Origin of the sequence: Streptomyces sp. WM6386, from assembly GCF_000972385.1 — a bacterium.
Taxonomy (GTDB): domain Bacteria; phylum Actinomycetota; class Actinomycetes; order Streptomycetales; family Streptomycetaceae; genus Streptomyces.
Genome location: NZ_JXTE01000058.1, coordinates 1 through 57,269, shown reverse-complemented (window position 1 = coordinate 57,269; position 57,269 = coordinate 1). Strand labels below are relative to the sequence as shown.

52 protein-coding genes (1 of these 52 running past the window's edge) are annotated in these 57,269 nt (G+C 69.7%); 22 read left to right on the top strand and 30 right to left on the bottom strand.

Features of this window, described 5'->3' with window-relative positions; translation table 11 throughout:
* On the top strand, window positions 1-207 hold the 3' end of the coding sequence (locus TN53_RS29745) for an AbfB domain-containing protein (protein WP_046261805.1). Its footprint begins 615 nt before the window's first position; 207 of the gene's 822 nt are visible here — the last part of the coding sequence; the start codon falls outside the window, past its left edge; the stop codon is at window positions 205-207.
* A gap of 51 nt (window positions 208-258) precedes the next feature.
* On the opposite strand, the gene TN53_RS29740 is transcribed toward TN53_RS29745, so the two are convergent.
* The 8 genes from TN53_RS29740 to TN53_RS29705 are packed head-to-tail and all read right to left on the bottom strand — an operon-like array spanning window position 259 to window position 6,822.
* Window positions 259-591 carry a metal-sulfur cluster assembly factor gene (locus TN53_RS29740; RefSeq protein WP_020130530.1) on the bottom strand — a complete coding sequence of 111 codons (333 nt, stop codon included), beginning with the start codon at window positions 589-591 and terminating at the stop codon, window positions 259-261.
* Window positions 588-1,055: a Fe-S cluster assembly sulfur transfer protein SufU gene (sufU, locus tag TN53_RS29735; RefSeq protein ID WP_046261804.1), complete on the bottom strand. Its 468-nt coding sequence runs from the start codon at window positions 1,053-1,055 to the stop codon at window positions 588-590. Before sufU ends, TN53_RS29740 begins: the two co-directional genes overlap by 4 nt.
* An 18-nt stretch (window positions 1,056-1,073) precedes the next feature.
* Window positions 1,074-2,330: a cysteine desulfurase gene (locus tag TN53_RS29730; RefSeq protein WP_046261803.1), complete on the bottom strand. Its 1,257-nt coding sequence runs from the start codon at window positions 2,328-2,330 to the stop codon at window positions 1,074-1,076.
* Window positions 2,327-3,091 carry a Fe-S cluster assembly ATPase SufC gene (sufC, locus tag TN53_RS29725; protein ID WP_046261802.1) on the bottom strand — a complete coding sequence of 255 codons (765 nt, stop codon included), beginning with the start codon at window positions 3,089-3,091 and terminating at the stop codon, window positions 2,327-2,329. Before sufC ends, TN53_RS29730 begins: the two co-directional genes overlap by 4 nt.
* A gap of 7 nt (window positions 3,092-3,098) precedes the next feature.
* Entirely contained in the window at window positions 3,099-3,416 is a 318-nt protein-coding gene (locus TN53_RS29720) for a bifunctional 3-phenylpropionate/cinnamic acid dioxygenase ferredoxin subunit (RefSeq protein ID WP_046261801.1), read from the bottom strand.
* Entirely contained in the window at window positions 3,416-4,597 is a 1,182-nt protein-coding gene (gene sufD / locus TN53_RS29715; RefSeq protein WP_046261800.1) for a Fe-S cluster assembly protein SufD, read from the bottom strand. Before sufD ends, TN53_RS29720 begins: the two co-directional genes overlap by 1 nt.
* 60 nt (window positions 4,598-4,657) lie before the next feature.
* Complete coding sequence (gene sufB / locus TN53_RS29710; RefSeq protein ID WP_046261799.1) at window positions 4,658-6,082, bottom strand: Fe-S cluster assembly protein SufB; 1,425 nt, start codon at window positions 6,080-6,082, stop codon at window positions 4,658-4,660.
* On the bottom strand, window positions 6,079-6,822 hold the full coding sequence (locus TN53_RS29705; protein WP_046261798.1) for a helix-turn-helix transcriptional regulator: 744 nt from the start codon (window positions 6,820-6,822) through the stop codon (window positions 6,079-6,081). The genes sufB and TN53_RS29705 overlap by 4 nt, the downstream gene beginning before the upstream one ends.
* A gap of 161 nt (window positions 6,823-6,983) precedes the next feature.
* On the opposite strand from TN53_RS29705, the gene TN53_RS29700 reads away from it, so the two are divergent.
* The 4 genes from TN53_RS29700 to TN53_RS29685 are packed head-to-tail and all read left to right on the top strand — an operon-like array spanning window position 6,984 to window position 10,578.
* Window positions 6,984-7,796, top strand: a complete 813-nt coding sequence (locus TN53_RS29700; protein WP_046261797.1) for an aminoglycoside N(3)-acetyltransferase — start codon at window positions 6,984-6,986, stop codon at window positions 7,794-7,796.
* A gap of 31 nt (window positions 7,797-7,827) precedes the next feature.
* Complete coding sequence (locus tag TN53_RS29695; protein ID WP_046261796.1) at window positions 7,828-8,751, top strand: ABC transporter ATP-binding protein; 924 nt, start codon at window positions 7,828-7,830, stop codon at window positions 8,749-8,751.
* Window positions 8,748-9,518 carry an ABC transporter permease gene (locus tag TN53_RS29690; protein ID WP_046261795.1) on the top strand — a complete coding sequence of 257 codons (771 nt, stop codon included), beginning with the start codon at window positions 8,748-8,750 and terminating at the stop codon, window positions 9,516-9,518. The genes TN53_RS29695 and TN53_RS29690 overlap by 4 nt, the downstream gene beginning before the upstream one ends.
* Window positions 9,519-9,564: 46 nt before the next feature.
* Window positions 9,565-10,578, top strand: coding sequence for a COX15/CtaA family protein (locus TN53_RS29685; RefSeq protein WP_046261794.1), 1,014 nt, complete (start codon window positions 9,565-9,567; stop codon window positions 10,576-10,578).
* Between the two features lie 55 nt (window positions 10,579-10,633).
* On the opposite strand, the gene TN53_RS29680 is transcribed toward TN53_RS29685, so the two are convergent.
* The 4 genes from TN53_RS29680 to TN53_RS29665 all read right to left on the bottom strand — a co-directional run bounded on the left by TN53_RS29680 (window position 10,634) and on the right by TN53_RS29665 (window position 14,089).
* Window positions 10,634-11,371, bottom strand: coding sequence for a nucleotidyltransferase domain-containing protein (locus TN53_RS29680; protein WP_046261793.1), 738 nt, complete (start codon window positions 11,369-11,371; stop codon window positions 10,634-10,636).
* 85 nt (window positions 11,372-11,456) lie between these two features.
* Entirely contained in the window at window positions 11,457-12,563 is a 1,107-nt protein-coding gene (locus tag TN53_RS29675) for an amidohydrolase family protein (RefSeq protein ID WP_046261792.1), read from the bottom strand.
* 100 nt (window positions 12,564-12,663) lie between these two features.
* The gene (locus tag TN53_RS29670) at window positions 12,664-12,993 is read right to left on the bottom strand and encodes a hypothetical protein (RefSeq protein ID WP_046261809.1); all 330 of its coding nucleotides are present in this window, start codon (window positions 12,991-12,993) and stop codon (window positions 12,664-12,666) included.
* 142 nt (window positions 12,994-13,135) lie between these two features.
* On the bottom strand, window positions 13,136-14,089 hold the full coding sequence (locus tag TN53_RS29665) for a heme o synthase (protein WP_046261791.1): 954 nt from the start codon (window positions 14,087-14,089) through the stop codon (window positions 13,136-13,138).
* Window positions 14,090-14,466: 377 nt separating this feature from the next.
* Here TN53_RS29665 and tkt point away from each other — a divergent pair, with 377 nt between their 5' ends.
* From tkt to pgl, 5 genes are read left to right on the top strand one after another with little or no spacing between them, the layout of a single operon-like run.
* Entirely contained in the window at window positions 14,467-16,554 is a 2,088-nt protein-coding gene (gene tkt, locus TN53_RS29660; protein ID WP_046261790.1) for a transketolase, read from the top strand.
* Between the two features lie 33 nt (window positions 16,555-16,587).
* Window positions 16,588-17,706 carry a transaldolase gene (tal, locus tag TN53_RS29655; RefSeq protein ID WP_046261789.1) on the top strand — a complete coding sequence of 373 codons (1,119 nt, stop codon included), beginning with the start codon at window positions 16,588-16,590 and terminating at the stop codon, window positions 17,704-17,706.
* A 4-nt stretch (window positions 17,707-17,710) separates the two neighbouring features.
* Window positions 17,711-19,234: a glucose-6-phosphate dehydrogenase gene (zwf, locus tag TN53_RS29650; protein WP_046261788.1), complete on the top strand. Its 1,524-nt coding sequence runs from the start codon at window positions 17,711-17,713 to the stop codon at window positions 19,232-19,234.
* On the top strand, window positions 19,231-20,304 hold the full coding sequence (gene opcA / locus TN53_RS29645; protein WP_046261787.1) for a glucose-6-phosphate dehydrogenase assembly protein OpcA: 1,074 nt from the start codon (window positions 19,231-19,233) through the stop codon (window positions 20,302-20,304). The genes zwf and opcA overlap by 4 nt, the downstream gene beginning before the upstream one ends.
* Entirely contained in the window at window positions 20,301-21,083 is a 783-nt protein-coding gene (pgl, locus tag TN53_RS29640; RefSeq protein WP_046261786.1) for a 6-phosphogluconolactonase, read from the top strand. The genes opcA and pgl overlap by 4 nt, the downstream gene beginning before the upstream one ends.
* Before the next feature lie 81 nt (window positions 21,084-21,164).
* On the opposite strand, the gene TN53_RS29635 is transcribed toward pgl, so the two are convergent.
* From TN53_RS29635 to TN53_RS29570, 14 genes are all read right to left on the bottom strand, one after another.
* Complete coding sequence (locus TN53_RS29635; RefSeq protein WP_046261785.1) at window positions 21,165-22,139, bottom strand: membrane protein; 975 nt, start codon at window positions 22,137-22,139, stop codon at window positions 21,165-21,167.
* Window positions 22,140-22,230: 91 nt separating this feature from the next.
* A complete protein-coding gene (gene pgi, locus TN53_RS29630) occupies window positions 22,231-23,907 on the bottom strand; it encodes a glucose-6-phosphate isomerase (protein ID WP_046261784.1) in 1,677 nt (558 codons plus the stop codon).
* Between the two features lie 52 nt (window positions 23,908-23,959).
* Entirely contained in the window at window positions 23,960-25,228 is a 1,269-nt protein-coding gene (locus TN53_RS29625) for an MFS transporter (RefSeq protein ID WP_046261783.1), read from the bottom strand.
* Window positions 25,229-25,366: 138 nt separating this feature from the next.
* Entirely contained in the window at window positions 25,367-25,702 is a 336-nt protein-coding gene (locus TN53_RS29620) for an RNA polymerase-binding protein RbpA (protein ID WP_003976875.1), read from the bottom strand.
* Window positions 25,703-25,902: 200 nt separating this feature from the next.
* Window positions 25,903-26,133 (bottom strand): preprotein translocase subunit SecG, encoded by a 231-nt coding sequence (gene secG, locus TN53_RS29615; RefSeq protein WP_046261782.1) that lies wholly within the window; start codon window positions 26,131-26,133, stop codon window positions 25,903-25,905.
* A gap of 101 nt (window positions 26,134-26,234) precedes the next feature.
* Window positions 26,235-27,011: a triose-phosphate isomerase gene (gene tpiA, locus TN53_RS29610; RefSeq protein ID WP_046261781.1), complete on the bottom strand. Its 777-nt coding sequence runs from the start codon at window positions 27,009-27,011 to the stop codon at window positions 26,235-26,237.
* 6 nt (window positions 27,012-27,017) lie between these two features.
* Complete coding sequence (locus TN53_RS29605) at window positions 27,018-28,229, bottom strand: phosphoglycerate kinase (RefSeq protein WP_046261780.1); 1,212 nt, start codon at window positions 28,227-28,229, stop codon at window positions 27,018-27,020.
* Window positions 28,230-28,362: 133 nt separating this feature from the next.
* Window positions 28,363-29,373 carry a type I glyceraldehyde-3-phosphate dehydrogenase gene (gene gap / locus TN53_RS29600; RefSeq protein ID WP_046261779.1) on the bottom strand — a complete coding sequence of 337 codons (1,011 nt, stop codon included), beginning with the start codon at window positions 29,371-29,373 and terminating at the stop codon, window positions 28,363-28,365.
* Between the two features lie 228 nt (window positions 29,374-29,601).
* Window positions 29,602-32,553 (bottom strand): M14 family metallopeptidase, encoded by a 2,952-nt coding sequence (locus TN53_RS29595; protein ID WP_046261778.1) that lies wholly within the window; start codon window positions 32,551-32,553, stop codon window positions 29,602-29,604.
* Window positions 32,554-32,699: 146 nt separating this feature from the next.
* Complete coding sequence (whiA, locus tag TN53_RS29590; RefSeq protein ID WP_046261777.1) at window positions 32,700-33,689, bottom strand: DNA-binding protein WhiA; 990 nt, start codon at window positions 33,687-33,689, stop codon at window positions 32,700-32,702.
* The gene (locus TN53_RS29585) at window positions 33,680-34,747 is read right to left on the bottom strand and encodes a gluconeogenesis factor YvcK family protein (protein ID WP_046261776.1); all 1,068 of its coding nucleotides are present in this window, start codon (window positions 34,745-34,747) and stop codon (window positions 33,680-33,682) included. The genes whiA and TN53_RS29585 overlap by 10 nt, the downstream gene beginning before the upstream one ends.
* On the bottom strand, window positions 34,744-35,703 hold the full coding sequence (gene rapZ, locus TN53_RS29580; protein ID WP_046261775.1) for an RNase adapter RapZ: 960 nt from the start codon (window positions 35,701-35,703) through the stop codon (window positions 34,744-34,746). Before rapZ ends, TN53_RS29585 begins: the two co-directional genes overlap by 4 nt.
* Window positions 35,700-37,760, bottom strand: a complete 2,061-nt coding sequence (uvrC, locus tag TN53_RS29575) for an excinuclease ABC subunit UvrC (protein ID WP_046261774.1) — start codon at window positions 37,758-37,760, stop codon at window positions 35,700-35,702. The genes rapZ and uvrC overlap by 4 nt, the downstream gene beginning before the upstream one ends.
* Before the next feature lie 65 nt (window positions 37,761-37,825).
* Window positions 37,826-38,500, bottom strand: coding sequence for a response regulator transcription factor (locus TN53_RS29570; protein WP_046261773.1), 675 nt, complete (start codon window positions 38,498-38,500; stop codon window positions 37,826-37,828).
* A gap of 265 nt (window positions 38,501-38,765) precedes the next feature.
* On the opposite strand from TN53_RS29570, the gene TN53_RS47945 reads away from it, so the two are divergent.
* Window positions 38,766-38,927: a hypothetical protein gene (locus TN53_RS47945; protein WP_199924670.1), complete on the top strand. Its 162-nt coding sequence runs from the start codon at window positions 38,766-38,768 to the stop codon at window positions 38,925-38,927.
* A 108-nt stretch (window positions 38,928-39,035) separates the two neighbouring features.
* Here the strand turns inward: TN53_RS47945 and TN53_RS29565 are convergent, their stop codons facing one another.
* Window positions 39,036-41,696, bottom strand: coding sequence for a nitrate- and nitrite sensing domain-containing protein (locus tag TN53_RS29565; protein ID WP_095046805.1), 2,661 nt, complete (start codon window positions 41,694-41,696; stop codon window positions 39,036-39,038).
* 81 nt (window positions 41,697-41,777) lie between these two features.
* Window positions 41,778-43,166, bottom strand: a complete 1,389-nt coding sequence (locus tag TN53_RS29560) for an ABC transporter substrate-binding protein (protein WP_046261771.1) — start codon at window positions 43,164-43,166, stop codon at window positions 41,778-41,780.
* Between the two features lie 208 nt (window positions 43,167-43,374).
* Between TN53_RS29560 and TN53_RS29555 the strand changes: the two genes are divergently transcribed.
* The 4 genes from TN53_RS29555 (at window position 43,375) to TN53_RS29540 (ending at window position 47,150) form a co-directional block, all read left to right on the top strand.
* Window positions 43,375-43,749 (top strand): response regulator, encoded by a 375-nt coding sequence (locus TN53_RS29555; RefSeq protein WP_046261770.1) that lies wholly within the window; start codon window positions 43,375-43,377, stop codon window positions 43,747-43,749.
* A gap of 197 nt (window positions 43,750-43,946) precedes the next feature.
* Window positions 43,947-44,903, top strand: coding sequence for a hypothetical protein (locus tag TN53_RS29550; protein WP_046261769.1), 957 nt, complete (start codon window positions 43,947-43,949; stop codon window positions 44,901-44,903).
* Window positions 44,904-45,032: 129 nt separating this feature from the next.
* Entirely contained in the window at window positions 45,033-46,055 is a 1,023-nt protein-coding gene (locus TN53_RS29545; protein ID WP_046261768.1) for a LacI family DNA-binding transcriptional regulator, read from the top strand.
* Window positions 46,056-46,238: 183 nt separating this feature from the next.
* Window positions 46,239-47,150 carry a carbohydrate kinase family protein gene (locus TN53_RS29540; RefSeq protein WP_046261767.1) on the top strand — a complete coding sequence of 304 codons (912 nt, stop codon included), beginning with the start codon at window positions 46,239-46,241 and terminating at the stop codon, window positions 47,148-47,150.
* 159 nt (window positions 47,151-47,309) lie between these two features.
* Here TN53_RS29540 and uvrA read toward each other — a convergent pair whose 3' ends face one another.
* Complete coding sequence (gene uvrA / locus TN53_RS29535) at window positions 47,310-50,354, bottom strand: excinuclease ABC subunit UvrA (protein WP_046261766.1); 3,045 nt, start codon at window positions 50,352-50,354, stop codon at window positions 47,310-47,312.
* Between the two features lie 224 nt (window positions 50,355-50,578).
* Between uvrA and TN53_RS29530 the strand changes: the two genes are divergently transcribed.
* The 5 genes from TN53_RS29530 to TN53_RS29510 all read left to right on the top strand — a co-directional run bounded on the left by TN53_RS29530 (window position 50,579) and on the right by TN53_RS29510 (window position 54,981).
* The gene (locus tag TN53_RS29530) at window positions 50,579-51,307 is read left to right on the top strand and encodes a maleylpyruvate isomerase family mycothiol-dependent enzyme (protein WP_046261765.1); all 729 of its coding nucleotides are present in this window, start codon (window positions 50,579-50,581) and stop codon (window positions 51,305-51,307) included.
* A 79-nt stretch (window positions 51,308-51,386) separates the two neighbouring features.
* Window positions 51,387-52,043, top strand: coding sequence for an MBL fold metallo-hydrolase (locus TN53_RS29525; protein WP_046261764.1), 657 nt, complete (start codon window positions 51,387-51,389; stop codon window positions 52,041-52,043).
* A gap of 408 nt (window positions 52,044-52,451) precedes the next feature.
* Window positions 52,452-53,339: an ABC transporter substrate-binding protein gene (locus TN53_RS29520; RefSeq protein WP_046261763.1), complete on the top strand. Its 888-nt coding sequence runs from the start codon at window positions 52,452-52,454 to the stop codon at window positions 53,337-53,339.
* A complete protein-coding gene (locus tag TN53_RS29515) occupies window positions 53,336-54,232 on the top strand; it encodes an amino acid ABC transporter permease (protein ID WP_046261762.1) in 897 nt (298 codons plus the stop codon). Before TN53_RS29520 ends, TN53_RS29515 begins: the two co-directional genes overlap by 4 nt.
* The gene (locus TN53_RS29510) at window positions 54,229-54,981 is read left to right on the top strand and encodes an amino acid ABC transporter ATP-binding protein (protein ID WP_046261761.1); all 753 of its coding nucleotides are present in this window, start codon (window positions 54,229-54,231) and stop codon (window positions 54,979-54,981) included. The genes TN53_RS29515 and TN53_RS29510 overlap by 4 nt, the downstream gene beginning before the upstream one ends.
* 25 nt (window positions 54,982-55,006) lie before the next feature.
* Here the strand turns inward: TN53_RS29510 and aroQ are convergent, their stop codons facing one another.
* On the bottom strand, window positions 55,007-55,480 hold the full coding sequence (gene aroQ, locus TN53_RS29505; RefSeq protein WP_046261760.1) for a type II 3-dehydroquinate dehydratase: 474 nt from the start codon (window positions 55,478-55,480) through the stop codon (window positions 55,007-55,009).
* Window positions 55,481-55,584: 104 nt separating this feature from the next.
* On the opposite strand from aroQ, the gene TN53_RS29500 reads away from it, so the two are divergent.
* Window positions 55,585-56,631, top strand: a complete 1,047-nt coding sequence (locus tag TN53_RS29500) for a S66 family peptidase (RefSeq protein WP_046261759.1) — start codon at window positions 55,585-55,587, stop codon at window positions 56,629-56,631.
* Window positions 56,632-56,682: 51 nt separating this feature from the next.
* Window positions 56,683-57,269 (top strand): MFS transporter (locus TN53_RS29495; RefSeq protein ID WP_199924669.1); only part of this gene is annotated, 587 nt, incomplete at its 3' end.

Genomic DNA, 57,269 nt, shown 5'->3' with positions numbered 1-57,269 from the left:
CGCGACGACGGCTCATCCCTCTTCGAGCAGGACGCCACCTTCTGCCCCCGCGCCTCCTCCTACTCCGGCGCGACCATGCTGGAGTCCGTCAACTACCCCGGCTACTACCTCCGCCACAAGAACTTCGTGGTCCGCCTGGAACGCTTCGAGTACAGCCCCCAGTACATGGCGGACTCCTCGTTCCGGCTGGTGGACGGGCTGGCCTGAGCACGCGAAAGGGGCCGCGGCACACGGCCACGGCCCCTTCGGCAGGGTCTGTCAGACGTTGAACCCGAGCGCCCGAAGCTGCTCACGCCCATCGTCGGTGATCTTGTCCGGGCCCCACGGCGGCATCCAGACCCAGTTGATGCGCAGCTCGTTGACGAGACCGTCCGTGGCGGACTTGGCCTGGTCCTCGATGACATCGGTCAGCGGGCAGGCCGCCGAGGTCAGGGTCATGTCGATCGTCGCGATGTTCGCGTCGTCGATGTGGATGCCGTAGATGAGGCCGAGATTGACGACATCGATGCCCAGCTCGGGGTCGACGACGTCGTACAGGGCCTCGCGGACTTCCTCTTCGGAGGCCGGCTTCATCTCAAGGGTCTCGCTCATGCCGTCTTCCTTTCGGCGTCGGCCCCGCCCAGGGCCTGGGCCGTCGCGTCCTTCCACGCCATCCAGCTGAGGAGGGCGCACTTGACCCGGGCCGGGTACTTGGAGACACCGGCGAACGCGACCGCGTCCTCCAGCACCTCCTCCATGGCGTCGTCGGGCTCGATCTTCCCCTTGGACTGCATCAGCTCCAGGAAGGTCTCCTGGATCTTCCGCGCCTCGGCGAGGTCCTTGCCGACGAGGAGGTCGTTCAGCACGGAGGCGGAGGCCTGGCTGATCGAGCAGCCCTGGCCCTCGTACGAGATGTCGGCGATCTGCTCGCCGTCGTACTTCACGCGCAGCGTGATCTCGTCGCCGCACGTCGGGTTGACGTGGTGCACCTCGGCGTCGCCATCCCGAAGACCGCGCCCGTGCGGGTGCTTGTAGTGGTCCAGGATGACTTCCTGGTACATCGAATCCAGCTTCACGGTCTCAGCTCACGCCCTTCAGCCGAAGAAGTTCCGTACGTGCTCCAGCCCGTCGACCAGAGCGTCGATCTCGGCCGGCGTGGAGTACAGATAGAAAGACGCTCGCGTGGTCGCAGGAATTCCGTAGCGCAGGCAGACCGGGCGGGCGCAGTGGTGGCCCACGCGGACCGCGATGCCCTGCTCGTCCAGCACCTGGCCCACGTCGTGCGGGTGGATGTCACCGAGCGTGAAGGAGATCGCCGCGCCCCGGTCCTCGGCCGTCGTCGGGCCGATGATCCTGAGGTCCGGGACCTCGCCGAGCCGCTTCACCGCGTACTCGGTGAGCGCATGCTCGTGGGCGAGGATCTTGTCCATGCCGATCGAGTTCAGGTAGTCGATCGCCGCGCCCAGACCGACCGCCTGCGCGATCGGCGGGGTGCCCGCCTCGAACTTGTGCGGGGCGGGAGCGTAGGTCGACGAGTGCATCGACACCGTCTCGATCATCTCGCCACCGCCCAGGAACGGCGGCAGGTCCTCGAGCAGCTCCTGGCGGCCCCACAGGACACCGATACCGGTCGGACCGCACATCTTGTGGCCGGTGAAGGCCACGAAGTCGGCCTGCAGCGCCTGCACGTCCAGCGGCATGTGCGGGGCGGCCTGCGAGGCGTCGATGCAGACGAGCGCACCGACCTCCTGCGCACGGCGCACTATCGCCTCGACGGGGTTCACGGTGCCCAGGATGTTGGACACCAGGACGAAGGAGACGATCTTCGTCTTCTCGGTGATGACCTCGTCGATGTTGGAGAGGTCGAGGCGGCCGTCGTCGGTGAGGCCGAACCACTTCAGCTTCGCGCCCGTGCGCTGCGAGAGCAGCTGCCACGGCACGATGTTGGAGTGGTGCTCCATCTCCGTGATGACGATCTCGGTCTCGTGGTCCACGCGGTAGGGCTCGTCGGCCCAGCCGAGCATGTTCGCCACGAGGTTGAGCGACTCGGAGGCGTTCTTGGTGAAGATCACCTCGTCGCGGCTGGGCGCGTTGATGAACGCGGCTGCCTTGTCGCGCGCGCCCTCGTACAGCGCCGTGGCCTCCTCGGCGAGCACATGCACACCGCGGTGGACGTTGGCGTTGTAGCGCTCGTAGTACTCGTTCAGGGCGTCCAGGACCTGGCGCGGCTTCTGCGAGGTCGCCGCGTTGTCCAGGTACACGAGCTTCTTACCGTCGTGGACCTGGCGGTCCAGGATGGGGAAGTCCTTGCGGATCGCCTCTGTGTCGAGGAGGCCCGGCAGCTGTGTCACGCGGATGCGCCACCCTTCACGTACTTGTCGTAGCCCTCGGCCTCGAGCTGGTCGGCGAGCTCCGGGCCGCCGGACTCGGCGATACGGCCGTTCGCGAACACGTGCACGTGGTCGGGCTTGATGTAGCGCAGGATGCGCGTGTAGTGCGTGATCAGCAGGGTGCCGACCTCGCCGCTCTCACGGACGCGGTTGACGCCCTCGGAGACGATACGGAGGGCGTCGACGTCCAGACCGGAGTCCGTCTCGTCGAGGATCGCGACCTTCGGCCTGAGCAGCTCCAGCTGGAGGATCTCGTGGCGCTTCTTCTCACCGCCGGAGAAGCCCTCGTTGACGTTGCGCTCGGCGAAGGCGGGGTCCATGTTGAGGCGCTGCATGGCCTCCTTGACCTCCTTCACCCACAGGCGGAGCTTGGGGGCCTCGCCGCGGATGGCGGTGGCGGAGGTGCGCAGGAAGTTGGAGACCGAGACGCCGGGGACCTCGACCGGGTACTGCATCGCCAGGAACAGGCCCGCGCGGGCGCGCTCGTCGACGGACATCTCCAGGACGTCCTCGCCGTCGAGGGTGACGGTGCCGCCGGTGATCGTGTACTTCGGGTGGCCCGCGAGCGAGTAGGCGAGGGTCGACTTGCCGGAGCCGTTGGGGCCCATGATGGCGTGCGTCTCGCCCTGCTTCACGGTCAGGTCGACGCCCTTGAGGATCTCCTTCGTGGCGTTGTCGGCCTCGACGGTGACGTGCAGGTCGTGGATTTCAAGCGTTGCCATGGGTTCCTCAGGACTCCTGGGTGAGGGAGACGAGCACGTCGTCCCCTTCGATCTTTACGGGGTATACGGGGACGGGGCGCGTCGCGGGAAGGCCGGACGGCTTGCCGGTGCGGAGGTCGAACGCGGAGCCGTGCAGCCAGCACTCGATCTGGCAGTCCTCCACCTCGCCCTCGGAGAGCGAGACGTTCGCGTGCGAGCAGATGTCGTTGATCGCGAACACCTCGCCCTCGGTGCGGACGACCGAGACCGGCGTGCCGTCGAGTTCCACCCGCTTCGGGGTGTCCTCCTCCAGCTCGCTCAGCCCACAGGCGCGTACGAACGTCATCAGACGGACGCCTCCAGCTCCTCGTCGATCTTCACGAGAAGGCGTTCCTGGATGTCGTCGACACCGATCTGCTGGACCAGCTCGGCGAAGAAGCCGCGGACCACCAGCCGACGGGCCTCGTCGGCGGGGATGCCGCGGGCCATCAGGTAGAAGAGCTGCTCGTCGTCGAAGCGGCCGGTCGCGGAGGCGTGTCCGGCGCCGACGATCTCGCCGGTCTCGATCTCCAGGTTCGGCACGGAGTCGACGCGCGCGCCGTCCGTGAGGACGAGGTTGCGGTTCATCTCGTAGGTGTCCGTGCCCTCGGCCTTGGCCTCGATGAGCACGTCGCCGATCCATACCGCGTGGGCGCCCTCGCCCTGCAGCGCGCCCTTGTAGACGGCGTTGGACTTGCAGTGCGCCTCGTTGTGGTCGACCAGGAGGCGGTGCTCCTGGTGCTGGCCGGCGTCCGTGAAGTACAGACCGAAGAGCTCGGCCTCGCCACCGGTGCCGGCGTAGGTCACGCGCGGGTGGAGGCGTACGAGGTCGCCGCCGAAGGTGACCACGAAGGACTTGAAGGTGGCGTCCCGGCCGATCAGCGCGTTGTGCTGGGCCACGTGCACGGCCTTGTCGTCCCAGTCCTGGACGGAGACGACGGTCAGCTTGGCGCCGTCGCCCAGGAGGTAGTCGACGTTGGCGGCGAGGACCGCGTCACCGGTGTGGTCGATGACGACGACGGCCTCGGCGAAGGCGCCCAGCTCGATCACCTGGTGGGCGAAGGCGGTGCCGCCCTCGCCGTGCACGGCGATCCGGATCGGCTCGGTGAGGACCGTCTCCTTGGGGACGGTGATCACGCCGGCCTTCTCGAACGCCGAGTAGGCCTGGGCGGCGATGCGGTCCACCGGGGTGCCCGCCTTGCCCAGGCGCGCGTCGTCGCGGTCGACGGTCTCGACCGTGACGCCCTCGGGCGCCTCGACGTCGACCTTCAGGCCCTCGCCGGTGGCGACGGCGGTGCCGTCGTGCAGCCCGCGCAGGCGCTCCAGCGGGGTGAACCGCCACTCCTCCTCACGGCCGTGCGGGACCGGGAAGTCCTGCACGTCGAAGGAGGGGGGCGCGCTCATGCGCGTGGCGACGGTCGACTCGGCGGCCACCGCGATCTGGCCGGCGGTCGTGCTGCCCACCGGGATGTTCTGAGCCTCAGCCATGGCTGTCGGTCTGCTCTCTTCCTACGTCAGATTTCGCTAGCTGCTTGTCGGAGACGGGTCTTAACCGACCGCGCCTTCCATCTGCAGCTCGATCAGCCGGTTGAGTTCCAGCGCGTACTCCATCGGCAGCTCCTTCGCGATGGGCTCGACGAAGCCGCGCACGATCATGGCCATCGCCTCGAACTCGGTCATGCCCCGGCTCATCAGGTAGAAGAGCTGGTCGTCACTGACCTTGGAGACGGTCGCCTCGTGGCCCATGGACACGTCGTCCTCGCGGACGTCCACGTAGGGGTACGTGTCGGAGCGGGAGATGGTGTCGACGAGCAGCGCGTCGCACAGCACGTTCGACTTGGAGCCGTGGGCGCCCTCGCCGATCTCGACGAGACCGCGGTAGGACGTACGACCGCCACCGCGCGCCACGGACTTCGAGACGATGTTGGAGGAGGTGTTCGGCGCCATGTGGACCATCTTGGAGCCGGCGTCCTGGTGCTGCCCCTCGCCCGCGAAGGCGATGGAGAGGGTCTCGCCCTTGGCGTGCTCGCCCATCAGGTAGACGGCCGGGTACTTCATGGTGACCTTGGAGCCGATGTTGCCGTCGATCCACTCCATGGTCGCGCCCTCGTACGCCACGGCGCGCTTGGTGACCAGGTTGTAGACGTTGTTCGACCAGTTCTGGATGGTCGTGTAACGGCAGCGGGCGCCCTTCTTGACGATGATCTCGACGACCGCGGAGTGCAGGGAGTCCGACTTGTAGATCGGCGCCGTACAGCCCTCGACGTAGTGGACGTAGGCGTCCTCGTCGACGATGATCAGCGTCCGCTCGAACTGGCCCATGTTCTCCGTGTTGATACGGAAGTAGGCCTGGAGCGGGATCTCCACGTGCACGCCCTTCGGCACGTAGATGAAGGAGCCGCCGGACCACACCGCGGTGTTCAGCGACGCGAACTTGTTGTCGCCGACCGGGATGACGGTGCCGAAGTACTCCTTGAAGAGCTCCGGGTGCTCCTTCAGCGCGGTGTCGGTGTCGAGGAAGATGACGCCCTGCTCCTCCAGGTCCTCGCGGATCTGGTGGTAGACGACCTCGGACTCGTACTGGGCCGCGACACCGGCGACGAGGCGCTGCTTCTCCGCCTCGGGGATGCCGAGCTTGTCGTACGTGTTCTTGATGTCCTCGGGCAGGTCCTCCCAGGACTCCGCCTGCTTCTCCGTGGAACGCACGAAGTACTTGATGTTGTCGAAGTCGATACCGGAAAGGTCCGAGCCCCAGTTCGGCATGGGCTTCTTGCCGAACAGGCGCAGGCCCTTGAGACGGAGCTTGGTCATCCACTCCGGCTCGGACTTCTTCGCGGAGATGTCCTTGACGACGTCCTCGTTGATGCCGCGCCGCGCGGAAGCACCGGCCGTGTCGGAGTCCGCCCAGCCGTATTCGTACTTACCCAGGCCCTCGAGCTCGGGGTGGGCAGTCTCCTCGATGGGGAGAGTCATGCGGGGTTCCTCCCGGCCGTGCTTGCGGATGCGTTATGTGTGGTGTGGGAAATCTTTGGGATGAACGTCGTGCAGACGCCGTCACCGTGCGCGATGGTCGCCAGTCGCTGGACGTGCGTTCCGAGCAGCTGGGAGAAGATCTCGGTCTCCGCCTCGCAGAGCTGGGGGAACTTTTCCGCGACATGGGCGACGGGGCAGTGGTGCTGGCACAGCTGCTCGCCGACCGGTGCACTGCGCGCCGTAGCAGCGTACCCGTCCGCGCTCAAGGCCTTGGCCAGGGCTTCGGTGCGCTCCTCGGGGGCGGCGGCCTCGATCGCCTTGCGGTACGCGGTGGCCTGCTCGGCGATCCTCGCGCGGGCGAAGGCCACGACGGCCTCGTCCCCACCGAACCGCTCCGCGATCCAGCGCAGGGCGTCCGCGGCGAGCTTGTCGTAGGACTGGTCGAAGGCGTCGCGGCCGCAGTCGGTGAGCGCGAAGACCTTGGCGGGACGCCCCCGCGTCCGCGCGCCGTAGATCTTCTGCTCGCGCGCCTCCACGACGTCGTCGACGACCAGCGCGTCCAGGTGCCTGCGTACGGCCGCCTGGGTCAGGACGAGACGGCCCGCCAGCTCGGCGACGGTCGACGGCCCGTGGTCCAGGATGGACCGCGCGACCCGGTTGCGGGTTGACCGCTCCCCGGTCGCGAGCTCCTCCTGCAGGGCCCCCGTGGGGGTCCCCTGAACCTCGCCGACGTTTTTCACAACACCATTGTTGCGTAATTCCTCAGAGGCGGGCAACCCACGTCCCGGCCGATGGACGGTGCGGTGCATCACTTAGGTAAAGCTAACCTGACCTGCGGGAACGATCTTTGATCGATCAATTCGGTGGCATCGCCGGACCTCTTGCGGGACACTCCACAACCATGCCCATACCCCCTCCGACCGGCCCTCTTGTCACCCGCGGCACAGTGGCCGCACACCTGCGCGAGCTGGGCGTCCGGGACGGCGAGGCCCTCCTCGTCCACTCCTCCCTGAAGTCGCTCGGCTGGGTCTGCGGAGGACCTGTGGCCGTGGTCCAGGGACTGCTGGACGCCCTCGGCCCGAACGGCACCCTCGTGGTCCCCACCCAGACCGGAGACCTCTCGGACCCCGCCCTGTGGGCGAACCCACCGGTGCCCGAGGAGTGGTGGGACACGATCCGCACATCCATGCCGGTCTACGACCCCCAGGTCACGCCCTCACGCGGGGTCGGCGTGCTCCCGGAGACCGTACGCACCTGGCCGGGCGCCCTGCGCAGCGCGCACCCGCAGACGTCGTTCGCGGCGATCGGCGGCCGCGCTCGTGAGATCACCGACGCACACGCGACCGACTGCCGCCTCGGCGAGCACAGCCCTCTCGCCCGCCTCGAAGACCTGGACGCGCGCGTGCTGCTGCTCGGCGCCGGCTACGACACCTGCACGAGCTTCCATCTCGCCGAGTACCGCACCCCCTCGCCCCTGGTGAAGGTGGGCCGACCGGGCGCGGCCGGCTGGGAGACGGTGACCGAGGTGTCGATCACCTCGGAGCGGTTCGACGAGCTCGGGCACGACTTCGAGCGGGACCGTCCCGTCGTACGGGGGACGGTGGGCGCGGCCGAGGCACGGCTGTTCCCGGTGGCCGACGCCGTGGCTTACGCCGAGCGGTGGCTGGCGGTGCACCGCCCCCGTGAGGAGGAGATCCTGCACCCGCCCGTCTGAGGCGCGCCTCTCGTACCTAGACTCTTGAGCCATGCGAAGCGAGCCCGTGGTCCAGGTCCAGGCCCTGGTGAAGCGGTACGGCACGAAGACCGCGGTGAACGGCCTCGACCTGGTGGCCACGGCGGGAGTGACCGCCGTACTCGGTCCCAACGGGGCGGGCAAGACGACCACGGTCGAGACCTGCGAGGGGTACCGCAAGCCGGACTCCGGCACGGTGCGCGTCCTGGGCCTCGACCCGGTCCGCAACTCCCGTGAGCTGCACACCCGGATCGGCGTGATGCTGCAGTCCGGTGGCGTCTACTCGGGTGCCCGGGCGGACGAGATGCTGCGCCATGTCGCCAAGCTGCACGCCCACCCGCTGGACGTGGACGCGCTCATCGAGCGCCTGGGACTGGGCGGTTGCGGCACAACGACGTACCGCCGGCTGTCGGGCGGCCAGCAGCAGCGGCTCGCCCTCGCGATGGCCGTGGTCGGCCGTCCGGAGCTGGTGTTCCTGGACGAGCCGACCGCCGGGCTCGACCCGCAGGCCCGCCACGCGACCTGGGACCTGATCCGCGATCTGCGCACCGACGGCGCCTCCGTCGTCCTCACCACCCACTACATGGACGAGGCCGAACAGCTCGCCGACGACGTCGCGATCATCGACGCGGGCAAGGTCATCGCCCAGGGCTCCCCCGAGGAACTGTGCCGGGGCGGCGCCGAGAACACCCTCCGCTTCACCGGCCGCCCGGGCCTGGACGTGGGCTCGCTGCTGAAGGCCCTCCCGGCCGACTGCACGGCCGCGGAGCTGACGCCGGGCTCGTACCGGGTCGGCGGCGAGGTCGACCCGCAGCTGCTGGCGACGGTGGCCTCGTGGTGCGCACAGCACGGGGTGATGCCGGACAAGATCTCCGTCGAACGCCACACACTCGAAGACGTGTTCCTGGAGCTCACCGGCAAGGAGCTGCGCTCATGACCACGACCGGCACGTACACCCCGAGGCCGGGCGCGGCTCCCCTGGGACGCATGATCGCGGCACAGGCGGCGCTCGAGACGAAGATGCTGCTCCGCAACGGCGAGCAGCTCCTGCTGACCGTCGTGATCCCCACCCTGCTGCTGGTCCTGTTCAGCTCGGTCGACATCGTCGACACGGGCGCGGGCGAGGCGGTGGACTTCCTGACCCCCGGCGTCCTCGCCCTCGCGGTCATGTCGACGGCCTTCACCGGCCAGGCGATCGCGACGGGCTTCGAGCGCCGCTACGGCGTCCTGAAGCGGCTGGCCGCCTCCCCGCTCCCGCGCTGGGGCCTGATGACGGCCAAGACGGCGTCGGTCCTGGTCACGGAGATCCTCCAGATCGTCCTGCTGACGGTGATCGCCTTCGCCCTGGGCTGGGAGCCGCACGGCAACCCCTTGGCCGTCCTGCTCCTGCTGATCCTGGGCACCGCCGCCTTCTCCGGCCTGGGCCTGCTGATGGCGGGCACCCTGAAGGCGGAAGCCACCCTGGCCGCCGCGAACCTTGTCTTCCTGCTGCTGCTCGTCGGCGGCGGAGTCATCATCCCGATGGACAAGTTCCCCCCCGGCGCCCAGGACGTACTCGCCCTGCTGCCCGTCAACGCGCTGTCGGACGGACTGCGGGACGTGCTCCAGCACGGGGCCGGCATGCCGTGGGGCGACCTGGGGATCCTGGCGGTGTGGGCGGTCGTGGGGCTGGCCGCGGCGGGCAGGTTCTTCCGTTGGGAGTAGGTCCGTGCCGGACCCTCGTGAAAGCGTGCACAAGCGGCGGCCTACGATGGGGCACGTGCCGAACCTGACCCCCGCCGACGCCGCAGCCGCCGTGCGCAACCCGCTCGCCTTCATCGCCGCACGCTGGACCCCGGATCCCCGGACGGTGCGGCGGGCGGCCCTCGCCGCACTCGTCATGTCGGTGGTCATCGTGGTCACCGGCGGTGCGGTGCGGCTCACCGGCTCGGGCCTCGGCTGCCCGACCTGGCCCAAGTGCACCGACGACTCGCTGACCACCACGAGCGCCATGGGCGTGCACGGTGTGATCGAGTTCGGCAACCGCATGCTGACGTACGTGCTGTGCGCCGCCGTCGGCTGGGCGATCATCGCCGCGCGCTCCGAGAAGCCGTACCGGCGCAGCCTCACCCGGCTGGGCTGGGCGCAGTTCTGGGTCGTGATGGGCAACGCGATCCTCGGCGGCATCGTGGTGCTGGTCGGCCTCAACCCGTACACGGTCGCCGCGCACTTCCTGCTGTCGACGGCGCTGATCGCGGTGGCCACGGTGATGTGGCAGCGCACCCGGGAGGGCGACGGGGAGTCGCGTCCGCTGGTCGGCAAGTCGGTGCAGCAGCTGGTGTGGTTCCTGGTCGCCGCGTCCGTGCTGCTGATCGCGGTGGGCACGGTGGTGACCGGGTCGGGACCGCACGCGGGCGACTCCAGCGAGGTCGAGCGGATGCCGCTGGACTGGGAGACGGTCAGCAAGCTGCACGCCGTCCTCGCCTGGATCGTGGTGACGCTGACGTTCGCCCTGTGGTTCGTCCTCAAGGCGGTCGACGCGCCGAAGGGCCCCCTGCACCGCACCCGTGACCTCTTCCTGGTCCTGCTCGCCCAGGGTGTCATCGGCTACGTCCAGTACTTCACCGATCTGCCCGAGATCCTGGTCGGCCTGCACATGTTCGGCTCGTGCCTGGTCTGGATCGCGGTCCTGCGAGTGCTGCTGGCGCTGCGGGAGCGTCCGCAGACGGACACCGAGGTGCCGCTCCCGGCGCAGGCCACGTCATCGCTCTCCGCCGGGATCTGACCCTCCGCCTCGAACACCGCGAGCAGCTCCGCCACGGTCCGGCGCGAGCATCCGGTCAGGCGTACCCCGCCACGAGTCGGTCGATCGCCGGGCCCAGGTAGCCCCGGGTCAGCTCACCCCTGCGCGCCGTCCACTCCTCGGTGGGCGGCGCGGGGTCCTCGTACCGCCGCCGCCTGATGTCCTCCACCACCTCGACCGGCGCCCCCAGCTCCGGCAGCAGCTCCAGCGCCTCCCGCTTGGTGATGAGCCGTCCGTCGCGCAGGGTGGCGGTCGCCCGGGCGAAGGTCGTCAGGCCGACGTCGACCCAGGGGGCCCGCCGCCAGCGTTCCGCCTTCTCCAGCTCGGGCCGCCAGAAGTCACGCTGGTCGCGTACGACGAACTCGTCGAGTTCGAGGTCCAGCACCGGCGGCAGCAGTCCGGCCGGGGCCTTCCCGTGCAGCACCCGCCCGAACATGTGCAGTTCACGCCGGGTCACCGGGGTGACGGGCCGCTTGAACAGCTGCTCGTGCGCCCAGGTCAGGTGCGGCCGGGCGGAGTTGTCCACGGCATCCGGTGTCAGATACGTGCAGTGCAGGTTCGGGGCGAGCGGTTCGTCCCGCAGCCGGGCGTGCCCCTTCGCCAGCCGCCAGATCGTGCGGGGCGAGACCGGACGGTCCAGTACGGCGATCAGGTCCAGGTCGCTGCGGCCCTCCTGGTAGTCGCCGCCGGCGAGGGAGCCATGGGCCCAGACAGCGAGTGGCGCGAGCGGTTCGAGGCCGGTGAGGAAGCGGTCGAGTAACGCATCGGTCTGCATACGCCCATCCTGTACAGCCCACCCGCGCCCGTACACCCTCCACGCACCCCGTCCGGGCGCACCCGAACCCGGACCCGCCCCCGGCTCACTCCAGCCCGTACACCCGGCGCGCGTTCCCGGCCGCGATCAGCCCCGCGACCCGCTGTGCGTCCGCCAGCGACCACGCCCCCTCGGCGACCCAGTTGCCCAGCACCCGGGCCAGCGCCTCGCGGAACAGCCGCGCGCCGACGACGTGCAGTTCGGGCAGGCCCTGGGCGCCACTGGAGAAGAGGATCTTGCCGAAGGGCGCGAGTTCGAGGATCTCCGCCAGGACCGTCGCCGCACGGGCGCCCGTACGCACCAGAGCGGCGCCCGAGTCGGCGTACACATGCGGGAAGACACCGGCGAGATGGGCGGCGTGACGGTGGTACGGGTAGCCGTGCAGCAGGATCAGGTCGGTGCCGAGCCCGGCGGTGGCGCGGACGAAGTCCGTGAGCAGGACGGGGTCCGTTCGGTCGATCCGCAGCCCCGGCTCACCGAGCCCGGCGTGCAGCTGGAGCGGCAGCCCCGAGGCGACCGCGATCCACAGCAGGTGTCGTAGCAGCACCGGATCGGACAGCTCGCCGCCCACCCGGCGACCCGCCAGCCAGCGGCCGGCCGCGCCCCGCACCTCCCCCGGCCCCGGCGGCTCGGGCGCCAGCGCCAGTCCGTGCCGTACCCCCGCCACCGAGGTGAAGGCGACCGCACCGACCGCCGCACCGTGCACCGACTCGGCGAGGTTGGCGAGGAACGACTCGACCGTGCCGGAGGTGTCGGCGACCTGTTCGGCGAGGAGTTCGAGCCGCACGATCTCGCGGGCCTCGGCGGCCGACGCCGCCGCCATCTCGCCGGGGCCGGTCAGATCGCCGGGCAGGCCCGTGTCGACGAGGTATGTCGTGATGCCACTGCCCCGCAGCAGCCTGCGGCCCGCCTCCAGTACGCCGAGTTCACGACGCCGGGCGAGATAGCGGGCGGGTGGGCAGTGCGGTTCCAGACCGAGGAGCGGGGGGCACAGCCGCCGTAGGGCGAAACCGGTCTGGGTGTCGAAGAGGGTCGTACCGGGGGCGGGCGGCCCCTCGGTACGGCCCAACTGGGCCTCGAAGGTGCCGAGGCCCAGCTCGGTTCTCAGCACGCCGTGGCAGTACTGGTCCACGAGGGACGGCGTTTCGATCATCCGGGCTCCCGTGGCTGGACCGTGTCCTTGCTACGGGGCCTAACGGGTGAACGGGGTGTCAGGTGTTGCTGTCACACACCCGGTGTGAAAGCCGTGTGCGTCAGCCGTTCTTCGGGCCGCCCACCTGGATGCCCGCCATGCGGGTCCACTCGTACGGGCCCGTGCGCACCTTCGCGGCGAACTCTCCGTCGAAGTCCTCGTGGACGGTGATGCCGGCCTTCTCGACCGCCTTCTGGGCGATCTCGACGGTGGGGGCCACCAGGTTGCCCCAGTCGCCGTCCTCGCCGACGAGGGCGATCCGGGCGCCGCGGTCGCCCAGGTAGGCCACCTGGCCCTCGGCGCCACCGTGTGCCTTGGAGAAGGCGCTGATCTGCTTGGCCAGCCGGGTCGCTCGGCGCTCGGCCTGGGCCGCCTGCTTGATGTCTGCCATGACAAGGATGCTACCGACGGGTAGCTGGTACTGCGACTGCCGGGTCACGTGGTTTTGACCACGCGCCGTTCACCCGGGACAGCTCGTCGGCCGCGGCCCGTCCGAGCTGTTCGCGCAGTTCCCCGCGCCCCTTACGGGGCACTCAGCGCAGGAAGGGGTCGATCGCGACCGCGAGGAACAGGATCGACACGTAGGTGATCGACCAGTGGAACAGCCGCATCTCCTTGAGCTTCCCGCCCGTCACCTCGGACTTGGCCCGGTTCTGGAGTCCGTGCGCCTCCCACAGCCAGAAGCCGCCGGCCAGCAGCGCCACCAGTGTGTAGAACCAGCCCGTGTAGCCGAGCGGGGTCAGCAGCAGCGAGACGGCGACCATGACCCAGCTGTAGATCACGATCTGCCTGGCGACCACCTTGTTGGAGGCGACCACCGGCAGCATGGGCACGCCCACGCGCGCGTAGTCCTCTTTCACCTTCATGGACAGCGGCCAGTAGTGCGGCGGGGTCCAGAAGAACATGACGAGGAAGAGGATGACCGGCGCCCACGACAGGGAGTTCGTGACGGACGACCAGCCGATCAGCACCGGGAGACAGCCGGCGATGCCGCCCCACACGATGTTCTGCGACGTACGCCGCTTGAGGATCATCGTGTAGACGACGACGTAGAAGAGGAGCGCTCCGAGGGACAGCCAGGCGGACAGCCAGTTGACGGTCAGGCCGAACAGGAGCGTGGAGACGATCGCGAGGGTGATGCCGAAGGCGAGGCACTCGCGCGGCGACACCATGCCGGTGACCAGCGGTCTCTGCGAGGTGCGGTCCATGAGCGCGTCGATGTCGCGGTCGATGTACATGTTCAGCGCGTTGGCGCCGCCCGCGGAGAGGTAGCCGCCGAGGCAGGTGAGGAGCACCAGCGTCAGGTCGGGCACACCCTGCTCGGCGAGGAACATCACCGGGACCGTGGTGATCAGCAGCAGTTCGATGATCCGGGGCTTGGTCAGCGCCACGAATGCCTTGACACGGGCCCCGAACGGCCGGTGACCCGAGCTCTTGCTCTCCCCCAGCACCCCGGCTGGACGGGATTCGACGGCCGTCACGCACACCCCTACAGAGACATCCCAGCAAACCCCTCCCGTGTGAAGTCCCGGTAAAGGCTCGCGCGTACCACGCCACTCTAGACGTTGCCCATACCCCGACATTCGCGGGGGTGGGGTCGTGTTGGACAGCGCCCCCGGAAGAGCTGATCAACACCCCCGGACGAGCCGATCGACACTCGGTTGAGCACTCGAACGAGCGCGTCCGTATTCAGTTGCCGAATGGCGAATCGGCCCAGTCAGGAGGCGGATCGTCTTGACTCCCGGCAGTCTGGAATGACGCGAAAAAACGCACGTACTTACGGGGGTAGGCTCGACAACGGCCGGGGCGCCCCGTGCACCGGCATTCGACATGCGTGACATGTGGAGAGGAGCCCTGACCCAGGGTGAGCACCAAGCCGACCACCACAGACCTCGAGTGGACCGAGTTGGACCAGCGGGCCGTCGACACCGCCCGCGTCCTGGCCGCCGACGCCGTACAGAAGGTCGGCAACGGCCATCCCGGTACGGCGATGAGCCTGGCTCCCGCCGCCTACACCCTCTTCCAGAAGGTGATGCGGCACGACCCCGCCGACCCCGAGTGGGTCGGGCGTGACCGCTTCGTGCTGTCCGCGGGCCACTCGTCCCTGACCCTCTACACCCAGCTCTACCTGGCCGGCTTCGGCCTGGAGCTGGACGACCTGAAGTCGTTCAGGACGTGGGGCTCGAAGACCCCCGGTCACCCGGAGTACGGCCACACCAAGGGTGTCGAGACGACGACCGGTCCGCTCGGCCAGGGTGTCGCCAACGCGGTGGGCATGGCGATGGCGGCCCGCTACGAGCGCGGTCTGTTCGACCCGGAGGCCGCCGAGGGCGAGTCCCCGTTCGACCACTTCGTGTACGCCATCGCCGGTGACGGCTGTCTCCAGGAGGGCATCTCCGCCGAGGCGTCCTCGCTGGCCGGCCACCAGCAGCTCGGCAACCTCGTGCTGCTGTGGGACGACAACCACATCTCGATCGAGGGCGACACCGAGACGGCCGTCTCCGAGGACACCGTCAAGCGCTACGAGGCGTACGGCTGGCATGTGCAGCGCGTGGCCCCCAAGCCGGACGGCGACCTCGACCCGCACGCCCTCTACAACGCCATCGAGGCCGCGAAGCAGGTGACGGACAAGCCGTCCTTCATCGCGATGCGCTCGATCATCGCCTGGCCCGCCCCGAACGCGCAGAACACCGAGGCCGCCCACGGCTCGGCGCTCGGCGACGACGAGGTCGCGGCGACCAAGCGGGTGCTGGGCTTCGACCCGGAGCAGAGCTTCGAGGTCTCGGACGAGGTCATCGACCACACCCGGGGCGCCCTCGACCGCGGCCGCCAGGCCAAGGCCGAGTGGGAGAAGCAGCTCCAGGAGTGGCGCAACAACAACGCCGAGCGCGCCGCCGAGTTCGACCGCATGGTCGCCGGTGAGCTGCCCAAGGGCTGGGAGGACAAGCTCCCGGTCTTCGAGCCCGGCAAGGGTGTCGCCACGCGTGCCGCCTCCGGCAAGGTGCTCCAGGCTCTCGGCGCGGTGATCCCCGAGCTGTGGGGCGGCTCCGCCGACCTGGCCGGCTCGAACAACACCACGATCGACAAGGACAGTTCCTTCCTGCCGGCGGACAACCCGCTGCCGGAGGCGAACCCGTACGGCCGCACGATCCACTTCGGCATCCGCGAGCACTCCATGGCCGCGGAGATGAACGGCATCGCGCTGCACGGCAACACCCGTATCTACGGCGGTACGTTCCTCGTCTTCTCCGACTACATGCGCAACGCGGTGCGGCTGTCGGCGCTGATGCACCTGCCGGTGACGTACGTGTGGACGCACGACTCCATCGGTCTCGGCGAGGACGGCCCCACCCACCAGCCGGTCGAGCACATCGCCTCGCTGCGCGCCATCCCGGGCCTGAACGTGGTCCGCCCGGCCGACGCCAACGAGACCGCGATCGCCTGGCGCGAGATCCTCAAGCGCTACACGAAGGTCTTCGGCAAGGGCGCCCCGCACGGTCTGGCGCTGACCCGTCAGGGCGTGCCGACGTACGAGTCCAACGAGGACGCGGTGAAGGGCGGCTACGTCCTCTTCGAGGCGTCGAACGAGGCCCCCGAGGTCGTGCTCATCGCCACCGGTTCCGAGGTGCACGTCGCCGTCGAGGCGCGCGAGCGGCTGGAGGCCGACGGTGTGCCGACGCGGGTCGTGTCCATGCCGTGCGTGGAGTGGTTCGAGGAGCAGGACCAGGGGTACCGGGACAGCGTCCTGCCGCCCTCGGTGAAGGCGCGTGTCGCGGTGGAGGCCGGCATCGGTCTCACCTGGCACAAGTACGTCGGGGACGCGGGCCGCATCGTTTCCCTGGAGCACTTCGGTGCTTCGGCCGACGGCAAGGTCCTCTTCCAGGAGTTCGGCTTCACTGCGGAGAACGTGGCCGCGAAGGCGCGGGAATCCCTCGCCGCTGCCCAGCGCTGACGCTCATATACGACACGTAGGAGATGTAATTCCATGACAGACGCACTCAAGCGCCTCTCCGAAGAAGGCGTCGCGATCTGGCTGGACGACCTGTCGCGCAAGCGGATCACGTCCGGCAACCTCGCCGAACTGATCGACCAGCAGCACGTCGTGGGCGTCACGACCAACCCGTCGATCTTCCAGAAGGCGATCAGCAGCGGTGACGGCTACGAGCAGCAGCTCGCCGACCTCGCCGCCCGCAAGGTCACCGTCGAAGAAGCCATCCGCATGATCACCACGGCGGACGTCCGCGACGCCGCCGACATCCTGCGCCCGGTCTTCGACGCCACCGGCGGCCAGGACGGCCGCGTGTCGATCGAGGTCGACCCGCGCCTGGCCCACAACACCAAGGCGACCGTCGCCGAGGCCAAGCAGCTGGCCTGGCTGGTCGACCGCCCCAACACCCTCATCAAGATCCCGGCCACCAAGGCGGGCCTGCCGGCCATCACCGAGGTGATCGGCAACGGCATCAGCGTCAACGTCACGCTGATCTTCTCGCTGGAGCGCTACCGCGAGGTCATGGACGCGTACCTCGCGGGTCTGGAGAAGGCCAAGGCCAAGGGCCTGGACCTGTCCCTGATCCACTCCGTCGCCTCCTTCTTCGTGTCCCGCGTGGACACCGAGATCGACAAGCGGATCGACGCGCTGGGCACCGAGGCGGCCAAGGCCGCCCGCGGCAAGGCGGGCGTCGCCAACGCGCGTCTGGCCTACGAGGCGTACGAGGAGGTCTTCTCCTCTTCCCGCTGGCAGGAGCTGGACAAGGCGCAGGCCAACAAGCAGCGCCCGCTGTGGGCCTCGACCGGCGTGAAGGACCCGGCCTACAAGCCGACCCTCTACGTCGACGAGCTCGTGGCGCCGAACACGGTGAACACCATGCCGGAAGCCACGCTCCAGGCCACCGAGGAGAGCGGCGAGATCCGCGGCAACGCCGTCGCCGGCACCTACGAGCAGTCCCGTGCCGAGATCGACGCGGTCGAGAAGCTCGGGATCTCCTACAACGAGGTCGTACAGCTGCTGGAGGACGAGGGCGTCGATAAGTTCGAGGCGTCCTGGAACGACCTGCTCAAGTCGACCGAGGCAGAGCTGGAGCGCCTCGCCCCCTCGGAGGGCTGAAACCTTGTCGAGCAGCAATCCGCTGCGTGACCCCGCCGACCGACGGCTCCCGCGTATCGCGGGGCCGTCGGGGCTTGTCATCTTCGGCGTCACGGGCGATTTGTCCCGGAAGAAGCTCATGCCCGCCGTGTACGACCTCGCGAACCGGGGTCTGCTGCCGCCGGGTTTCTCGCTGGTCGGTTTCGCCCGGCGCGAGTGGCAGCACGAGGACTTCGCGCAGGAGGTCCACGACGCCGTCAAGGAGCACGCCCGTACGCCGTTCCGCGAGGAGGTCTGGCAGCAGCTCATCCAGGGGATGCGCTTCGTCCAGGGCACCTTCGACGACGACGACGCGTTCGAGCGGCTGCGCGGCACCATCGAGGAGCTCGACAAGGCACAGGGCACGGGCGGCAACTTCGCCTTCTACCTCTCGGTACCGCCGCGCTCCTTCCCCGTGGTCATCCAGCAGCTGAAGAAGCACGGGCTCACCGACCAGTCCGCCGGCTCCTGGCGCCGTGCGGTCATCGAGAAGCCCTTCGGTCACGACCTGAAGTCGGCCGAGGACCTCAACAAGGTCGTCCACGAGGTCTTCGCCCCGGACCAGGTCTTCCGGATCGACCACTACCTCGGCAAGGAGACCGTCCAGAACATCCTGGCGCTGCGCTTCGCCAACCAGATGTTCGAGCCGATCTGGAACCGGTCCTTCGTGGACCACGTACAGATCACGATGGCCGAGGACATCGGCGTCGGCGGCCGGGCCGGCTACTACGACGGCATCGGCGCCGCCCGTGACGTCATCCAGAACCACCTCCTCCAGCTCATGGCCCTCACCGCCATGGAGGAGCCGTCCTCCTTCGACGCGGACGCGCTGGCCGCCGAGAAGACCAAGGTGCTCGGCGCGGTGAAGCTGCCGAAGCACCTGGGCCGGGACACCGTCCGCGGACAGTACGCGGAGGGCTGGCAGGGCGGTGAGCAGGCGGTCGGGTACCTCCAGGAGGAGGGCATCGACCCCAAGTCCAAGACGGACACGTACGCCGCCATCAAGCTGGAGGTCGACAACCGCCGCTGGGCGGGCGTCCCCTTCTACCTGCGGACCGGCAAGCGCCTGGGCCGCCGCGTCACCGAGATCGCGGTGGTGTTCCAGCGGGCGCCGCACTCCCCCTTCGACTCGACGGCCACCGAGGAGCTGGGCTCCAACGCGATCGTCATCCGCGTCCAGCCCGACGAGGGCATCACGGTCCGCTTCGGTTCGAAGGTCCCCGGCACCTCCATGGAGATCCGGGACGTGTCGATGGACTTCGCCTACGGCGAGTCCTTCACGGAGTCCTCGCCCGAGGCCTACGAGCGACTGATCCTCGACGTCCTGCTCGGTGACTCGAACCTCTTCCCGCGCACCGAGGAGGTCGAGCTGTCCTGGAAGATCCTCGACCCGATCGAGCAGTACTGGGACCAGCACGGCAAGCCGGCCCAGTATCCGTCCGGCACCTGGGGGCCGGTCGAGGCGGACGAAATGCTCGCACGAGAGGGACGGAGCTGGCGCCGGCCATGAAGACAGACCTCACGGACACCACGGCCAGCAAGATCAACAAGGCGCTGGTCAAGGGCCGCCGGGACATCGGCACGCCAGCCGTCGGCATGGTGCTCACGCTGGTCATCGTCACGGACGAGGAGAACGCGTACGACGCCCTGAAGGCCGCCAACGACGCGTCGCGCGAGCACCCCTCGCGCACGCTCGTGGTCATCAAGCGCGTCTCCCGCACTCCCCGCGACCGCACCCAGTCCCGCCTCGACGCCGAGGTGCGGGTGGGCGCGGACGCGGGCACCGGCGAGACGGTGATCCTGCGGCTGTACGGCGATGTCGTGAACCACGCCCAGTCGGTCGTCCTGCCGCTGCTGCTGCCCGACGCCCCCGTGGTCGTCTGGTGGCCGGTGGAGGCACCGATCGACCCGGCGAACGACCCGCTGGGCGCCCTCGCCCAGCGCCGGGTCACCGACACCTACGCCTCCGAGCAGCCGGTACGGGACCTCGGCGCCCGCGCCGACACCTACACGCCGGGCGACACCGACCTGTCCTGGACCCGCATCACGCCCTGGCGCTCGATGCTGGCCGCGGCCCTGGACCAGGTCACCGTGGACGTCAACGCCGTCGAGGTGGAGGGCGAGGAGTTCAACCCGAGCTGCGAGCTCCTTGCGATGTGGCTCGCGGACCGGCTGGACGTCCCGGTGAAGCGTTCACTGTCGGGCGGCCCCGGCCTCACCGCGGTCCGCATGGACACCAGCCACGGTCCGATCACCCTTGACCGCGCGGACGGCTCGCTGGCGACGCTGTCCATCGAGGGCCAGCCGGACCGTGCGGTGGCGCTCAAGCGGCGGGAGACGGCCGAGCTGATCGCGGAGGAACTGCGGCGGCTCGACCCGGACGACACGTACGCCTCGGCGCTGCGGTTCGGGGTGGAGCGGCTGAACCCTCCGGCGCAGCGCGTGGCGGCTGCGGCGGCTTCGGCTCCGGTCGCTTCGGCCGAGGAACCGGTCGCGGTTCCCGTGGAGGAGGCGGCGAAGGCTCCCGCGAAGAAGGCGGCGGCCAAGCCCGGCCCGGTGAAGAAGGCGGCGGCCAAGTGAGCACTCCGCAGCTGGTCGTGCACCGCGACAAGGAGCTGATGGCGCAGGCCGCCGCGGCCCGTCTGATCACGAAGATCGTGGACGCGCAGGCCTCCCGGGGTTACGCGTCCGTGGTCCTCACGGGCGGCCGTAACGGCAACGGTCTGCTGGCCGCGCTGGCGGCGGCTTCCGCGCGGGACGCGATCGACTGGGGCCGGCTGGACCTGTGGTGGGGTGACGAGCGGTTCCTGCCCGAGGGTGACCCGGACCGCAATGTCACGCAGGCCCGCGAGGCCCTGCTGGACTCGGTGCCGCTCGACCCGAAGCGGGTGCACGCCATGCCCGCCTCGGACGGCGCGTACGGCAAGGACGTGGAGGCGGCTGCGGCCTCCTACGCCGAGGAGCTCGCCCGTGCGGCGGGCCCGGAGAACCATGGCTCGGTGCCGACCTTCGACGTCCTGATGCTGGGCGTCGGTCCGGACACCCACGTCGCCTCGCTCTTCCCGGAGCTCCCGGCGGTCCGCGAGACCGAGCGCACGGTGGTCGGCGTCCACGGCGCGCCGAAGCCCCCGCCGACCCGGGTCACGCTGACCCTGCCCGCCATCCGTGCCGCCCGCGAGGTCTGGCTCCTCGCGGCCGGCGAGGACAAGGCCCAGGCGGCGGCGATCGCCCTCTCGGGCGCGGGCGAGATCCAGGCCCCGGCGGCCGGCGCGCACGGCCGCCGGCGCACCCTGTGGCTCCTGGACGCGGCAGCGGCCTCACAACTGCCGCGCTCGCTGTATCCGCCGGCGTCACCCTGAGCGCACTGCCGGAAGGCCCCAGGTCGATGACCTGGGGCCTTCTCGCGTTCACGGCACGCTGCCGCGGTGGAACCGGGCCCGTCAGTGCCCGTAGGGGTTGCCCTGGTTGTACGGGTTCCCAGCCGGCGGCCCGTAGGGGTTGCCCTGGTTGTACGGGTTCCCAGCGGGCGGCCCGTAGGGGTTGCCGTGGTGGTCCGGCTGCCCTGTGCCCGGTCCGTACGGATTGCCCGGGGGGTACGTCTGTCCCGGGCCCGGCCCGTACGGGCTGCCCTGCGGCGGCACGTACGGCGGCATCGGCGGGGGCGGTGGGGCGAGGTGCGGCTGGGTTGCCGGGTGGGCCGCCAGCCGGATGCCGTACTGCTGCTCCAGTCGCCGCATCTCCAGGAGCGCGATCCCGGTGACCGTCATCGGGGCGCCCAGGATGAACAGGACGCCCATCCCGAGGCTGAGCCCGTGCAGGTCGCCCGTCAGGAGGTCGGGGAGGGCCATCAGCCAGGACGTGACCGTGGCGAGCAGCGGCGGCAGACAGCGGTGCACGCCGGCCGTGCCGAAGAAGTTCGCACCCACGTGCCAGGCCCCGCGGGCCACGAAACCGATCAGCCAGAGCACGGCCGGGCCGAGGACCAGGATGAAGAACCCCGCGCCACCCGCTGCCCGCAGCAGCACGACCGTGAGCACGATCGTCCCCACGAAGAGCAGCAGCAGCTTCAGCGAGTTGAACAGCGAGGGCTTCAGCCCGCTCACGGAGCCGCGCCGCCGCCACACGAAGAGCATGATGCCGACCGTCAACGGTGTGATGAAGAGCAGGACGACGGAGGCCGTCAGCATGTTCTCCAGCATCTCGTCGAAGGCGAAGCCGCCCTCGACGAAGGTGTACACACCGATCGCCGCGACCGTCCCGGCGATGAGACGGATCTTCTTCAGCTGTTCCACCGCCGGGTCGATGGACTCCGGTATCCACGCCGGGTGAAACACCGCGCGTGCCGCGTACTTCGGTTTCCAGAGCGACCCCGCCGTCAGCGCGCCGCCCGTCCAACTTCCTTGTGAACCAGCCACTTCGCACTCCCCCGAGCCACGGCTTCCATGATCGTCGGGGATTCTACGGGAAGCGGACGGCTCCGCGCCGCCCGCCTTCCGCGATGTGCGGTCACGAACGGCCGCGCAGCTCCCGGTACTTGGCCACCAGAGCCTTGGTCGACTCGTCGAGACCCGGCACGTCCCCCGCCGCGGCAGCGGCTGATGTCAACGTCTCGGTCAGTGCGGGTTCCACGCGCTTGGCGAGGACCTTGCCGAGCTCCACTCCCCACTGGTCGAAGGAGTCGATGTTCCAGACGGCTCCCTGGACGAACACCTTGTGCTCGTACAGCGCCACGAGCTGACCGAGGACGGACGGGGTCAGTTCCTTCGCCAGGATCGTCGTGGTGGGGTGGTTGCCCTGGAAGGTCTTGTGCGCGACCAGCTCCTCGGCCACCCCCTCGGCCCGTACCTCGTCCGGTGTCTTGCCGAACGCGAGGGCCTGCGTCTGCGCGAAGAAGTTCGCCATCAACAGGTCGTGCTGCGCCTTGAGCTGGTCCCCGAGCTCGGCGACGGGCTCGGCGAAGCCGATGAAGTCCGCCGGGATCAGCTTCGTGCCCTGGTGGATCAACTGGTAGTACGCGTGCTGCCCGTTCGTCCCCGGAGTCCCCCACACCACGGGCCCCGTCTGCCACTCCACCGCAAGACCGTCACGGCCCACGTACTTGCCGTTGGACTCCATGTCCAGCTGCTGGAGGTACGCCGTGAACTTGGACAGGTAGTGGCTGTAGGGCAGCACCGCATGCGACTGGGCATCGTGGAAGTTGCCGTACCAGATCCCCAACAGGCCAAGGAGCAGCGGCACGTTGGACTCGGCGGGCGCGGTCCTGAAGTGCTCGTCGACGAGCCGGAACCCGTCGAGCATCTCCCGGAAGCGGTCCGGGCCGATGGCGATCATCAGGGACAGCCCGATCGCCGAGTCGTACGAGTACCGTCCGCCGACCCAGTCCCAGAACTCGAACATGTTGGCCGTGTCGATACCGAAGTCGCCGACCTTCTCGGCGTTCGTCGACAGCGCCACGAAGTGCTTGGCGACGGCGGCCTCGTCACCGAGCGCGTCCAGCAGCCACTGGCGTGCCGAGGTCGCGTTGGTGATCGTCTCGATGGTGGTGAAGGTCTTGGAGGCGATGATGAACAGCGTCTCGGCCGGGTCCAGGTCGCGGGTCGCCTCGTGCAGGTCGGCGCCGTCCACGTTGGACACGAAGCGGACCGTGAGGTCGCGGTCGGTGAAGCTGCGCAGTGCCTCGTACGCCATCGCCGGGCCGAGGTCGGAGCCGCCGATGCCGACGTTGACGACGTTCTTGATGCGCCTGCCGGTGTGCCCCTTCCACTCCCCGGAGCGGACGCGCTCGGCGAAGCGGGCCATCTTGTCGAGGACGGCGTGCACGTCCGGGACGACGTTCTCCCCGTCGACCTCGACCACCGCGTCCCGGGCCGCCCGCAGCGCGGTGTGCAGGACGGCCCGGTCCTCGGTGGTGTTGATCTTCTCGCCGCGGAACATGGCGTCCCGCAGGCCGAAGACATCGGTGGCGGCGGCCAGTTCGCGCAGCAGCCGCAGCGTCTCCTCGGTGACGAGGTGCTTGGAGTAGTCGACGTGCAGGTCCCCGACCTGGAGCGTGTACCCGGTGCCGCGGCCCGGGTCGGCGGCGAACAGCTCGCGCAGCCGCACTTCGCCGAGCTCCTCGCGGTGCTTGGCCAGAGCGGTCCACTCGGGTGTCTGGTTGAGCCTCGTACGGCCGTCTGCGTTCATGTCCGACTTCAGCCTTCTTTCGTGCCTGTCCCAGCTGGTCCAACCTAGTTGATCAGCGCGTGACATGAGCTGTCGCGGCGCCGTCCTGCGGTGCAACAACAGGTACGTCCGGCTTGAGCGCAGGTGTCAACGAGGCGACGGAGAGAATGAAGAAACCGGACGCGAGCATCGCCGGGGTGCCCTGCCCCCAGACCGTGGCGACGACACCGCCGAGGAGTGCGCCCAGGGGCGCCCCCGCGACCGCCAGGGTCCGGAAGGCCGAGCTGACCCGGCCCAGCATCCCGGCGGGGCTGCGCTGCTGCATGAGGGTCGTGGTGTTGACGTTCCACACCATGCCCATCAGCCCGAAGACGGCCATCGCGGCCACCATCGCGGCCAGGCTCCGCACCGTCCCCATCACGACGAGCGCGCCGATCTGCACGGTCCCGGCGAGCAGTACCGCCCGCACCCGCCCTATGCGGGAGACCAGTCGGCGGTTGAGCGCTCCCCCGGCCAGGGAGCCGACGGTGTAGGCGGTCGTCGCCGCCGCGAACCCGGCATGCCCCGCGCCGATCCAGTCGGTCACCAGAAGCACCATGGTGGCGATGAGGGCGCCCACGCCGACATTGCACAGGGCCGTGGCCGCGCACAGGCCGCGCAGGGCCCGATCCCCGGCCAGGGTGCGCAGCCCCTCCGCGATCTCCCGGCGCAGAGTGCTGCCCGCCGGTCTCGGCTTCCGCGCGGGGGCACCGGTCCGCAGGGAGGCGACCAGCGCCGCCGCCACCAGGAAGGTCGCCGCGTCGGCCACGAAGGGCACGGGGGCGCCGACCACCAGCAGCAGGGGCACGACGGGGGCGCCGAGCAGACCGCCGGCGATCTTCTGCCCGGTCATCAGACGGGCGTTCGCACTGCCCAGGGCCCCGTCGTCCACCAGGGCGGGCAGCAGGGCGGTGGACGCGTTGTCGAAGAGTGTCTGCAGAGTGGTCAGGGCGAAGGCCAGCGCGATCAGCAGACCGATGGAGGCCTGCCCGAGCGCCACGGCCACCGCGAAACAGGCGACCAGCAGCCCTCGTAGCGCATCCACCGTCCACATCGCGCGCCGCTGGTCCACCCGGTCGGCGACCGCTCCGCCGAGCAGCCCGAAGACGATCCAGGGCAGATAGCCGCAGGCGGTGACCGCCGCTATGGCCAGGGGCTCGTCGGTCAGGGTGGCGGCCAGCAGGGGCAGCGCCGCCGTACGCAGCGCGTCACCGAAACTGGAGAGCACGGCGGCACTCCACAGCCGCCCGAAACCTCCACGCCACGCGGGCACCCGCACACCCGCAGCCTCGACCGTCACCACAGCTTCCCCCTCACGATTCGCCCGCCTTGCGGCGATGCACAAACCGTAGAGGTCACCACTGACAGCGCGGTGGGCCTGTGGATAACGTGAGAACAGCTCCGGCCAGGCACCTCTCGGTGCCCGGCCGGCTGTCAATTCCTAGATCTCGCCCCGCAGTTTGGCGAGCGCCTCGGCGAGGATCGCCTCGCCGTCCGCGTCGCTGCGCCGCTCCCGTACGTACGCGAGGTGCGTCTTGTACGGTTCGGTGCGCGGCGGGTCCGGCGGGTTGTCCCGGTCCTGTCCGGCGGGGAAGCCGCAGCGCGGGCAGTCCCAGGTTTCGGGAACCTGCGCGTCGCTGGCGAAGCTGGGCTGCGTCTCGTGCCCGTTGGAGCACCAGAAGGAGATGCGCAGCCGGGGCGCGGACTCGCCACGCTCGGCCTCGCCCATCGGCCCCGCCCCGACCCGGCTTCCTCGGATCGCGTTGCCACTTGCCACGGTCGTAACTCCCTGCGTGATGGTGCCGCGAAGCGAGTCGGCGTTTTCGCTTCGTTGCGAGCGCCTCAGTCTACGTAAGGCCCAACGCGCGTCCAGTGATTGGAGTTACAGCCCTCACACCTAGACGCAAGCCCCATGATAGGCCGCGCTCAGGTGCGCGTACCGAACATGGGGCCTTACGTACGGATTGTGCGTGCCGGTCAGTTGTTCACCTTCATCAGAAGGCCGAGCACGATGATGCACGCGAACCACAGCAGACCGACCACGATGGTGATCCGGTCGAGGTTGCGCTCGGCGACCGAGGAGCCGCCGACGGAGGACTGCATACCGCCACCGAACATGTCGGAGAGGCCGCCACCCTTGCCCTTGTGCATGAGCACCAGCAGCATCATCAGGCCGCTGAAGACGATCAGGGCGATCGAGAACCCCATAACCACGGCTGGACCAACTTCCTCGGATCTGGATGGACGACAGGGGCACAGCCTCAGGCTGTGCCCCCGCAAGGGTACGACGGATCCCGCTTACCGCATACTCACTGGTCGCGGAAGCGCACGATCTTGACGAACTCGTCGGCATCGAGCGACGCACCGCCCACGAGCGCACCGTCGATGTCGGCCTGCGCCATGATCTCGGCGACGTTGCCGGACTTCACGGAGCCGCCGTACTGGATGCGGACCCGGTCGGCCAGCTCCTGGGTGTAGAGCTCGGCGATCTTGCCGCGGATGGCGGCGCAGACCTCCTGGGCGTCCTCGGCGCCGCAGACCTTGCCGGTGCCGATGGCCCACACGGGCTCGTAGGCGATCACGACGGACTCGGCCTGCTCGGCCGGGAGGTCCTTCAGGCCGCCCTCGACCTGGGCGAGGGTGTGGGCGACGTGATTGCCCGCCTCGCGGACGTCCAGCTCCTCGCCGACGCACAGGATCGGGGTCAGGCCGTGCTTGTAGGCGGCCTTGACCTTGGCGTTGACGATCTCGTCGGTCTCGGCGTGGTACTGGCGGCGCTCGGAGTGGCCGATCGCCACGTACGTGCACTTCAGCTTGGCGAGCATGGCGCCGGAGATCTCGCCGGTGTAGGCGCCGGAGTCCTGCGCGGAGATGTCCTGGGCGCCGTACTTGATCTTGAGCTTGTCGCCGTCGACCAGGGTCTGCACGGAGCGCAGATCGGTGAAGGGCGGCAGGACGGCGACCTCGACGGCTTCGTAGTCCTTGTCGGCCAGGGCGAAAGCGAGCTTCTGGACGTGCGCGATGGCCTCGAGGTGGTTGAGGTTCATCTTCCAGTTACCCGCCATGATCGGCGTGCGAGTGGTCATGCGGGGTCAGTCCTCCAGTGCGGCGAGGCCGGGGAGCGTCTTGCCCTCGAGGTATTCGAGGGAGGCGCCGCCACCGGTCGAGATGTGGCCGAACGCGTTCTCGTCGAAGCCCAGGATGCGGACGGCCGCGGCAGAGTCGCCACCGCCGACGACCGTGAAGGCCTGGGAGTCGAGGAGTGCCTGGGCGACCGTCTTGGTGCCCTCGGCGAATTCGGGGTGCTCGAAGACGCCCATCGGGCCGTTCCAGAAGACGGTGGCGGCGTCGGTGATCTTCGAGGCGTACAGCTTGCCGGACGCCGGGCCGATGTCCAGGCCCATCCGGTCGGCGGGGATGGCGTCCGCGGCGACGGTGGTGGAATCGGCCGGAGCCTTCGTCTTCAGGTCCGGGAAGGCGGGGGCGACCACGGCGTCGAGCGGCAGGACCAGCTCGACGCCGGTCTTCTCCGCACGCTCGATGTACTCCAGGACCGCCGGGATCTGGTCCTCCTGGAGGAGGGACGCGCCGACCTCGTGGCCCTTGGCCTTGAGGAAGGTGAAGGCCATGCCGCCGCCGATGAGGATGCGGTCTGCCTTGCCGAGCAGCTCGTCGATGACGGCGAGCTTGTCGGAGACCTTGGCACCGCCGAGCACGACCACATAGGGGCGCTGGACGTCGTCGGTGAGCTTCTTCAGGACGCCGACCTCGGTGGCGATGAGGTGGCCGGCGTAGTGCGGCAGGCGGGCCGGGAGGTCGAAGACCGAGGCGTGCTTGCGGTGGACCGCGCCGAAGCCGTCGCCGACGTAGACATCGGCGAGAGCGGCGAGCTGATCCGCGAAGGCGCCGCGCTCGGCGTCGTCCTTGGACGTTTCGCCGGCGTTGAAGCGCAGGTTCTCCACGACCGCGACCCGGCCGTCGGCGAGGCCGGCGACGGTGGCCGTGGCGGACTCGCCGACGGTGTCGGTCGCGAAGGCCACGTCGGCGCCGAGGAGTTCACCGAGGCGCGCGGCGGCGGGGGCGAGGGAGAAGGCCGGGTCCGGGGCGCCCTTGGGGCGGCCCAGGTGGGAGGCGACGACCACGCGGGCGCCCGCCTCGGCCAATGCCTTGACGGTGGGCAGTACGGCGCGGATACGGCCGTCGTCGGTGATCGTGGTGCCGTCCAGCGGCACGTTCAGGTCGGCGCGGACGAAGACCCGCTTGCCTGCGACGCCTTCGGCGAGAAGTTCGTCGATCGTCTTCATTGAGAGGGCTCCCGAGAGGACTGGTGGTGCTCGTGATCCTAAGAGGGCTGGTCTTTACGTGAGTCAGGGCCCGAGCGGCGCGTCCTTGCGCCGCCCGAGCCCTGCTCTCACATCAACGTGCCTGCTCTGTCGGTCAGAGCTGGTTGCCGACGAAGACCGTGAGGTCGACGAGTCGGTTGGAGTAGCCCCACTCGTTGTCGTACCAGCCGAGGATCTTCACCGACTTGCCCTCCTGGACCATGGTCAGGGAGGAGTCGAAGGTGCAGGAGGCCGGGTCGCTCACGATGTCCGAGGACACGATCGGGTCCTCGGTGTAGACGAGGATGCCCTTGAGGTCGCCGTCGTCGGCGGCCTTCTTGAACGCGGCGTTGACCTCGTCCTTGGTGACCTCGCGCTGGAGCTCCACGACCAGGTCGGTGGCCGAGCCGGTCGGGACCGGGACGCGCATCGCGATGCCGTCGAGCTTGCCCTTGAGCTGCGGGAGGACCAGGGCGGTGGCCTTGGCGGCACCCGTCGTGGTCGGGATGATGTTCTCGGCGGCGGCGCGGGCGCGGCGCAGGTCCGAGTGCGGGAAGTCCAGGATGCGCTGGTCGTTGGTGTACGCGTGGACCGTCGTCATCAGGCCCTTGACGATGCCGAAGTTCTCGTCCAGAACCTTGGCCATCGGCGCCACACAGTTGGTGGTGCAGGAGGCGTTGGAGATGACGTGGTGGTTGGCCGCGTCGTACTTGTCCTGGTTGACGCCCATCACGATGGTGATGTCCTCGTCCTTGGCCGGAGCCGAGATGAGGACCTTCTTGGCGCCACCGGCGATGTGCTTCTCGGCGTCGGCCTTCTTCGTGAAGATGCCGGTCGACTCGATGACGATGTCGACGCCCAGCTGACCCCACGGGATGTCGGCGGGGTTGCGCTCGGAGAGCACCTTGATGGTGTGGCCGTCGACCGTGATGGTGTCGGCGGTGTGCGTGACCTCGGCCTTGAGGCGGCCCAGGATGGTGTCGTACTTCAGCAGGTGGGCGGTGGTCGCAGTGTCACCCAGGTCGTTGACAGCCACGATCTCGATGTCAGCACCCTGCTCCAGCAGTGCGCGGAAGTAGTTGCGACCGATACGACCGAAGCCGTTGATGCCTACGCGGATCGTCACGAACCGATCTCCTCGTTGGTACGCCGGCTATGCAGTGCCGGCGAGCTCTGTTTGGGATGTCCCCGACCGCCTACGACCCTACCTCCCTGAGGCTCTCCCGGTGACATCGAGATGCCGCATACACGGGCAGGCGGTCCGTACCCGCCAGTAGGGGTACGGACCGCCCGGCCCGAAAGTCGCTGTCGCTCGAATTGGTTACGGAGAGTCAGTCACCGTTGACCGGTGTGTTCACCTCCCGAGAGCCGCGAGCGCCTTGCCGAGCAGGGTCGCGCGGTCGGCCGCCGCGGTGACGTGTTCCAGGCCGAAGCCCAGCAGCACGGTGTCGTCCGTGGTGACCGCGCCGTATGTCTTGAACAGCTCGCCGGAGAGCCCCCAGTCCTTGACGACCGCCGGGCTGCCCGCGGGCGGTCCGGGGACGCTCCAGGCACCGAGCGACGTCTCGAAGCCCTCGGTCTCGACGGCATTGCCGCCGATCACCACGGACGCGTTGTCGGCGAGGACGCCGCGGCCGCCGGATCCGGGGTCGGTGATGTAGCTGAGGGAGACCTCGACCCTCTTGCCCGCGTACGCGGAGAGGTCGAAGGAGACCTCCTGCCAGCCGGCCGACGCTCCGGTGAAGCTGTTCCACTGGCCGCTGGTGCCGGAGGCCGTGCAGCCGCCGTCGCCGAGGGTCAGATACCGCTTGAGCGCGGGATGGGCCGCGATGAAGTACCCGGCGTCGCACTCCGCGGGCACGGTGGTGGTGGTTTTGCCGTTCTTCTCCGGGAGCGTGGTCCAGTCGTCGGCCCCGGCCGTGTGGGCCTCGAGGACGGCGTGGTCGTAGCCCTCCTCGGTGCTCCACAGCAGCCGGGTGCTGAGCGTGGGTGCCTGGGCGGCGGTCACCGAGGTGAGGTCGATGGTGCGGGTGAGGCGGTTCCAGGCGTAGTCGCTGTGCGTGACGGCCGCCATGGAGGCGCCTTCGTAGGGGCCGTACGGGTTGACCGTGCCGGGGTAGGTGCCGCCGCCCGCGCTCGCGAACTGCGGGAACGTGGCGACCGGCAGGGTGTCCGAGGTGACGCTGAACGACCCGGCCGTGTCGAGCGGGTTGCCCGGGGCCGCGCCGAGCGCTCCGCCGGCTCCGGCGAGTTTGCCGACGCCCTGGAAGGCGGTGGTTCCCGGCAGGGACGTACGGGTGTAGGCGCCCAGGTAGTACTGGCTGAAGTCGTTCGACAGGGTGCCGCCGCCGAGGTCGACATTGCCGCCGGTCCGCTCGCCCGCCTCGACCAGCTTGCCGCCCTCGTTGAGGAAGGCCCGCAGCTGGAGCTGGGTGGCGTTGCCCGGGACGCTCGCGCCCGTGTAGTGGACGACCGTCTTGAAGTGGTCCAGGACACCGAGCGCGTCGGGCGTGCCCAGGGTGGCGACGTCCCAGACGATCGCCTTGCGGCCGTTGGCCTTCAGGGCGTCGACGTAGGTCTGCGCCTGTGTGGCGGCCGCGCCCTCCTCGGCGACCACGAGCACGTCCGCGCGTGGCCGCGCGGCCACGGTGTATGTGAAGTGCTCGCTGGAGGTGCGCTTTCCGCCGCGCGTCTCGCCGGTGAACCACACCTCGACCTTGTCGCCCGGATCGCCGTCGGCGACCTTGGCGCGGTACTCGTCGAAGTAGAGGTTGTCCTCACCGCCGAACGTCTCGCCGCCCTTCCAGGCCTTGAGCGCCATGTCCTCGACACGACCGCCGTTGACGCGGTACTTGAGCTCCTTGTCGCGCACGGACCTGCGTGCGACGACGGAGACTTCCTGGTCCGCGCCGCGCGAGTACGACGTGGTGAACGTCTTCGGGGTGAAGTCGGCGGCCTTCAGTCCGAGCGAGGACTTCGGCTGGTCGGGCCGGGCCGCGGACTCGGCGACGGAGAGCGCGAACGGGATGTTCTTCTCGAACTCCTGCTGGATCAGCTTCTCGTCGTCCGGGAAGTTGAAGACCGACTGGCAGTCGGCCGCGTTCCACTGGTCGTCGGGGTAGAGGTCCGAGGCGGTCTGACAGGTCGACATCTCGGGAGTGAACATCGCCAGGCCGTTGACGTTCGACGCGTGGCCGTCCGCCTCGCCGTTGGTGGTGTACAGCTCCGAGGAGACCTGGGGCCGGTAGCCGGGGATCGCGGAGTTGTCCGGGGTGCCGGCGAGCGATTTGTAGAGGACGTCGTCCGGCGTGTCGGTGGCCACCTGCCAGCCGACGCCGTAGAGGAGGAGTTCGGCGGCGGAGTGGTAGTTGATGCCGTACGTGAAGCCGATCCGCTTCTGGAAGGCGTCGATGGCCTTCGTCTCGGGCTCGGAGCCCGGGGTCGTGCCGCGGTAGGTCTCACTGGTGGGGGTGGGCGACGAACCCTCGTTGTCGTAGCCCCACTTGTAGGAGAAGTTGCGGTTGAGGTCGACGCCGTCGCCGATGGCGATGGTGCCGTCGGCGTTGTTGTCCCGCAGGTTCTTGCGCCACAGACGGGAGTCGTCGCTCTGGAAGGTGTAGTCGTAGCCGTCGGGGTTGGCCGAGATGACGAACCACAGCTCGGTCGAGTCGACGATCTCCTTGATGCGCTTGTCGGACTTGTAGTTGTCGACGTAGTGGTGGAGCAGCCGTCTGGTCATCTCCGGCGTGATCCACTCGCGCGCGTGCTGGTTGGACATGTACAGCACGGAGGGCTTGGCGCCGTCCTTGGTCTTCTTCGCGTTCTTGGTGAGCTTGAGCGCGAGGATGTCCTGGCCGCCGACCGTCTTGCCGATGGAGACGACCTTGGTGAGGCCGGGGTTCTCCTGGCCGGTGCGGAGGATCTCCTCCTTGATGTTCCCTGCCCCGCTGTACGGGCGGAACACACCGTCGGCGGCCGCCTCGACACGCTTCTCGGCCTTGGCTGAGAGGGTGTGCTCGGTGAGGTCGACGCCCTGTTTCTCGAGCTTGTCCGCCTGTTGGTCGGTCAGGTAGACCTCGACGGCCGCGGTGCCCTTGGCGGGCACCTGCTCGCTCAGTTCGTGGCCGTCCTGCCCGGCCGCCAGCAGCAGGGGTACCTGCTGGTTGGTGACCTCGGCCCGGAAGACCTTGATCCCGTCGGGATCGGGAGAGCCTGCGCTCTCCGCGGCCTGGGCGATGGGTGCGATGCCCGCACCGCCCAGAAGGAGTGCGCCAACAGCGAGGATCGGTCTCGCTCTTCGTCTCATGTGCCCCCCTTGCGTGTGTCCACCACAGCAGCGAACAGATGCCAGGCTCATGACAGTTCATGATCCAGTCAAGGGGGCCTCAAGGACGGACAAACGCCGGTGCCGACACTCCAATGGAGTATCGGCACCGGCGTGGTGACGGTGAGTCAGCCTGCGAAGTTGTCGGCCATCTCCTCGGTGATGCTGGACTCCGTGCCCGGGATGCCGAGGTCCTGGGCCCGCTTGTCGGCCATCGCCAGCAGCCGGCGGATCCGGCCGGCGACGGCGTCCTTGGTCAGCGGCGGGTCGGCGAGCGCGCCCAGCTCCTCCAGGGAGGCCTGCTTGTGCTCCATGCGCAGACGCCCGGCGGCGGCCAGGTGCTCGGGCACCTCGTCGGCGAGGATCTCCAGGGCCCGCTGGACGCGGGCGCCGGCGGCGACGGCCGCGCGCGCGGAGCGGCGGAGGTTGGCGTCGTCGAAGTTGGCGAGGCGGTTCGCCGTGGCCCGCACCTCGCGGCGCATCCGGCGCTCCTCCCAGGCCAGCACCGACTCATGGGCGCCGAGCCGGGTGAGCAGCGCGCCGATCGCGTCGCCGTCACGGACGACCACCCGGTCCACCCCGCGCACCTCGCGGGCCTTCGCGGCGATGGAGAGCCGGCGGGCGGCGCCGACCAGGGCGAGCGCGGCCTCCGGACCCGGGCAGGTCACCTCCAGCGAGGAGGAACGGCCGGGCTCGGTCAGCGAGCCGTGCGCCAGGAAGGCCCCGCGCCAGGCGGCCTCGGCATCACAGGTGGCCCCGGAGACGACCTGCGGGGGCAGACCGCGGATCGGGCGGCCCCGGCCGTCGACCAGGCCGGTCTGCCGGGCCAGCTGGTCACCACCGGCGACCACGCGCACCACGTAACGCGAACCGCGGCGCAGTCCGCCCGGGGCCATCACGATCAGCTCGGAGCTGTGGCCGAAGATCTCCAGGATGTCCCGCTTGAGCCGACGGGCCGCCATCGCGGTGTCCAGCTCCGCCTCGATCACGATGCGCCCGCTCACCAGGTGGAGGCCGCCGGCGAACCGCAGAATGGCGGAGACCTCCGCCTTTCTGCAGCAGGTCCGGGTGACGGGAAGCCGGGAGATCTCATCCTTCACCGCTGCCGTCATCGCCATGGGCCGATCCTTCCATGCATCCGAAAAATACGGTCGTACGCGGCGGCCAACAGCTCCGGGTCATGCCTCGGGGTCCCATCGGGCCGGGCCACCGGCGCCAGCTCGACCGCGGCACCGAACCGCTTGGCGGCATCGGTCAGGGAATCGCGGTCGGGCACGGCGGCCTGGTCGGCCAGCACCACGTCCAGGGCGAGTTTAGGGGCGTGTCGTCCCAAAACCTCCAAATGACGCTGCGGGGAGAAGCCATCGGTTTCTCCGGGCTGCGGGGCGAGGTTCAGCGAGAGCACCCGGCGCGCCTTCGTCTGGGTGAGGGCGTCCAGGAGTTCGGGCACCAGCAGATGCGGGATGACCGAGGAGAACCAGGAGCCGGGTCCGAGCACCACCCAGTCCGCGTCGAGGACGGCTGCGACAGCCTCGGGCACGGCGGGCGGGTCGTGCGGCACCACGTGCACGGACTGCACCTCGCCGGGGGTCAGGGCGACGGTCGCCTGTCCCCGGACGGTGTCCACGTCCTCGGGCCGCTCCGGGTCATGCCCCTTGACCAGGGCCTGGAGCTCCAGGGGTACGGCGGACATGGGCAGCACCCGGCCGTGCGCGCCCAGCAGCCTGCCGACCAGGTCGAGGGCCTGGACGGGGTCGCCGAGCTGCTCCCACAGGGCGACGATCAGCACATTGCCGACCGCGTGGTCGTGCAGGTCGCCCTTGGACTGGAAGCGGTGCTGGATGACACGGGCCCAGGTCTGGCCCCAGTCGTCGTCGCCGCACAGCGCGGCCAGCGCCTTGCGCAGATCGCCGGGCGGCAGTACGCCCAGCTCGTCGCGGAGCCGCCCGCTGGAGCCGCCGTCGTCGGCCACCGTGACGACGGCGGTGAGGTCGCCGGTGATCCGGCGTAGTGCGGCGAGCGAGGCGGACAGGCCCATGCCGCCGCCGAGGGCGACGACCTTGGGTTGGGCACCGCGGCGGCGCGGCTTGGCGCCGCGGGCCTCCACGGGCCGGGTCGTGCGTCCCTCGGGCACGACCCGGCGCAGCCTGCTCAGCCGCGGAGAACGTCCTGTCATTCCCGTCCCATGTCCCGGTGTACGACCACCGTCTCCACGCCCTGGGAGGCGAGACGGGCGGCGAGCTTCTCGGAGGTGGCGACGGAGCGGTGCTTGCCGCCGGTGCAGCCGACCGCGATCGTCACGTACCGCTTGCCCTCGCGGCGGTAGCCGGCGGCGATGAGCTGGAGCAGCTCGGAGTAGCGGTCGATGAACTCCTTCGCGCCGGGCTGGTTGAAGACGTACGCCGACACCTCCTCGTTGAGGCCGGTGAAGGGGCGCAGCTCCGGGACCCAGTGCGGGTTGGGCAGGAAGCGCATGTCCACGACCAGGTCGGCGTCGACCGGGAGGCCGTACTTGAAGCCGAAGGACATGACGGTGGCCCGCAGCTCGGGCTCCTCCTCGCCCGCGAACTGGGCGTCCATCTTGGCGCGCAGCTCGTGGACGTTGAGGCTGGAGGTGTCGATGACCAGGTCGGCGTCGCCGCGCAGCTCGCGCAGCAGTTCGCGCTCGGCGTCGATGCCGTCGACGATGCGGCCGTCGCCCTGGAGGGGGTGCGGGCGGCGCACCGACTCGAAGCGGCGCACCAGGGCGTCGTCGGAGGACTCCAGGAAGACGATCCGCCGGGTGACGTGCTTGGCCTCGAGGTCGGCGAGGGATTCGCGCAGGTTGTCGAAGAAGCGGCGGCCGCGGACGTCGACGACGACCGCGATCCGGGCGACATTGCCCTGGGAGCGGGCGCCGAGCTCCACCATGGTGGGGATCAGCGCGGGCGGCAGGTTGTCGACGACGAACCAGCCGAGGTCCTCCAGACACTTGGCGGCGGTCGACCGGCCGGCTCCGGACATGCCGGAGATGATCACCAGCTCGGGGATGGCCGCCTCGGGAAGTCCGGCCGGCTCGCCGGTCGTGCCCGTACTCACTTGTGCTCCGTCTCCGTCTTGGCTCTGTTGGCCTTCGTGCTCGTTCACATTCATGTCTCCTGCCCCCGTCGTTCGTCCGGGGTGCCCGCCGTCACGGGCTCCCCACCGGAACCCATGGTGTCGGGTTCCTCTTCCATGATCTCTCCAGTAGCTGTGTTCACCGCGGGCGCGGCCGGTGCCGCCTGGGCGAGGGCCACGGCGATGGTCTCTGCCGTTTTGCGGCCTATGCCGGGGACCTCGCAGATCTGGTCGATGGTGGCAGATCGAAGTTTCTTCAACGAGCCGAAATGTTTGAGAAGCGCCTGCTTGCGTGTCTCGCCGAGGCCCGGGACGTCGTCCAGGGGGCTCGACCGGAACCGCTTGGCCCGCTTGGCGCGCTGGTACGTGATCGCGAAGCGGTGGGCCTCGTCGCGGACGCGCTGGAGCAGATAGAGGCCCTCGCTGGTGCGGGGCAGGACCACCGGGTCGTCCTCGGCGGGCAGCCAGACCTCCTCCAGACGCTTGGCGAGGCCGCAGACGGCGATGTCGTCGATGCCGAGCTCGTCCAGGGCCTTCCTGGCCGCGGCGACCTGGGGCTGTCCGCCGTCGACGACGAGGAGCTGGGGCGGGTAGGCGAACTTCTTGGGGCGGCCGTCGTCGTCCTTGAGGCCGTTGACGGGCTCACCGGCGAGCCCGTCCTGGTGGCCGTCCTCCACCCACTCGCCGGTCTTCTCCTTCTCGGCGAGGTAGCGCCGGAAGCGTCGGGTGATCACCTCGTGCATCGAGCGGACGTCGTCCTGGCCCTCGAAGCCCTTGATCTGGAAGCGGCGGTACTCGCTCTTGCGCTGCAGACCGTCCTCGAAGACGACCATGGAGGCCACGACGTCGTCGCCTTGAAGGTGCGAGATGTCGAAGCACTCGATCCTCAGGGGCGCGCTGTCCAGGTCGAGGGCCTCGGCGATCTCCTCCAGGGCGCGCGAGCGTGTGGTCAGGTCGGAGGCGCGCTTGGTCTTGTGCAGCGCGAGGGTCTGCAGGGCGTTGCGCTGCACGGTCTCCATCAGCGCCTTCTTGTCGCCGCGTTGCGGGATGCGCAGCGAGACGTTCGAACCGCGGCGCCCGGTGAGCCACTCCTGGACCGGCCCGACGGGGTCGGGCAGGGCCGGGACGAGGACCTCCTTGGGGACGGAGTCCCCGGTCTCCTCGCCGTAGAGCTGCTGGAGGGCGTGCTCGACGAGGGCGCCGGTGGTGATCTCCTCGACCTTGTCGGTGACCCAGCCGCGCTGGCCGCGCACGCGTCCGCCGCGGACGTGGAAGATCTGCACGGCGGCTTCGAGTTCGTCCTCGGCGACCGCGATGAGGTCGGCGTCGGTCGCGTCGGCGAGCACGACGGCACTCTTCTCCATGGCCTTCTTCAGGGCCTCGATGTCGTCGCGCAGGCGGGCCGCCCGCTCGTACTCCATCTCCTCGGCCGCCTCCATCATCTGCTTCTCCAGGCGGCGCAGGTACGTCCCGGTCCGGCCTGCCATGAAGTCGCTGAAATCCTCGGCGAGTTCGCGGTGCTCGTCGGCGGAGACGCGGCCGACGCAGGGCGCGGAGCACTTGCCGATGTAGCCGAGGAGGCAGGGGCGGCCGGTGCGGGCGGCGTTCTTGAAGACGCCGGCGGAGCAGGTGCGGACGGGGAAGACGCGCAGCAGGAGGTCGACGGTGTCGCGGATCGCCCACGCGTGGCCGTAGGGCCCGAAGTACCTGACGCCCTTCTTCTTGTGACCGCGCATCACCTGCACGCGCGGGAACTCCTCGTTCATCGTCACCGCGAGGTACGGGTAGCTCTTGTCGTCGCGGTACTTGACGTTGAACCGGGGGTCGTACTCCTTGATCCAGGAGTACTCCAGCTGCAGGGCCTCGACCTCCGTGGACACCACCGTCCACTCCACGGACGCGGCCGTGGTCACCATCGTGCGGGTGCGGGGGTGCAGGCTCGCCAGGTCCTGGAAGTAGTTCGCCAGGCGCTGGCGCAGGCTCTTCGCCTTTCCGACGTAGATCACCCGGCGGTGCTCGTCGCGGAATCTGTAGACCCCGGGAGAGTCCGGGATCTGTCCCGGCCTGGGGCGGTAGCTGGAGGGGTCGGCCATGTCTCCCACCCTACTGGCGGGGGCTGACAGTCCGACGGGGCCGGGGACCGACCGGGCAGTGACCTCTACCTGGACTCCAGGAACGTCAGGACGGCCAGGACCCGGCGATGGTCGTCCGTGTCCTCCGTCAGGCTGAGCTTGCCGAGGATGCTGCGGACATGTTTCTCGACCGTGCCCTCGGTGACCCACAGGCGGCGGCCGATGCCGGCGTTGGAGCGGCCCTCCGCCATGAGGGCCAGGACCTCCTTTTCGCGGGCGCTGAGGTGGGACAGGGGGTCGTCGCGGCGCTGGGCCGTGAAGAGTTCGTGGACCAGGGAGGGGTCGACCACCGCGCCGCCCTTGCCGACGCGGTCCAGGGCCTCGATGAACTCGTCGACGACCGTGACCCGGCTCTTCAGCAGGTAGCCGACCCCACGCCCGCCGGCCAGCAGCTCCAGGGCGTCATCGACCTCGACGAACGCCGACAGGACGAGGATGCCGGTGCCAGGATGGCGCTCCCGGATGGTGCGGGCCGCCTTGAGACCCTCGGTGGAGTGGTCGGGCGGCATCCGTATGTCGACGATGGCGATGTCGGGGCGCTTCTCATGGACCAGTTCCAGGAGCCGCTCCGCGTCACCCGCCTGGCCGACCACCTCGTACCCGACTCGCTCGCAGAGACTCGCCAGTCCCTCCCGGAGCAGGATGTCGTCGTCGGCGAGGACCACCCGTCCCCGCACCTGCCGCTGCGATGCGTCGTCCATGGCCCCGGCTCCCCTTGCCCGACCGATCTGCTGCGCGCCCAACAGCCTGCCCCACCGGCCGGATTACGGCTAGCCGGAAGCGGAATTGGGGGTTTGCCATGACGACACACGGACGTCTGCGAGCGATTCTCGTATCAGTGCGATGCAGAAGGACCGGTCGCTTCGGGCAGGTCCTGGCGTCACACTCCCGTCGTCCGTCTGCGGCAGACGGGAGTGTGACGCCAGGACCTGGGCGACGGGTCGCGGGACCGAAGGGTTGCGGGACATGCGGCGGACGCGGATCGAGAAGGCGAGGCGGTCGACGCGTGTCCGCCCCGGCACCGAGGACACGTACGGCTTCGGCGATGTCCTCGACCCCCGGGATCCCGACATAGTGCGCGCCAAGCGCCTGCAGTCGGCACACCACGGCGGTACCCACCGCCCCTAGAACCGGACGGCAGCCTCTCCGTCCGACACGACCGCCCGGCGCGTACGCGACGTCACCAAGTCCGAGGTCCCCCGCCTGGACAACTCCCCCCGCGTGCGCGTCGGGCGGTCACACGTTCGTCGACGGTGGGCTCAGCGGCAGCCGTACCCCCATGGTGGTGCCCTCGCCCGGCGGACTGCTGACGTCCAGCTTGCCGCCGATCGCCTCGACGCGGTCGATGAGCCCGATCAGCCCGGATCCCCGGCCTGGCTCGGCTCCCCCGACGCCGTCGTCGCGGATGACCATCTCCAGCCAGTCGTCCCGGATCTCGGCCCCGACCTCCACCACGCGCGCGTGGGCGTGCTTCGCGGCGTTGGTGAGGCACTCCGAGGTGACGTAGTACGCGGCCACCTCCAGTTGCTCCGAAAGGCGCGTCACGGGGAGCTTCAGGTCGAGTTCCACGGGGACGGCGGAGCGGCGGGCCAGGGACCGCAGGGCGGGGCCGAGGCCGCCCTTGGAGAGGATGGCCGGGTGGATGCCGCGGGCCACCTGGAGCAGGTCCTGGAAGGCGTCGTCGAGGCCCTTGCTCACATGGGCGAGCTGCTCGGCGAGTTCGGAGGACTGGTCCGTCAGCAGGGACTCAGCGAGCCTCAGGTCCAGTTGGAGGGCGACGAGCCGCTGCTGGACCCCGTCGTGCAGATCGCGCTCGATCCTGCGCCGGGAGGCGTCCGAGGCGGCCACCACGCGCGCGCGTGACGCGGTCAGCTGGGCGCGGCTGTCGGCGTTGGCGATGGCGGTGGCGATGAGTTCGGTGAAGTCGGCCAGCCGCGACTCGGTGCCGCCGGGCAGCGCGTCCAGCGGGGAGGCCGCGAGGATGAAGCCCCACAGCCGGTCGTCGACGACGATGGGTGCGCCCACGACCTGTCCTACATGAGCCGCGCGCCGGGTCCCGGACACCTCGCGCATCGCCTTGAGGCCCGCCTGCCGACGCTCCTCGCGGCTCGCTCGCTCGAGCTCCTCCGGGATCCCGTACGCGGTACCGAGGACCGTGTGGCTGCCGTCGGGCTCCTGCCGCAGCACGGCCGCGGTCGTGTTCAGCAGGGCCCCGACCTCCTCCGCCACCCTCGTGAACACCTCGGACGGCGGTGCTCCGCGGGCCACCAGGGTGGCGACCCGGCGCAGCGCGGCCTGCTCCAGTGCGGCCCTGCGGCTCTCGGTGACGTCGCGCGCGGTGGCGTAGATGAGGCCTTCCTCGGGGACCGGTCGGGCGCTCCACTGGAGCCGGCACTCGGTGCCGTCCGCGCGCAGGTAGCGGTTCTCGAACTCGACCACGTCGACACCGCTCGCGAGACGGTCGAGGGCGACGCGGGTGCTGTCCCGGTCGTCCTCGTGCACGAACTCGATGTAGGGCCTGGACAGCAGTTCCTCGCCCGAATGACCGAGGGTCCTCTCGAAGGCCGGGTTGACCCGCTTGAAGTAGCCGTCGAGGCCGCTGATGCAGAGCAGGTCGAGGGAGAGGTTGAAGATGCTCTCCACTTCCTGTTCGGCCTTCTCGCGCCGCCCGTGGGCCGCCGCGAAGGACGCCATGGTGCCGTTCATGCCGCCGAGCAGCTGGGCCCAGGTGCCGTCGAAGGAGGCGACGTCGGCGCGGTGTCCGAGCCGGTTGTCGTCGATCGCCGTGTTCATGGCCCGGATCTCGCCGGCCAGTCGCTCGGTGGTGACGCGCAGTTCGCGGAAGGTGTCGGCCACATCGCCGAGTTCGTCACGGCCGGCGTACCGGATGTCGTACGAGAGATCGCCGTACGACAGGGCCCGCGCGCCCTGCGAGACCTCGCTGAGGGGGCGGGTGATGGAGTGGCGCAGGGCCAGCGCGAGAAGGGTGACGAGGCCGAGGACGGCCAGGGATACGGCGAGGTCGCGCCGTACGCGGGTCTCCGCGCTGTGGCGGTCGCGCGCGGCGGTGACATCGAGGGCGCGCGCGGCATGGTCCTGGATGCCGCGCAGGGAGTCGATGCGGGCCGTGGAGTCAGTCAGCCAGCTGTCGTACGACGGCCGGTGGACGGTCTTGGGGCCGGGTGCGACGAGCGTCTCGCGGACGTTGCGGACGGCCCGGCCGGGCGCCTCGAACTGGGTGCTGTACAGCTCGCCCCGCAGTTCGTCCGAGGTGTTCTGCTTGAACGTGTCCAGTTCGGCCGCCTCGAGCTCGGGCCAGCGTCCGGCGGTGGTGGGGCCTTGCTCGGGAGGTGCGTCCAGCAGGATCGCCAGCTCCACGCGCTCGCGTTCGGCGGCCTCGATGGCCCGTACGAGGGCGATGTGGGCGTCCGCCGCGCGGCCCGAGGTCTGGGTGGGGCTCCCCGACTCGAACACGGCGACGCTGTCGAGCAGGGCGTCCTCGATGCCCGCGTAGTCCTGGGCCACCGTGCGGGCGGTGAGCGAGGCGGTGCCCGTCTGGACGCGCAGCGCGTGCAGTCGGCGGCCGACGGCGTCGAGGTCCCCGGCGGCATCGGCCCCGGTCCAGCCGGCGGTTCGGTCGACGGCCCGCTCCAGGGCCTGGTCCGTGGCCCGTTCGGCCGCGGCACGGGCCGCCGGGGTGATCGTGCTCGGGCGCAGCCGGGCCTGTACGGCGGCGATCCGCTCCCGGGCGACGGCGTCGGAGACCTCGGTGAGCGCGAACGACACCTCGGTCGTGGTGTGGAAGGCCCGCAGGTCGCTCGCCTCCTGCCACTGGGCGACGCCGCTGAAGGCGGTGAAGGCCAGCAACCCGGTCACCGGCAGCAGCACGAGAAGCATCAGCTTGCGTCCGACACGCAGGCGGGCCAGGAGCGCTGGACGCTCCGTCCGTGTCGGTCTCACGCCGCGCACGTTCGTTCCTCAGGGCCCGGTGGGCGGGTAGTACTGGTGATCCGCCAAGTCCTTGTCGATGGCCTCCACCGCCCCGTCGAGCGTGGCCTTCACCGGCGCCTTGTCGAACATGATTTTGGCGAAGGCCCGGGAGAAGGCGTCGGTGATCGCCGGGTAGGCGGGCGTCTGCGGCCGGGGCCGGGCGACGCCGCCCGTCAGTTGCTCGATGAACAGGTGCTCGGCACCGTCGGTGCCGTAGGCGGACGAGAGCTTCACCGCGCTGTGTGTGGCCGGGATACCGCCGTTGGCCTCGCTCATCCGGTGGACCTGGTCCGGCTTCAGCAGATAGGCGAGGAAGCGCCAGACGGCGTCTCCGTCGGCCGCGCCGGAGGTGACGCCCCACTGCCAGGAGCCCATCCCGGTCACCGTGCCCCGGCCGAAGTCGGGCAGCGGCACGATCGCCACGTCGCCGGGGTGCGCCTTGCTGTAGGCCGGATACCACCAGTGGCCGGTCCAGGAGATGACGCTACGGCCCTCGGTGAACGCCTGGTCGTCGGTCCTGCCGGGCTCGACGAGCCCCTCCTTGGCCCAGGTCTGCATGGTGGTGAGCGCCTGGACCGCCTCAGGGCTGTTGAGGAAGCCGTCGGCCGTGCGGAACGTCCTGGGTTCGATGAGATCACCGCCCGCCGACCACACCGCGGGTGCGAAGCCGTACGTGTTCCACTCCTCGCCGGGCTTGGCATAGACGAGCCCGATGTCGAGGGGGGTCTTGTGACCCGCCTTGCGCAGGGTGCGCAGAACGTCCGTGAATTCGTCGGAGGTCCAGGCGTCGTCTACGCCCTGGGGCATACGGATGCCGGCCTTCTCCAGCATCGAAGGGCGCACATACAGTCCCAGCCCGGAGTCGAAGGTGCCGATGCCGTACAGCTTCCCCGCGTATGTGCCCTGTCGGCGGATCGAGGCCAGCAGATCGCTCCGCGCGCTCCCGGGGACACAGGAGTCGATCGGCTTGAGCTTGCCGGACCAGGCGTAGCTGTAGAGATGGGGGCCGTCGAAGTCGAGCAGGTCCGGAAGGTCGCCGCTGGCCGCGGCGGAGTTCACCAGGTCGGTGTACGGGCGGTGTTCGGGCAGGGTGACGAGCTCCACCCGCACCTGCTTCTGTGCCTTGTTGAACTCCGCGACCTGCTTCCGCAGGGTGCTGAGCTCCCCGCTCGGCCCGGCGTGGAACCACATCGTCAGATGCTCGGTGCCCTCGATCCTGCCGTCGCAGGTCGTGTCACTGCGTGCCTTGCCACCCGTGCCGTCGTCGTCAGCGCCTCCCCCACCGCACGCGGCCAGCAGCAGGAAGACCCCCAACAACCCTGTGGCCAGGGCGCGATGATGCCGACCCGCTCCGACGTTCCTGGCCCACGCCCGCATCGCGCACCCCCACTCGACCGGCCTTCAGCGGCCTCCCCAGGGCAGCCCACATGCTACCCCTGGTGACATGCCGCTGCGCTGCGTGAGCGGGAACCGGTGGGTTCGGCAAGGGACTTCAGCACATTCCAGCTGCCCGGAAGCAACGCGCGTCGACTCTTTCCGGGTAGCCGGAAAGCGCAATCACCTGCCTGTTGGGACCCTGTGGGCCATGTCCATGCGCTGTCTTCTCGTCGATGACAGCATCCGGTTCCTGGAAGCCGCGCGCACTCTGCTGGAGCGCGACGGGATACCCGTCGTCGGCGTCGCCATGTCAGGTTCGGAAGCTCTGGCACGGGCCACCGAGCTGGCCCCGGACATCGTCCTGGTGGATCTCGACCTCAACGGGGAGAACGGCTTCGACCTCGCGGTGGAGCTCGCCGGCAATGTCACCTCCGTGATCATCCTGATCTCCACACACTCCCTGGACGACTTCGAGGAACTCGTCGCGGCCAGCCCGGCGCGTGGCTTCCTTCACAAGTCCGCGCTCTGCGCGCGGGCGATCAGAGACGTACTGGGCAACGACAGCCCGGGCGCGCCGACTTGACTTCCCCAGGCCGTCTCCCGGCCAGGAGTGCGTGACTGTTGGGCACGAGGTGTTGTCGGGACTTGGTCAACACGCTTCAATGCGGGGGAACTCGGGACCGTGAAGGACGGCGTACGGATGTGAAGACGCCCCGGCCCCGGTGCGAATCCGCACGAACGGTCTGACCAGCCGTCGTGACCACACAGAAAGGCCCCTGCATGCCGCACGCCACACAGCACGGGGACGTCTCCGCCGTCGCCGACGCGGAACTGGACACGGCCCTGCGAGGCGGCCCCTTCCATGTCGCCCTGCGGGCAGCGATCGCCGCCCGCGGACTGCCGCTCCAACGCGTGCAGCACCATCTGTCGCGCTACGGGGTCAAGGTCGGCGTCACCAGCCTGAGTTACTGGCAACAGGGTGCGCGCCGCCCCCAGCGCCCCGAGTCGCTGCGCGCGGTGCGGGCTCTGGAGGAGATCCTCCAGCTGCCGGAGGAGTCACTGATCCGGCTGCTCGCCGAGGCCGACGCACACGCGGCCTGCCAGCGCCCCGCCGTCCGCTCCTACCGTTCCCTGGTCGAGGCCTCCGGCGTACTGGAGCGGCTGCTGGCCGAGCTGGACTCACCGCCGGACGGCGGGCTGCACACCCTCGGGCACCACGAGCGGGTACGGATAGGGGGACGTCGGGAGCTTCTCGGGCGTGAGTCGCACCACATCGTGCGCGCCCACCAGGACGGCGTCGACCGGTTCGTGGCCGTGCACCACGGCGACCCGGGGTGCGCGCCGGAACGCATGCAGGTGCACGCCTTGGAGAACTGCCGCGCGGGACGCGTCCGCTCCCACCACGAGACCGGCGTGCTCGTGGCCGAGCTGCTCTTCGACACACGGTTGCGGGCCGGCGACACCTTCCTGTTCCGCTACGGCGTCGAGGACGGCACGGCGGGTGTCTCCCGCGAGTACATCCGCGGATTCGGCCCGTCCGGCGGGCAGTACGCACTCCAGGTGCGCTTCGACGAGAACGCGCTGCCGGCCCGCTGCCACCGGTTCACCCAGCACTCGGCGGCGGCCCCGCGCAGTGGGCGCCAGGAGCTGGCGCTCACCGGGACGCACCGGTCGGTGCACATCGTCGAGCCGCGGGTGCGGACGGGGATCGTGGGAATCGGCTGGGACTGGGAGTGAGCTGCCTGAGGCGTGTCTGACGTAAACGCTTGCGCAAACGTTTACGTCTGCCGTCGGATGGGATACGTTCCCGGCCTGAGGGGTGCCCGCCCAGGGGTGTCGCCCAAGGGCTGCCCAGGAGGGAACGTCATGCCGACCATGGCCGATGTCGCGCGCTGTGCGGGCGTGTCCGTGGCGACCGTCTCGCATGTGCTCAACGACACCCGGCCGGTGCTCCCGCACACCCGTCAGGCCGTCCTGGACGCCATCGACGAGCTCGGCTACACACCCAACACCCTGGCCCGCTCCCTGGTGACCTCCCGCACCCGGTCCATCGGGCTCGCGGTGTCGGCGATCAGCAATCCGTACTTCACGGAGATCCTCCAGGGCGTCGAGGCCGAGGTCCTGGAACGCGGCTACAGCCTGCTGATCGCCGATCCGCACGACGACCCCGCCCATGAACGCAAGGTCGTCCAGCTGCTGCACGAGCGGCGGGTGGACGGCATGATCGTCGCGCCCTCCGCGGACCCCGGGGAGCTGCTGGCCTACCTCGGCCGCCATGCCGTACCCACGGTGCTCCTCGACCGTGTCGTCGACGCGGCGCCGCCCTTCGACCAGGTCTGCGCCGAGAACACCGCGCCGATGAGCGAGCTGGTCGCTCATCTCGCCGTGCTCGGCCATCGGCGGATCGGGCTGGTGGCGGGCCTGCCCGGGCTCAGCACCAGCAGCGAGCGGATCGCCGGGTACCGTGGCGGGCTCGCGGCCGCCGGGCTGCCGTACGACGAACGGCTCGTGGTCCACGGCGACTCCGCGTCAACCGGTGCCGAGCGGGCCACCGCGGCCCTGCTGGCCCTCGCCGAACCGCCGACGGCGCTCGTCACCGCCAACAACGCGATGACCATCGGCGCGCTGCGCACCCTGCGCGACCATGGTCTTGCCGTGCCCGGCGACATCGCCCTGTGCTGCTTCGACGACTTCGCCTGGGCCGACCTCTTCTCGCCCCGGCTCACCGCGATCGCCCAGCCCAGCAAGGAGATCGGCGCCCGGGCGGTGCGAGTGCTTCTGGACCGCCTGGCCGATCCGGACCGGCCGGCCCGGACGGTCCGCCTGCCCTGTGACCTCGTGCATCGCACGTCGTGCGGGTGCCCCGAGGAGGCGGTGGTGTCCGAATGACGGCCGCCCGAGGGGGTCCGAGGTGTTCCGGCAGCGGCTGGCGAAGTCGCCGGGGTGTCGCGACAGCGACTGCCCGAGGAGGCCGGGTGCCCCAACGACAGCCGCCCGAGGGGAAGTTGCCGTCGCCTCCGCCCGGCCCCGTACCGCAGGACAGCCCCGCAAGCCCGAGAAAGGAACACGTTCGTGATCGTCGTCGCCGGTGAGGCCCTCATCGACCTGGTACCGCAGGGCACGGGAGCCCTGGCGGGACTGACGCCCGCGCTCGGCGGCGGCCCGTACAACACGGCCGTCGCCCTCGGCCGCCTCGGCTCCCCCGCCGCCTTCTGTTCCCGTACGTCGTCCGACGCGTTCGGCGAGGCCCTGCTCGACGGGCTGCGGCAGGCGTCGGTGGACGTGTCGGCGGTACAGCGTGGGCCGGAGCCGACCACCCTGGCGGTCGCCACGATCGACGCGAGTGGCTCGGCCGCCTACTCCTTCTATGTCGAGGGCACCGCCGACCGTCTGTTCGCGGCCCCCGCCGAGCTCCCCGCCGGTACGCGCGCAGTGTCCTTCGGCACCTGTTCGCTCGTCCTGGAGCCGGGGGCGAGCGCCTATGCGGAGCTGATGCGGACCGCGGCCGCGCAGGGCGTGTTCACCGCGCTCGACCCGAACATCCGGGCCGGGCTGATCCCCGATCCGGACGCCTATCGGGCCCGGTTCAGGAGCTGGCTGCCGTCGGTGTCACTGCTCAAGCTCTCCGAGGAGGACGCGCTGTGGCTGGGCGGCACTCCGCGCGAGTGGCTGGCCGCGGGACCTTCGGCCGTCGTGATCACTCAGGGCGGTGAGGGTCTGACCGCCTTCACCCGGGACGGCTCGGTGCACTCCGTGCCGGGCGAGAAGGTCGACGTCGTCGACACGATCGGAGCCGGTGACACGGTGAACGCGGCGCTCCTGCACGGTCTGTCCGTCCGGGACGCCCTGTCCGCCGAGGCGCTCCTGGGACTGGGCGCCGACGGCTGGACAAGACTGCTGCGATTCGCGGCGCGGGCAGCCGCGATCACCTGCTCCCGGGCGGGGGCGGAACCGCCGTACGCCTCCGAACTCGGGGACCTGTAGGGGGCGTTCGGCCTTCCGCCGATTCCACTGTTCAGAAGTCAAGGTGCGTCGCAGCCGCAGGGATCGGGCGGCTGATCCTGCAACGATCGGCGCCCCGCGGGGGGTTCCCGCGGGGCGCCGAACTTTTCCGTATTTCTCAGGACCTGTCGTCCATGGGGCTCAGGCCTTGCGAGCCCGCGTCGCCTTCTTCGCGGGTGCCGCCTTCTTGGTGGCGCCGGCCGTCTTCTTGGTCGCCGTGGTGTCGGCGGCCTTGGTCGCGGTCGTCCTCGCCGTGGCCGTCTTCTTCGCCGCCGTCTTGGCGGCGACGGTCTTTCTGGCCACCGTCTTGCGCGGGGCTCTCACCGAGGACGCGTCGCTGATCCGGTCGGCGCCGAGAACCTCCCGCAGGAACTTGCCGGTGTGGCTGGCGGGGACTCCGGCGACCTCCTCGGGGGTGCCCTCGGCGACGACGAGGCCGCCGCCCGCGCCGCCCTCGGGGCCCATGTCGACGACCCAGTCGGCGGTCTTGATCACGTCGAGGTTGTGCTCGATGACAATGACCGTGTTGCCCTTGTCGACCAGGCCGGCGAGGACCTTCAGCAGCTTGCTGATGTCCTCGAAGTGCAGACCGGTGGTCGGCTCGTCCAGGACGTAGACCGTGCGTCCGGTGGAGCGCTTCTGAAGCTCGCTGGCGAGCTTCACGCGCTGTGCCTCGCCGCCGGACAGGGTGGTCGCGGACTGGCCGAGGCGGACATAGCCGAGACCGACGTCGTTGAGCGTCTTGAGGTGGCGGTTGATCGCCGGGACGGCCTCGAAGAAGTGCATGGCTTCCTCGATGGGCATGTTCAGGACCTCGGCGATGGACCGGCCCTTGTAGTGGACCTCCAGGGTCTCCCGGTTGTACCGGGCGCCGTGGCAGACCTCGCACGGGACATAGACGTCCGGGAGGAAGTTCATCTCGATCTTGATCGTGCCGTCGCCCGAGCAGTTCTCGCAGCGGCCGCCCTTGACGTTGAAGGAGAAGCGGCCGGGCAGGTAGCCGCGGACCTTCGCCTCGGTGGTCTCGGCGAACAGCTTGCGGACGTGGTCGAAGACGCCGGTGTACGTCGCCGGGTTGGACCGCGGGGTACGGCCGATGGGCGACTGGTCGACGTGCACGACCTTGTCGACGAGGTCGTCGCCGTCCACGCGCGTGTGGCGTCCCGGAACGCTCCGGGCGCCGTTCAGCTCACGGGCCAGGTGGGTGTACAGGATGTCGTTGACCAGCGTGGACTTGCCGGAGCCGGAGACGCCGGTGACCGCGGTGAACACACCGAGCGGGAACGAGACGTCGATGTCCTGGAGGTTGTTCTCCCGGGCGCCGTGCACGGTGAGCCGGCGGGACGGGTCCTGCGGGCGCCGGATGTCGGGGAGCGGGATCGCCTTCTTGCCGGACAGGTACTGGCCGGTCATGGACTCGGCGTTGGTGAGCAGTTCCTTCAGGGAGCCGCTGTGCACGACCTTGCCGCCGTGCTCGCCGGCGCCGGGGCCGATGTCGACGATCCAGTCGGCGACCTTGATGGTGTCCTCGTCGTGCTCGACGACGATGAGCGTGTTGCCCATGTCCCGCAGCCGGACCAGGGTCTCGATCAGCCGGTGGTTGTCGCGCTGGTGCAGACCGATGGACGGCTCGTCCAGGACGTACAGCACACCGACGAGGCCGGAGCCGATCTGGGTGGCCAGGCGGATGCGCTGAGCCTCACCGCCGGACAGGGTGCCGGCCGCGCGGTTGAGCGAGAGGTAGTCGAGGCCGACGTCGACGAGGAACTTGAGCCGCTCGTTGACCTCCTTGAGCACCCGCTCGGCGATCTTCTTGTCGCGGGTGTTGAGCTTCAGCTCGCCCAGGAAGTCCGCGCAGTCGCTGATGGACATCGCGGAGACCTCGGCGATCGACTTCCCCATCACCGTGACCGCGAGGACGATCGGCTTGAGGCGGGTGCCCTCGCAGGTCGGGCAGGGCACCTCGCGCATGTAGCCCTCGAAGCGCTCACGGCTGGCGTCGCTCTCGGACTCGCTGTGCCGGCGCTTGACGAAGGGGACGGCTCCTTCGAAGGGTGTCGTGTAGACCCGCTCGCGTCCGTACCGGTTGCGGTAGCGGACCTCGATCTGCGTCTTGTGGCCGTACAGCAGGGCCTTCTTGGCGCGCTGGGGCAGGCCCGCGAAGGGGATGTCGGTCCGGAAGCCCAGCGCGTCCGCGAGCGCGCCGATCAGCCGGCCGAAGTAGTCCTTGGTGTGCCCGTGCGACCAGGGGTGGATGGCGCCCTCGTCGAGGGACTTGTCCTGGTCGGGGACGATCAGCTCGGCGTCGACCTCCATGCGGGTGCCGATGCCGCTGCACTCGGGGCAGGCGCCGAAGGGGGAGTTGAAGGAGAAGGAGCGGGGCTCCAGCTCCTCGAAGGACAGGTCGTCGTACGCGCAGTACAGGTGCTCCGAGTACATGCGCTCGCGCTCGGGGTCGTCCGCGGCAAGGTCGACGAAGTCGAGGACGACCATGCCGCCGGCGAGGCCGAGGGCGGTCTCCACGGAGTCGGTGAGCCGGCGCTTGGCGGACTCCTTCACCGTGAGGCGGTCGATGACCACCTCGATGGTGTGCTTCTCCTGCTTCTTCAGTGTGGGCGGCTCGGAGAGCTGGATGGTCTCGCCGTCCACGCGCGCGCGGCTGTAGCCCTTGGTCTGGAGGTCGGCGAAGAGGTCGACGAACTCGCCCTTGCGCTCGCGCACCAGCGGCGACAGCACCTGGAAGCGGCTCCCCTCCGGCAGCTCCAGGACCTTGTCGACGATGGCCTGCGGCGACTGGCGCGCGATCGGGCGGCCGCACTCGGGGCAGTGCGGCTTGCCGATCCGCGCGAAGAGCAGCCGGAGGTAGTCGTAGACCTCGGTGATGGTGCCGACCGTCGAGCGCGGGTTGCGAGAGGTCGACTTCTGGTCGATGGAGACCGCGGGCGAGAGGCCCTCGATGAAGTCGACGTCCGGCTTGTCCATCTGGCCGAGGAACTGGCGGGCGTACGAGGAGAGCGACTCCACGTACCGACGCTGACCTTCGGCGAAGATCGTGTCGAAGGCCAGGGAGGACTTGCCCGACCCGGACAGGCCCGTGAAGACGATGAGCGAGTCACGCGGCAGGTCGAGCGAGACGTTCTTGAGGTTGTGCTCGCGCGCGCCACGGACGATGAGACGGTCGGCCACGCCGGTCCGCACCTTTCTTGAGAAGAAGTGACAGGGGCGAGGCCCCCGTGCTTTTTCAGACTAGGGGGAGCCACTGACAACGCCGGTCGGATTCCCGGATGCATAACAATCCCCGGCCTTCCAGCATGCCCGACGCCGCTGTCGACCATATAGCACGCGCATTCGATTTACGGCACTGCTCCACCACCTTCACCCAAAGGAGTGGCGCGGCTAGTGTCAGCAGCATGATTGATCACGCGCATGACCTGGCGTCTGTACGTGACGCGACGGAGCGGCTGCTCACCGCAGCCGCCAAACTGGACAACGCGTCTGTGACCGAGCCGTCACGGCTCCCCGGGTGGACCCGCGGCCATGTCCTCGCCCACCTCGCCCGCAACGCGGACGCCCTCGTGAACGTTCTGGAGGGGCGGCCCATGTACGTCTCCGGGGAGGCCCGGGACGCCGACATCGACCGGGACGCTCCGCGCCCCCTCGGCATCCACCTCACGGACGTCCGTGACAGCGCTGCCCGCTTCCAGGAGGTGGGAGCCGCCCCGGCCGACTGGTCGCGCATCGTGCAGCTGCGCAACGGCGTCACCGACTCGGCGGCCCGGGTGCCGTTCCGGCGGTGGGTGGAGGTGGAGCTGCATCACGTGGATCTGGGGATCGGGTACGAGCTGGAGGATCTACCGGAGGAGTTCACGCAGCGCGAGATCAACTTCCTCGCCGACCGGTTCCGTGGCCACCCGGACGTCCCCGCACTGCTGATCAAGCAGGACGACGGGCGCATGATCCCCACCGGAGCCGTCGGGTCCGTCTCCAAGGAGCAACTGGAGAGCGGCCACGAGCCTCCGCTCCCCGGACTCACGGTCAGCGGCCGCCAAGCCGACCTCCTCGGCTGGCTGGCGGGTCGCCGCGACGGATCCGGACTGACCGTGGAGGGCGGGGCGCTGCCCGGGCTCCCACCGCTGTAGAGATGGCCGCCGTCCGGGGAGGGGCCGGTGGGACGGCTCGACAGCTCCCACCCACCCTCCGCGCCCTAGACTTACCGCCATGACGTACAGCGGACAGGTCACGGTCGGTGGCCCGGCGGACGTGCACGAACTCAAGGACCTGATGATCACCAAGATCGCGGTCGGTCCCATGAACAACAACGCCTATCTGCTGCGCTGCCGGGCCACGGACGAACAGCTGCTGATCGACGCGGCCAACGACGCGGAGACGCTGATCGGCATGATCGGTGACGACGGCATCGCGTCCGTCGTCACCACGCACCAGCACGGCGACCACTGGCAGGCCCTCGCCCGGGTCGTCGACGCCACCGGCGCCCGTACGTACGCGGGCCGGGAGGACGCCGCCGGCATCCCCGTTCCGACCGACGTCCTCGTCGACGACGGCGCCACGATCCGGGTGGGGCGTGTGGAGCTGACCGCGCGCCATCTGGTCGGGCACACGCCGGGGTCGATCGCCCTCGTCTACGACGACCCGCACGGCCACCCCCATGTGTTCACCGGCGACTGCCTCTTCCCCGGGGGCGTGGGCAACACCCGCAAGGATCCTGAGGCGTTCGCGAGCCTGATCCATGATGTGGAGACGAAGATCTTCGACGTCCTGCCGGACGAGACGTGGGTCTACCCGGGTCATGGCAACGACACATCGCTCGGCGCCGAGCGTCCGCAGTTGGCGGAGTGGCACGCGCGCGGATGGTGAACAACGGGGCGCGCGACGAATCCCTGCGCACCGGCGCGTAAGCAGTTCATACACGCCCGAGGCATCACGACCCTCGCGCGCCCCGCGCACAACTCACCTTTACGCGCCGCACCTTCGCGCCCCCGGCGCGCATGCCTTCGCACGCGCCCCGTGTGAACCGTTCACACACGCCGGTGTCCCGCGCACGCTCCCCGCGCACATGGTTGCGCGGTCAACTGGCAGCAGCCCCGCACAGGATGACGGCTCCTGCGCGGCAAGGGCCGCCGGTCTTCCGATCCCCGCCCTCGACCGGCGGCCCCGGCGACGTGCACAGGGGGCGTTCACAAGAACGCAACACCCGTTCCCAGTATGCGGACAAATACCGTCGTGACCTCGACAAACGGGGCGACCTGCTGTCAATCTCCCGCCATGCACCTCGCCCCCCGCACCCTGCGCCGCGCTGTCGCCGCCGCGACCATAGCCCTGCTCGCCACCGCCGTCGGCTGCGCACCGCAGCCGGAGGAGGACTCGGCCGCCAAGCCTTCGGGGTCGTCGACCGGCACCACGTGCGCCAAGGGGAAGCTGGCCACCGAGACGTCCGGCAAGCTGACGATCGCCACGGACGAGCCCGCGTACGAGCCGTGGTTCAAGGACGACAAGCCCGCCAACGGCAAGGGGTTCGAGTCCGCGGTCGCCTACGCCGTGGCGGAGCAGCTCGGCTACGACAAGAGTGCCGTCGTCTGGCAGAGCGTTCCCTTCAACAAGGCGTTCGCGCCCGGCGAGAAGACCTTCGACTTCGACATCAACCAGGTGTCGATCAGTACCGAGCGCAAGAAGGCCGTCGACTTCTCGTCCGGCTACTACGACGTGCGCCAGGCCGTCATCGCCCTCAAGGGCACCAAGGCGGCGAAAGCGACGAGCATCGCGGACCTGAAGAGCCTCAAGCTGGGCGCCCAGGTCGGCACGACCAGCCTCAACTACATCGAGGACGTGGTGAAGCCGACGCGGCAGGCCGCCGCCTACGCCAAGAACGACCAGGCCAAGTCCGCCCTGAAGAACGGCCAGGTGGATGCCATCGTCGTCGACCTGCCGACCGCCTTCTACATCACCGCGGCCGAGGTGACCGACGCCGAGATCGTCGGCCAGTTCGAGAACCAGGGCGGCACGCCGGAGCAGTTCGGCCTCGTCCTCGACAAGGGCAGCGCGCTCACGTCCTGCGTGACCGGCGCCGTCGACACCCTGCGGAAGAACGGCACGCTGGCGAAGATCGAGCAGCAGTGGCTGTCCGACGCCGTCGACGCCCCGGTGCTCAAGTGACGCTCACGAAGGAAGAGTCCGGCGCGGAGACGCCGGACTCGGGCGACGCGTACACGCCCTCCGAGCGGCGGCTCGAGCGGGAACGCCACAAGCGGGCCCGCTCCCGCCGTGCCACGGCGATCGCCGCGCTCTCGACGCTCGTCACGGCCGTCGTCCTCTACCTGGTCGTCGTCAACGCGCCGGGCTGGGCACGCACCAAGGAGACCTTCTTCAACGGGGAGTACGCGCGCGAGGCGTTCCCCAAGGTCCTCGAAGGGCTGTGGCTCAACCTCCGGCTGCTGCTGATCTGCGGCGTGGCCGTGCTCGTCCTCGGCATGCTCATCGCCATCGCCCGCACCCTGCGCGGCCCGGTGTTCTTCCCGCTGCGGGTACTGGCCGCCGCCTATACGGACTTCTTCCGGGGCCTCCCGCTCATCATCAACCTGATGATCGTGGTCCTGGGCGTCCCGGCGCTGCGGCTCCAGGGCGTGACCGTCGACCCGGTGCTGCTGGGCGGCACGGCGCTGACGCTGACGTACTCCGCGTACGTGGCCGAGGTGTTCCGCGCCGGCATCGAGTCCATCCACCCCTCGCAGCGCGCCGCGGCCCGCTCGCTCGGGCTCTCCAACCGGCAGGCGCTGCGGCACGTGGTGCTGCCGCAGGCCGTACGACGCCAGGTGCCGCCGCTGCTCAACGACCTGGTGTCGCTGCAGAAGGACACCGGGCTCGTGTCGATCGGCGGTGCGGTGGACGCCGTACGGGCCGCCGACATCATCGTGGGCCGCAGTCTCAACTACACGCCGTACATCGTCGCGGGCCTGGTCTTCGTCGCGCTGACCATTCCGATGACCCGGTTCACGGACTGGGTGACGGCTCGCATGGACCGTCAGCGGGCCCAGGGAGGGACCACATGAGCGACGCACCGGTGCTGCGGATGGAGTCCGTCCGCAAGACGTTCGGCGGCTCGGTCGTGCTGCGGGACGTGGGCCTGGAGGTCGCCTCGCACACGGTGACCGCGTTGATCGGCGCCTCCGGTTCCGGCAAGTCCACGCTGCTGCGCTGCGCGAACCTCCTGGAGGAGATCGACGACGGCGCGATCTGGCTGGAAGGCGAGGAGATCACCGACCCGCGGGTTGACCAGGACGCGGTACGCCGCCGTATCGGCGTGGTCTTCCAGGCGTACAACCTCTTCCCGCACATGACCGTCCTGGAGAACATCACGCTCGCCCCGCGCCGTGTGCACGGGGTGTCCCGCGCGGAGGCCGAGGAGCGCGGCAAGGAGCTGCTGGAGCGGCTCGGGCTCGGTGGCAAGGCGGGCGAGTACCCGGACCGGCTGAGCGGCGGTCAGCAGCAGCGGGTCGCGATCGTGCGCGCTCTGGCCGTACGTCCTCGGCTGTTGCTCCTCGACGAGATCACCGCGGCCCTCGACCCGGAGCTCGTGGGCGAGGTTCTCACCGTCGTCCGTGATCTGAAGGACGAGGGCATGACCATGGTGCTGGCCACGCACGAGATGGGCTTCGCCCGCGATGTCGCCGACCAGGTTTGTTTTCTGGACGGGGGCGTGGTCCTGGAGAGCGGGACGGCCGAGCAGATCTTCGGTGACCCGCAGCAGGAGCGCACACAGCGCTTCCTGCGGCGGATCGTGGAGGCCGGGCGCCTGTAACAGGCGCTCGCCAGGAGGACGGGGCTTACGCCTCGGCCTGTCCCGCCCCCGCCAGCGCCGCGACCCGCTCCACGCCGAACGCGTATCCCTGCACGCCACAGCCGGCGATGACGCCGTCGGCGCGCAGGGAGACGTAGGAGTGGTGGCGGAAGGACTCGCGCTTGTGGATGTTGGAGATGTGGACCTCGAGGACCGGCAGTCCGTCGCAGGTGTTGAGTGCGTCCAGAATCGCGACCGACGTGTGCGAGTAGGCGCCGGGGTTGATGACAATCCCGCAGTGGTTCAGCCGCGCCTCGTGGATCCAGTCGACCAGCTCACCCTCGTGGTTGGACTGCCGGAAGTCCACGGTGCCGCCGTGCGCGGCCGCGGCCTTGGCACACAGGGCCTCGACGTCGGCGAGGGTGTCGGAACCGTAGATCTCCGGCTGACGCTGGCCGAGCAGGTTCAGGTTGGGGCCGTTGAGGATCATGATCGGGGCGTTGGCCAGGGTGCGGGGCACGGTTCCTCCGGTCCGGTGGCGGGTGCGCGATCCGTTGAAGACCGCTGCTCAGACCCCGGTTTATCACGGTGCACCCGGGGAGCGGACAGCCGTACCCTCCACGGATGACGACGATCTCGTACCCGCCCAAGCCCTCCCCCGGCGACCGCATAGCCGTCATCTCGGCCGGCGCCGGCCTGCCCGAACTGTTCCCGCGCCCCTTCGAACTGGGCCTGGAGCGACTGCGCGAGGACTACGGCCTCATCCCGGTCGAGTACCCGACGACCCGCAAGATGGGCACGACGCCGCGAGAGCGTGCCGACGACATCCACGCCGCCTTCGCCGACCCGGAGATCAAGGCGGTCATCGCGTCCATCGGCGGCGACGACCAGATCACCGTGCTGCCGTACCTGGACCGGGAGTTGATCCGGGCGAACCCGAAGCCGTTCTTCGGGACGAGCGACAACACGAACCTGCTGATGTATCTGCGGAACACGGGGATCGTCGGCTACCACGGCGCGACCGTGATGTGCGAGCTGGGCCGTCCCGGCGCCATGAACCCGCAGACCGCCGACTCCCTGCGGGCCGCACTGTTCACCTCGGGCGAGTACGAGCTGAGGCCCGCCGACCGCTGGAACGACGTCAACCGTGACTGGGCGGACCCTGCGACCTTCGAAGCGGAGCCGGACGCCAGGCCTGGCAGCGGCTGGACCTGGGTGAACGCCGACCGCGTGGTCGAGGGCAGGACGTGGGGCGGCTGTCTGGAGATCGTGGGATGGCTGCTGATGGCCGACCGCGAGGTCTCGCACGACCTGAGCGAGTACGACGGCGCAGTACTGCTCCTGGAGACATCAGAGGACATGCCCAGCGCCACAGAGGTGTTCTGGACGCTCCGGAACATGGGCGAGCGCGGGCTGCTGCACCGCTTCTCGGCGCTGCTGATGGGGCGCGCGAAGACCTGGTCCTTCGAGCGTCCCAACAGCCCGGAGGACGCCGCTCGTTACGGGTCCGAACAGCGCGAGGCCGTACTGCGCGCCATGCGGGACTATGCCCCGGACACCACGATCGTCTTCGACGTCGACTTCGGGCACACCGATCCCCAACTCGTCATCCCCTACGGCGGTCTCGTCCGCGTCGACGGACCCGCCCGGCGCATCACGGTCACCTACTGACGCGCCCGCACGCCCCCGTAACCCGTCGTCACCGTGGGTAGTTGACGCGGCATGCACGACGTACGCACCGTAAGGGCGCCTTCCATGCCGCGGCTCGCGGCCGCCTCGCTCGCCGGGACGGCCATCGAGTTCTACGACTTCTTCGTCTACGGGACCGCGGCGGCGCTGGTCCTGGGGCCGCTGTTCTTCCCGACGTTCTCGCCGCTGGCGGGGACACTGGCCGCCTTCGCCACGTTCGGCGTGGGGTTCGTGGCGCGGCCGCTGGGTTCGGTGCTGTTCGGGCACATCGGGGACCGGCGCGGGCGGCGGCCGGTCCTCGTCGCCTCGCTGCTGCTGACCGGCGGCGCCACGGTCGCGGTCGGCTGTGTACCGACGTACGACTCGATCGGGGTGACCGCCCCCCTGCTGCTGCTCGTGCTGCGGTTCCTGCAGGGCTTGGGGCTCGGCGGGGAGTGGGGCGGGGCGGTGCTGCTGACGGCCGAGCACGCGCCGCCCGAGCGGCGGGCCCTGTGGTCGAGCTTCCCCCAGATCGGGCCCGCGGTGGGATTTCTGCTCGCCAACGGCGTGATGCTGGTCCTGTCGGCGTCGCTGACCGAGGCGCAGTTCGCCGCGTGGGGGTGGCGGGTGCCGTTCTGGGC

Bases quoted from the DNA above. Each gene is read 5' to 3' on its own strand.
- TN53_RS29510 (WP_046261761.1), top strand. From the start codon at position 54,229: ATGAGCGACGCACCGGTGCTGCGGATGGAGTCCGTCCGCAAGACGTTC.
- sufD (WP_046261800.1), bottom strand. From the start codon at position 4,597: ATGGCTGAGGCTCAGAACATCCCGGTGGGCAGCACGACCGCCGGCCAG.
- opcA (WP_046261787.1), top strand. From the start codon at position 19,231: ATGAAGACAGACCTCACGGACACCACGGCCAGCAAGATCAACAAGGCG.
- TN53_RS29675 (WP_046261792.1), bottom strand. From the start codon at position 12,563: ATGATCGAAACGCCGTCCCTCGTGGACCAGTACTGCCACGGCGTGCTG.
- sufB (WP_046261799.1), bottom strand. From the start codon at position 6,082: ATGACTCTCCCCATCGAGGAGACTGCCCACCCCGAGCTCGAGGGCCTG.
- TN53_RS47945 (WP_199924670.1), top strand. From the start codon at position 38,766: ATGCGGCGGACGCGGATCGAGAAGGCGAGGCGGTCGACGCGTGTCCGC.
- TN53_RS29565 (WP_095046805.1), bottom strand. From the start codon at position 41,696: ATGCTTCTCGTGCTGCTGCCGGTGACCGGGTTGCTGGCCTTCACCGCC.
- TN53_RS29680 (WP_046261793.1), bottom strand. From the start codon at position 11,371: ATGCAGACCGATGCGTTACTCGACCGCTTCCTCACCGGCCTCGAACCG.
- TN53_RS29560 (WP_046261771.1), bottom strand. From the start codon at position 43,166: ATGCGGGCGTGGGCCAGGAACGTCGGAGCGGGTCGGCATCATCGCGCC.
- TN53_RS29595 (WP_046261778.1), bottom strand. From the start codon at position 32,553: ATGAGACGAAGAGCGAGACCGATCCTCGCTGTTGGCGCACTCCTTCTG.
- rapZ (WP_046261775.1), bottom strand. From the start codon at position 35,703: ATGAATGTGAACGAGCACGAAGGCCAACAGAGCCAAGACGGAGACGGA.
- TN53_RS29690 (WP_046261795.1), top strand. From the start codon at position 8,748: ATGACCACGACCGGCACGTACACCCCGAGGCCGGGCGCGGCTCCCCTG.
- TN53_RS29520 (WP_046261763.1), top strand. From the start codon at position 52,452: ATGCACCTCGCCCCCCGCACCCTGCGCCGCGCTGTCGCCGCCGCGACC.
- TN53_RS29585 (WP_046261776.1), bottom strand. From the start codon at position 34,747: ATGACAGGACGTTCTCCGCGGCTGAGCAGGCTGCGCCGGGTCGTGCCC.
- TN53_RS29740 (WP_020130530.1), bottom strand. From the start codon at position 591: ATGAGCGAGACCCTTGAGATGAAGCCGGCCTCCGAAGAGGAAGTCCGC.
- TN53_RS29555 (WP_046261770.1), top strand. From the start codon at position 43,375: ATGTCCATGCGCTGTCTTCTCGTCGATGACAGCATCCGGTTCCTGGAA.
- tal (WP_046261789.1), top strand. From the start codon at position 16,588: ATGACAGACGCACTCAAGCGCCTCTCCGAAGAAGGCGTCGCGATCTGG.
- secG (WP_046261782.1), bottom strand. From the start codon at position 26,133: ATGGGGTTCTCGATCGCCCTGATCGTCTTCAGCGGCCTGATGATGCTG.
- TN53_RS29500 (WP_046261759.1), top strand. From the start codon at position 55,585: ATGACGACGATCTCGTACCCGCCCAAGCCCTCCCCCGGCGACCGCATA.
- TN53_RS29545 (WP_046261768.1), top strand. From the start codon at position 45,033: ATGCCGACCATGGCCGATGTCGCGCGCTGTGCGGGCGTGTCCGTGGCG.
- TN53_RS29670 (WP_046261809.1), bottom strand. From the start codon at position 12,993: ATGGCAGACATCAAGCAGGCGGCCCAGGCCGAGCGCCGAGCGACCCGG.
- TN53_RS29525 (WP_046261764.1), top strand. From the start codon at position 51,387: ATGACGTACAGCGGACAGGTCACGGTCGGTGGCCCGGCGGACGTGCAC.
- TN53_RS29695 (WP_046261796.1), top strand. From the start codon at position 7,828: ATGCGAAGCGAGCCCGTGGTCCAGGTCCAGGCCCTGGTGAAGCGGTAC.
- pgi (WP_046261784.1), bottom strand. From the start codon at position 23,907: ATGAACGCAGACGGCCGTACGAGGCTCAACCAGACACCCGAGTGGACC.
- whiA (WP_046261777.1), bottom strand. From the start codon at position 33,689: ATGGCGATGACGGCAGCGGTGAAGGATGAGATCTCCCGGCTTCCCGTC.
- uvrC (WP_046261774.1), bottom strand. From the start codon at position 37,760: ATGGCCGACCCCTCCAGCTACCGCCCCAGGCCGGGACAGATCCCGGAC.
- TN53_RS29530 (WP_046261765.1), top strand. From the start codon at position 50,579: ATGATTGATCACGCGCATGACCTGGCGTCTGTACGTGACGCGACGGAG.
- TN53_RS29700 (WP_046261797.1), top strand. From the start codon at position 6,984: ATGCCCATACCCCCTCCGACCGGCCCTCTTGTCACCCGCGGCACAGTG.
- TN53_RS29570 (WP_046261773.1), bottom strand. From the start codon at position 38,500: ATGGACGACGCATCGCAGCGGCAGGTGCGGGGACGGGTGGTCCTCGCC.
- TN53_RS29685 (WP_046261794.1), top strand. From the start codon at position 9,565: ATGGGGCACGTGCCGAACCTGACCCCCGCCGACGCCGCAGCCGCCGTG.
- TN53_RS29720 (WP_046261801.1), bottom strand. From the start codon at position 3,416: ATGACGTTCGTACGCGCCTGTGGGCTGAGCGAGCTGGAGGAGGACACC.
- tpiA (WP_046261781.1), bottom strand. From the start codon at position 27,011: ATGACCACTCGCACGCCGATCATGGCGGGTAACTGGAAGATGAACCTC.
- TN53_RS29550 (WP_046261769.1), top strand. From the start codon at position 43,947: ATGCCGCACGCCACACAGCACGGGGACGTCTCCGCCGTCGCCGACGCG.
- TN53_RS29605 (WP_046261780.1), bottom strand. From the start codon at position 28,229: ATGAAGACGATCGACGAACTTCTCGCCGAAGGCGTCGCAGGCAAGCGG.
- sufC (WP_046261802.1), bottom strand. From the start codon at position 3,091: ATGGCAACGCTTGAAATCCACGACCTGCACGTCACCGTCGAGGCCGAC.